Source organism: Pseudomonas sp. MIS38 (genome assembly GCF_019891575.1).
Classification (GTDB): Bacteria; Pseudomonadota; Gammaproteobacteria; order Pseudomonadales; family Pseudomonadaceae; genus Aquipseudomonas; species Aquipseudomonas putida_A.
Map to the genome: position 1 here is coordinate 57,672 of NZ_JAFLXF010000014.1, position 57,335 is coordinate 115,006.

The following is a 57,335-nucleotide window of genomic DNA, read 5'->3' on the forward strand; positions in this document are numbered from 1 at the left end:
GCGCCCCATCGGGGATAAACCCCCTCACCACAATGAATTTCACGGGCGAGTATCAGTGAATCAACACTGTCCACAAGGCAAACCCGGCATACCACAGCACCGCCGCGCGCAGCAGCAGTTCCCACAGGCAATCGAGGGTGTTGATGCCTTCAGGCCCGACCACCGGCGGCGGGATCTCACCCGCTGCCAGCCCGACCTTGTTGATCAGGTGTGCGGCGCTGATGTTCCAGTTCAGCAGTTCGTGCAACATCACCCGGCTGACCGCGACGAAATTGCCGACCAGAGCCAGACTGGCGGCGAGCAAGCGCACTGGCAACCAGTCAAAGGCGTGACGTAACTGTCCGGCACGTTCGGCGAGCGCCGGGTTCTGGCTGTGTTCTTCCGCCAATGCGAGCAAGCGATAAGCCAGCGCCGCGACCGGACCGAGCACGAAGTACCAGAAGATCACCGCGAAGAAACTTTGATAGGCCTGCCACAACAGGTGCCCTTGGACCCGATCCAGCAATTGCTCACCACTGTCGGCGCAGATATCCAGATCACGCTTGGCCACATGCGCGGCCGCTTGCAGGTCTTCGCGACGCCAGGCGTCACGAAACGGCCCGAGACCGCCGAGCAGATCACCGCGCCCCAGCGCATAAATCACCACCAGCAAATGCACCGGCAGCGCCAGCAAGCCGTAAGCGACGGGTTCCAGTACCACCAGCAACAAGGCAAGCAGCGCCACCGGCAGCAACACCAGAATCGTCAGCACCAGCCATGGTCGCTGGGCCAGGCGCGCGCTGGTTTCGAGTTTGTGCAGTTCGCGGATCCATCCGCCATCGCGTTGAACCCGATGGCGCAGGGCCGAGAATTTCTCGATCCAGACCGCCAGCAGTAACACCAGAAAACTCATTGTCCTTCCTCTTGTGCCAGGGCTGCGCGGTAACGCGCCCAGTCGAATGCCGGGCCAGGATCGGTCTTGCGCCCGGGTGCGATGTCGCTGTGCCCGCAGATACGGGCGCCGGTGATAGCCGGAAATGCTGTTTGCAGCTGACGCGTCAACGTGATCAGCGCCTGATACTGCGCATCGGTAAAGGGCAGATCATCAGTGCCTTCGAGCTCGATGCCCACGGAAAAATCGTTACAGGTTTCCCGGCCTTCGAACATCGACACGCCCGCATGCCACGCCCGCTCAAGACAGGAGACAAACTGGGTGACGCTGCCGTCACGTTCGATCAGAAAATGCGCCGAGACGCGCAGGTCGGCAATCCCTGCAAAATAGGGATGCTCGGTGACATCCAGACGATTCTGGAAAAATTCCTGCACCTTGCCGGTGGCAAACTGCGCCGGCGGCAGGCTGATGTTGTGGATCACCAACAGGGAGATTTCGCCCGCAGGGCGTTCATTGAAGTTGGGCGATGGGCAGACCTGTACCCCGTGACACCACCCGCTAGCGGGATCCAACTGCATACCGATTCCTTCAACGCCGACTGTGTTGGCGCCCAGTATGCCGTGATCGGGCCCCGGCGCGCGATCACTTGCCGCGATTGAGTCGCCGCAGATTCCCGAGCACCGACTCCAGCGCCCGATCGAACAGCAAGGTGTCATCCAGTGCTCGCACCGCGCCACGGCGAAACTCAAGGGCCAGCTCGACGCGGCTGCGCTCCAGCACCTTCATCCCGGTGCGGTCGACAAACACGTATTTGCCGGTGGCTTCGATGATCGCTGCCAGTTTGCAGCGCAGGCTGTGCTCGTCGTCTTCCTGGAACGCCACCCAACTGCCCAGGCGCAGTTGCTCCAACTGACGCAGCCCCGGGTCGTCATGCGCCAGGCCGCTGGCATTCACGCCGATCGCGCCCTCGTCGGCGCTACGCAGGGTGATGTGCTGCGACACCTCCACCAACGCCGGCGCATCGGCCGGCGGCTGCTCGGTGAGCGGTTCAAGCACCCGCACATGCAGCGCTTCCAGCTCGCTGAAAAATTCGCTGGTGGCGAACGGATCAAACGCCGAACTGCTCAGGCCATCACGCAATGATTTGAGCAAGCCTGGCACCAGCGCCAGCAACTGCAGATCGGCGTCCACCTCGTCGTGACGCTGTACGCTCCAGATCAATTGCTCCATGGTCTGCACATCGGCCTGCCACTCAGCGCAGTGGTCGCCATGTTTGAGGCAGGTCAGTAGCAGCACTTTGCTCCACGCATCACGCACAAAGGTCACCACCGACGGCGGCAGGACTTTACCCAGCAACGCCTGATTCAGCACATGCTCGACCCGTTGCCGAGCCAGTTCGGTTTTTGCCCGCCCTTCTTCGGCATCGCGCAAACGCTGTTCGAGCAATTCACTGCGCCGCCGTTCATCACTGGTGAAGGCCAGGAAATCGGCGAGCAACTCGGAGAAAATTGCCGGGTCGTCGACGAAATCACTCAACAGGCGCTGCACCACTTGTTCAATGCGCAGATACAGGCTGTCACGCGCCTCGCCATTGCAATCGCCCCAGCCCATGGCGGCATCGGCGATTTCGTTGAGCAGGCGCCGCGCCGGGTGGCTGCTGCGGCTGAAGAAACTCTTGTCGAGTACTGCCACCTTGAGCATCGGAATCTGCAAACGCGCGATCAACGCCTTGAGCGAATCCGGCAGGTTACGGTCTTCGAGGATGCAATCGAAGACCATGGCGATCAGGTTGATCACGTCTTCATCCGCGCCGTCGACAATGCGTGATTTGCCGCTCCTCACGCTGACCCGCGTCAGCAGCTGCTCAAGCTGATTGCGCAGATCGAAATCGTCCTGCGCCGCCAGTGCCGGGACGTATTGCTGCAAGTGTGAAAGCAGGCGCAGTAGATCGCGGGTGCTGATCGGTTGCGCCGCCGCACTCGGCTCCAGGGTCGGCGCGACGCTGCCGCGCACGTGCAGCAGCAGTTCCTGCAACGCGGCGAAGACTTCCTGCACGCCTTCGTCGGCGGGCGCGGGTTCGTCACTCTCTTCGCTGCTGATGCTTGCTGCCGCACGCTCGATTGCGCGGCGTGCGGGGGCCGGTTTCAACTCAGGCAACACGCCGGTGGCGACCAGCAATTGATTGGCTTCGGCATACAACTGCTCGGTATCGGCCAGCACGTAGCGTTCGAACAGTTTGAGCAGGATCAGCTTGACCTTGATCTCCACGCCCAGGTTACGTCCGGCCTGCAGAAAGAACTCGCAGAGCATCGCCGGGCCGAGCGGGTTGTGTTGGTTATCGAAATCCTTGCCCAGCAACACGTTGAGGCGTGCGGTCAGTTGATCGAGGGCAAAGCCATCACGCTTGAGCACCCGCCCGACCATGGTCTCGACCGCCACGCTGCGTTCCATGTCATCGGTACGCGGTGCCGAATCCTCGAATATCAGCGTGCCGGACAATGTGGGTTGCACGACTTCGTATTGAATCAGCGCGACAAAGGCTTCGAAGAATTGCTCGAGAAACCCCCGTTCGATGTTTTTGCGCTTGAGGCGCAGGTCGCGCATGGCTTCGAAAAAGATGTTCTGCTCGACATCGTTGCGCGCTCGGTCGGCCATTTCGAACAGGGTGTCGTCGGCATTATCGAACAACTCCTGCAAACCGTGGCGCAGTTGCTGGGCGGCCTTGTCGCGGACCTGAAGCAGAATCACAGGCAGGCGGGCGAGCGGCGAATGATTCGCCTGATCGGTAGCGGCCTTGTGCAAAGGCACTACATTCCCGTCGTTGTGCATCCAAGCCTCCTGAAACGGTGATTCCACTGGGCATTTACCGCGCAATTCCCTGTGGGAGCGGGCTTGCTCGCGAAAGCGGTGTGTCGTTCGCCAAAACTGTCACTGACAAACCGCTTTCGCGAGCAAGCCCGCTCCCACATCGGCGTCAAAGCCATGACGTCAAATGCAAGGCGGATTATCTTGCAAAACTTGTCCCCGGCGCTATAGCCGTCAGGGTTTCCCCTATGCCAGCGACACCTTCCAGTGACCACGAAAAACCGCGCTTTGCTCACAGGAAATCGACCAGTTGCAGTCAGGCACGCGCGTTCTCGCCTTGGGTTGGCTCTCGCCATGCCCCTATAATCGGCGCACTTAGTTTGTGGAGCCCGTTATGCCGAATCTACGTCTCGCCGATCTGACCGCCGAAATCGAAGCCAACGTGCGCCGTGCGTTGCTCGAAGATGTCGGCAGCGGCGACATCACCGCACAACTGATCCCGGCCGAACGTCTGGCCAAAGCCACCATCATCACTCGCGACGAAGCGGTTATCTGCGGCACGGCGTGGGTCGACACGGTGTTTCGCCAGCTCGATCCGCGCGTCGCGGTGCACTGGCAGGTACGGGACGGTGAACGGGTCAAACCCAACCAGCCGTTGTTTCATCTGGAGGGCCCGGCCCGTTCGTTGCTGACTGGCGAACGCAGCGCGCTGAACTTCCTGCAACTGCTGTCCGGCGTGGCCACGCGTGCGCAATATCTGGCGGACTTCGTGGCGCAGACCCAGGTCAAGCTGCTGGATACCCGCAAGACCTTGCCGGGCCTGCGTCTGGCGCAGAAATACGCAGTGACCTGCGGTGGTTGCCACAACCACCGCATCGGCCTTTACGACGCGTTCCTGATCAAGGAAAACCACATCGCCGCCAGCGGTGGCATCGCGCAGGCCATCGCCGCCGCGCACAAGATCGCGCCGGGCAAACCGGTGGAAGTCGAAGTGGAGAGCCTGGAAGAACTGAAGGAGGCGCTGACTGCCGGCGCCGACATCATCATGCTCGACGAACTGAGCCTGGATGACATGCGCGAAGCTGTCCGCTTGAACGGCGGCAAGGCCAAACTGGAGGCCAGCGGCGGTATCAATGAAAGCACACTGCTGCCGATCGCTGAGACCGGGGTGGACTACATCTCGATCGGTGCGATGACCAAGGATGTGAAGGCGGTGGACCTGTCGATGCGTCTGAGCCTCTGAGGCTGTCACGCCATAAAAAACGCCAGCCCGGTTGAGGCTGGCGTTTTTGTTTCAGACCACCAGATTGTTCATCTCGCAGTACTCGTCCCACTCGACGCCCAACACCTCGGCCGCCTCCTTGTGCAGCTCCAGGCGCTTGGCCTCAAACTCTTCAGGGGTGCTGGTGTACTTGAGCGTCAGCTCCCACGGCTGCAAGCCCTGGGCTTCGGCTTCGTCCTCGAACGCCCACTGGATCTGGTCTTTCTGATCATCAGGACTCAGGTCCTTGATCTCTTCTTTCAGGTCCGGGACGTCCTGAATGTATTTTTCCAGCGCTAGTACGTGACGTTGCTCTTGAGTTAATTCGGTCATGGCGTTCTCGCTGATCGTAAGAATGGAGGATGGATCTGGATCATCAAGGATCTCTCTGACGCGGATTGTCCGGCCTTCGGAACCATTCGGGATCATCTGAAAACTGCTAAGCGATGCTCATGCAGGCACCGAATATAGGACGTTTGCATGACGAATTACACGGCTCTTTACATCTCTCGCACAAAAACTTTGACCTGGGAGACACAAATCGGGGAATGAGGAGGATGGTGCCCGAGACAGGAATCGAACCTGCGACCTTCGCGTTACGAGTGCGCTGCTCTACCGGCTGAGCTACACGGGCGGTGGGCTAAACCTAGCACCGGTCTTGAAGTCCGGCAACTTCAAAGCCTGTACCGGTATTTCGCAGACAAAAAAATGCCCCGCCGTTTTCACGGCGGGGCATTTTCATTGCGCTAAAGCTGTGGGCTGATTAAACGCCCGAAGCCTTGGCCGCTGCCACGTCTTTGATGGACAGCTTGATACGGCCGCGGTTGTCCACGTCCAGTACCAGCACTTCCACTTCCTGGCCTTCTTTCAGGATGTCGGTGACTTTCTCTACGCGAGCGTCGCTCAGCATCGAGATGTGCACCAGACCGTCCTTGCCCGGCAGGATGTTGACGAATGCGCCGAAGTCGACGATGCGTTCAACCTTGCCGACGTAGATCTTGCCGATCTCGGCTTCTGCAGTGATGCTCAGAACGCGCTGACGAGCAGCCTCTGCGGCATCCTTGGTTTCGCCGAAGATCTTGATCGAGCCGTCGTCTTCGATGTCGATCGAAGCCTTGGTTTCTTCGCAGATCGCACGGATGGTCGCGCCACCTTTACCGATAACGTCACGGATCTTGTCGGTGTCGATCTTCATCGCGATCATGGTCGGAGCGTTGGCCGACAGTTCGGTACGCGACTGGCCGATGATCTGGTTCATCTGGCCGAGGATGTTCAGGCGCGCTTCCAGGGCTTGGCCCAGAGCGATTTCCATGATCTCTTCGGTGATGCCCTTGATCTTGATGTCCATCTGCAGCGCGGTAACGCCTTTGGCGGTACCGGCTACTTTGAAGTCCATGTCGCCCAGGTGGTCTTCGTCACCCAGGATGTCGGTCAGGACGGCGAACTTCTCGCCTTCTTTAACCAGACCCATGGCGATACCGGCAACCGGCGCCTTCATTGGCACACCAGCGTCCATCAGGGCCAGGGAAGCGCCGCAAACGGAAGCCATCGAGCTCGAACCGTTGGATTCGGTGATTTCCGAAACCACACGGATGGTGTACGGGAACACGTCAGCGGCTGGCAGCATGGCCGAAACCGAACGACGGGCCAGACGGCCGTGACCGATTTCACGACGACCAGCGCCACCCATGCGACCACACTCGCCCACCGAGAACGGAGGGAAGTTGTAGTGCAGCATGAACGGGTCTTTTTTCTCGCCTTCCAGGGTGTCCAGCAGCTGTGCGTCACGGGCGGTACCCAGCGTCGCAACGACCAGGGCCTGGGTTTCGCCACGGGTGAACAGCGCCGAACCGTGAGTCTTCGGCAGAACGCCGACTTCGATGTTCAGCGGACGTACGGTGCGGGTGTCGCGGCCGTCGATACGTGGCTTGCCGTTAACGATGTTTTCGCGAACGGTGCGGTATTCGATTTCGCCGAAAGCGGCTTTGACGTCAGCAGCCGAAGGCTGGCCTTCTTCGCCGGACAGCTTGGCAACGACCTGGTCTTTCAGCTCGCCCAGACGTGCGTAGCGGTCAGCCTTGACGGTGATGGTGTAAGCCTGGGAGATCGCTTCGCCGAACTCGGAACGGATAGCGGCCAGCAGCTCGGTGGCTTCTGGAGCTGGTGCCCAGGTCCAGGTTGGCTTGGCAGCTTCGGCAGCCAGTTCTTTAACAGCGTTGATCACCACCTGGAACTCGTCGTGAGCAAACAGTACCGCGCCCAGCATCTGGTCTTCGGTCAGCTCTTTGGCTTCCGATTCAACCATCAGTACGGCGTCGGAGGTGCCGGCAACGACCATGTCCAGGCTCGAAGCAGCTTGCTGCTCGTAGGTCGGGTTCAGCAGGTAGCCGGTGCTTTCGTGGAAAGCGACGCGAGCGGCGCCGATCGGGCCGTCGAACGGAATGCCCGAAATGGCCAGGGCAGCCGAGGTACCGATCATCGCAGCGATGTCCGGATCGGTCTTCTTGCTGGTGGAAACGACGGTGCAGACAACCTGCACTTCGTTCATGAAGCCTTCCGGGAACAGCGGACGGATCGGACGGTCGATCAGTCGGGAAGTCAGGGTTTCTTTCTCGGAAGGACGGCCTTCACGCTTGAAGAAACCGCCAGGGATCTTACCGGCAGCGTAAGTCTTTTCCTGGTAGTGAACGGACAGAGGGAAGAAGCCCTTGCCTGGATCGGCTTGCTTGGCACCGACTACGGTCACCAATACGCTGACGTCGTCGTCAACGGTGACCAATACTGCGCCGGAGGCCTGACGGGCGATACGGCCAGTCTCGAGGGTAACGGTCGACTGACCGAACTGGAATTTTTTGATTACCGGGTTCACGGTGTCCTACCTTCTTTGTGGCTCTTGGGGGAACTGGTTTCTTGCGAAATTCTTGGGCAATGTCGGGAATCGGCCCGCTGACTGTCCGGGTAAAACGGTAGTGCAGATAAAACTTGAGGCTGGGAGCCTGCCAGCCACCAGCGGAAAACCGCTGATGCCTGACAGACAACCAACCTCATAGCGCAATCGCTGATTAGCGACGCAGACCCAGGCGGCCGATCAGAGCGCTGTAACGGCTCAGATCTTTGCCTTTCAGGTAGTCCAGCAGCTTGCGACGCTGGTTTACCATGCGGATCAGACCACGACGGGAGTGGTGGTCTTTACCGTTGGCCTTGAAGTGACCTTGCAGTTTGTTGATGTTGGCGGTCAGCAGTGCAACTTGCACTTCTGGCGAACCAGTATCACCAACAGCTTGCTGGTAGTCGGCAACGATTTGAGCTTTTTCTTGAACGTCGAGAGCCATGAGGCAATCCTTTTATCAGGAAACTGTTTCAAAAACAGTTTCAACAGGCCAGGGACAAATCCCTGTATCTATAAATGAGTAGTGACCGTGCCTGTTAACAGCCACACTCGTTCGGTCATTCTGACCGAATCAGTCGACGCGGCGCGATGCGCCCGTCTTCGCTCACTTCACCGATACCGATGAAGCGACCATTGTGATCCTGTACCCGTACCATGCCGAACTTCGGAGCATCCGGGGCACGTACCGGCTGGCCGTTGAGCCAGTAGAACGCACTCGCTTCGGAGAAGTGCAGCAGCGGCCAATCCTGCAGGCCGCTGTCCGATGGCATCAGGAAGCGGTCGACCGCTTCGTTGCCGCCTTCGGCATGTACCGCTTCCAGCTCTTCGAGGGTCACGGTCTGCGCCAGGGTGAAAGGCCCGGCCTGGGTACGACGCAGTTCTGCGACGTACGCACCACAACCGAGTTGCTCACCGATATCCTCCACCAGGGTGCGGATATAGGTGCCCTTGCTGCAATCCACCGCAAGACGCGCAGTATCGCCTTCGAAGGCCAGCAATTCCAAGCGCGCAATAGTAACAGAACGCGGTTCGCGCTCCACTACTTCGCCTGCACGGGCCAGCTTGTACAGCGGCTGACCGTCACGCTTGAGTGCCGAGTACATCGGCGGTATCTGACTGATTTGCCCACGAAATTTCGGCAGAACCGCTTCGACATCGGCGCGACCAACGGTCACCGGGCGCTCCTGCAAAACCTCACCCTCGGCGTCCGCCGTGGTAGTGGTCTTGCCCAGTTGCGCCAGGGTTTCGTAACCCTTGTCGGAATCGAGCAGGTACTGCGAGAACTTCGTTGCCTCGCCAAAGCACAGCGGCAATACACCGGTGGCCAGCGGGTCGAGACTGCCGGTGTGACCGGCCTTCTCGGCGTTGAGCAACCAGCGAACCTTCTGCAACGCGGCGTTGGAGGTGAACCCCAGCGGCTTGTCGAGCAGGATGATACCGCTGACGTTACGACGGATACGTTTGACCTGAGCCACCGAATTACTCCTTGGTGTCTTCAGGTGCAGCGGCCAGGTGCTGATTGTCCTCAGCCACGGCGCGCTCGATCAGGGCCGACAGATGCGCGCCACGCACGACGCTTTCGTCGTAGTGGAAGTGCAATTGCGGCACGCTGCGCAGCTTCATTTCACGGGCCAGCTGCATGCGCAGGAAACCTGCGGCAGCGTTGAGCACCTTGATGCTTTGCGCGATGTCTTCGGCGTTGTCCTGCCCCATCACGGTGATGAAGATCTTCGCGTGACCGACGTCACGGCTGACTTCCACAGCGGTAATGGTGACCAGGCCGACGCGCGGATCTTTGACTTCACGACGGATCAGTTGGGCCAGCTCACGCTGCATCTGATCGCCGATACGTTGGGTACGGCTGTATTCTTTTGCCATGATTTTGTTACCTGTTACTGCCCCACGGTGAAACCCGCAAGGTCTGAAAGCGGCAAACGCCCGGCCTGACAAAAGCCAGACCGGGCGTTGCGTTTAGAGTCCTGACGCCGTGGCGCGCATCTGCATGCGGCGGCTCGGCGTGGCCCTTGAAGTGCGCGAGTCAGAGGCTGCGAGCAACCTGAACCTTCTCGAAGACTTCGATCTTGTCACCGACTTTGACGTCGTTGTAGCTCTTCACGCCGATACCGCATTCCATGCCGGCACGTACTTCGGAAGCGTCATCCTTGAAGCGGCGCAGGGATTCCAGCTCGCCTTCGAAGATAACGATGTCTTCACGCAGTACACGGATCGGACGGTTACGGTGCACAACACCTTCGATCACCATGCAACCGGCGATCGCGCCAAACTTCGGCGAACGGAACACATCGCGCACTTCGGCCACGCCCAGGATGTTCTCGCGAACATCGCTGCCGAGCATGCCGGTCAGGGCCTTCTTGACGTCTTCGATGATGTCGTAGATCACGTTGTAGTAACGCATGTCCAGACCTTCCTGCTCGACGATCTTCCGTGCGCCAGCATCAGCACGCACGTTGAAGCCGAACAGTACAGCGTTGGAAGCCAGTGCCAGGTTGGCGTCGGATTCGGTGATACCACCGACACCGCCACCGACTACGCGCACTTGCACTTCGTCGTTGCCCAGGCCGTTCAGAGCGCCCTGCAAAGCTTCCAGCGAACCACGGACGTCGGATTTGAGGACGATGTTGAGCGTCTTCTTCTCTTCCTGACCCATGTTTTCGAAGATGTTTTCCAGCTTGCCGGCGTGAGCGCGAGCCAGTTTGACTTCGCGGAACTTGCCTTGACGGAACAGAGCCACTTCACGGGCTTTCTTCTCGTCGGCAACCACGCTCATCTCGTCGCCAGCGTCTGGTGTACCGTCAAGACCCAGGATCTCGACCGGAATGGCCGGACCTGCTTCCTTGATCGGCTTGCCGTTCTCGTCGAGCATGGCGCGCACGCGGCCATAGTTCGAGCCGACCAGCACCATGTCGCCTTGACGCAGCGTACCGTCCTGAACCAGCACGGTGGCCACCGGGCCACGGCCCTTGTCCAGACGCGATTCAACGACAACTCCACGGCCAGGAGCCGATGGAGTGGCAGTCAGTTCGAGCACTTCGGCCTGCAGCAGAACGGCTTCGAGCAGTTCGTCAACGCCGGTACCCATTTTCGCCGAAACCGGTACGAATGGAGTGTCGCCGCCCCACTCTTCGGAAGTCACGCCGTGAACCGACAGTTCGCTGCGGATGCGATCGAGGTCGGCACCCGGCTTGTCGATCTTGTTCACCGCAACCACCAGAGGAACGCCAGCCGCCTGAGCGTGCTGAACAGCCTCGATGGTTTGCGGCATCACGCCGTCGTCCGCCGCAACCACCAGGATCACGATGTCGGTCGCCTTGGCACCACGGGCACGCATTGCGGTAAACGCAGCGTGACCCGGGGTGTCGAGGAACGTCACCATGCCACGGTCGGTTTCAACGTGGTACGCACCGATGTGCTGGGTAATGCCGCCGGCTTCGCCCGCTGCTACCTTGGCACGACGGATGTAGTCGAGCAGGGAAGTCTTACCGTGGTCAACGTGGCCCATTACGGTCACGACTGGCGCACGGGAAACTGCCTCACCTTCAAACTTCAGGGACTCGGCCAGGGAATCTTCCAGGGCGGTGTCGCTGACCAGGGTCACTTTGTGGCCCAGCTCTTCAGCAACCAGTTGAGCAGTTTCCTGATCGAGTACCTGGTTGATGGTCGCTGGAGTGCCCAGTTTGAACATGAACTTGATGATTTCAGCAGCCTTGACCGACATCTGCTGGGCGAGATCGCCAACAGTGATGGTCTCGCCGATCTTCACTTCACGCACGACAGGACCGGTAGGGTTCTGGAAACCGTGAGCGTTGCGTTTTTTCAGCTTGGCCTTGCCGCGACCACCACGACGGAAGCCATCGCTTTCTTCGTCGGTAGTGCGTGGCGCCACACGTGGAGCCGGCGCTTTTTCTTTGACCGATGCGCGATGCGGAGCGTTTTTGCGCTCGCCATCGCCACCACCGCCGCGACGATTGTTATCGTCGGCACGTGGCTTGTCCGGACGGCGCTGTTCGTCACGCTTGCGAGTGTCGGCAGCCGGCGCAGCAGCAGCAGCAGCAGCCGGCGCGGCGTCGCGCACGGGTTCAGCGACTGGCGCAGGTGCTGCAACAGCTTCGGCAGGAGCGGACGGCGCAGCAGCAGGCTGGCGACGCGCTTCTTCTTCAGCGCGCTGCTTGGCTTCTTCTTCAGCCTTCTGACGAGCAGCATTTTCTACTGCGCGACGCTCTTCCAGTTCACGCTTGCGCTCGGCTTCGATTTCTTCCGGGCTACGCTGTACGAAAACTTTCTTCTTGCGAACTTCAACGCTGATGCTCTTGCTACCAGCCACACGCAGGGTGCTGGTGGTTTTACGCTGCAGCGTGATCTTGCGTGGTTCTTCCACTTTCGCCTTGTGGCTGCTCTTCAAGTGAGTCAGCAGGGATTGCTTCTCACTGTCAGTCACATTTTCTTCGGCGGCGGTGTGCGGCAGACCTGCCTCACGCATCTGCTGCAACAGGCGCTCTACCGGTGTTTTGACCTCATCGGCCAGTTGTTTCACCGTGACTTGCGTCATGCACTTCTCTCCTCAGGCCGCGCCTAATTACTCGAACCAGTGGGCTCGGGCGGCCATGATCAACTTGCCGGCACGATCATCGTCAATGCCGTCGATGTCGAGCAGGTCGTCAATAGACTGCTCGGCCAGGTCTTCGCGGGTAATTACGCCGCGCACCGCCAGTTCCATCGCCAAATCCTTGTCCATACCCTCAAGCGAGAGCAGGTCTTCGGCCGGATGGGCGTCTGCCAGCTTTTCCTCAGTAGCGATGGCTTTGGTCAACAAACGATCCTTGGCACGAGCGCGAAGCTCGTTGACGATGTCTTCGTCAAAGCCGTCGATGTTGAGCATTTCTTCCAACGGTACGTAGGCAATCTCTTCCAGGCTGGTGAAGCCTTCATCTACCAGCACCTGAGCCAGTTCTTCGTCGACTTCCAGCTCGTCGATGAAGTTGCGCAGGATGTCGCCGGTTTCTGCTTGCTGCTTAGCCTGGATGTCCGATTCGGTCATCACGTTCAGGGTCCAGCCAGTCAACTGGCTCGCCAGACGCACGTTCTGACCACCTCGACCGATGGCCTGAGCCAGATTGTCTGCGCCAACGGCGATGTCCATTGCATGGGCATCTTCGTCAACGATAATGGCCGCCACTTCTGCCGGCGACATGGCATTGATCACGAACTGCGCCGGGTTATCGTCCCACAGGACGATATCGACACGCTCGCCACCCAACTCGCCCGACACGGCCTGGACGCGCGAACCGCGCATACCGATGCACGCGCCCTGCGGGTCGATGCGTTTGTCCTTGGAACGGACAGCGATCTTGGCACGCGAACCCGGATCACGGGACGCTGCCATTACTTCGATCAGGCCTTCAGCGATTTCCGGCACTTCGATACGGAACAGCTCGATCAGCATTTCCGGCGCGGTACGCGACAGGATCAGCTGCGGGCCGCGGTTCTCGGTGCGGATTTCCTTGAGCAGTGCACGCAGACGCACACCGACACGGAAGGTTTCGCGAGAAATGATGTCTTCACGGGCCAGCAACGCTTCGGCGTTGTTGCCCAGATCGACGATCACGTTGTCGCGGGTGACTTTCTTCACGGTGCCGGAGATGATTTCTCCCAGGCGCTCGCGATAGGCGTCGACCACTTGAGCGCGCTCGGCTTCACGCACTTTCTGCACGATGACCTGTTTGGCGGTCTGTGCAGCAATACGGCCGAACTCGATGGATTCGATCTTTTCTTCGACGACGTCGCCGACCTTGGCGCCCGGATGCGTTTCGGCAACCTTGCTTGGCCAGGTTTCGATCGCAGGATCGTCGAGATCATTCTCTTCGACGACTGTCCAGCGACGGAAAGTCTCGTAGGAACCGGTGTGGCGGTTAATTTCCACACGCAGGTCAACTTCGTCTTCAAAACGCTTTTTGGTAGCAGTGGCCAGAGCCAGCTCCAGCGCTTCAAAAATCACGCTTGCCGGTACGCCCTTTTCATTGGATACCGACTCAACAACCAGCAGTACTTCTTTGCTCATCGTACGCCTCGCCTTTCGCAAGCCATTGGATCCGCGGGATCCGCGTCTCAGTCAAAACTGGGAATAATGTTGGCCTTGTCGATCATATCGATCGGCAACAGGAATTCATGGTCATCTACCTGCACCACGACATCCTGTTCTTCTACACCGCGCAGAAGGCCCTGAAAGTTGCGTCGACCTTCAAAAGGCGAGCGCAGCTTGATCTTCACTTGTTCACCGGCAAATTTTGCAAACTGCTCAAGAGTGAACAGTGGGCGTTCCATGCCAGGCGAGGAAACTTCGAGGGTGTATTCAACGGAGATCGGATCTTCAACATCCAGGACACCGCTGATCTGACGGCTGACAATGGCGCAATCGTCCACCAGCACGCCACCCTCTTTATCGATATAAACGCGCAACATCGAGTGACGACCTTGAGCCGAAAACTCGATACCCCAGCATTCATAGCCTAGGGCCACGACCACCGGGGCCAACAAGGCCTGCAACTCTTCTAGCTTGCTCGACACCTGAACCCCCTCGTGCATGTAAATGCATGCGCTGCAAAATAAAAAAATGGGCGAAACGCCCATCCTTGAAACGCCGTCGAACATCGGCGTAGAAAGTGTCCAGCTAACAAAAAGCCCCTGAAAAGGGGCTCCTTAAACTGGTTGCGGGGGCCGGATTTGAACCGACGACCTTCGGGTTATGAGCCCGACGAGCTACCAGACTGCTCCACCCCGCGACAAAGCTGGGGCGGAAGTATACGACCGATCCCTTATAGGGTCAATGTAACCTTCCACCTGCAAGAAAGCCCGCAACAGCGGGCTCTCCTGACTAATTGGTACCGAGAAGGGGACTCGAACCCCTACACCCTATGGGCACAACCACCTCAAGGTTGCGTGTCTACCAATTCCACCACCTCGGCAAAACTACGTTTGAAACCCTTCTTACTTCTGCTCTTGAGCTGGAGGTACGTCAGTCGCTGGAGTAGCCGACTTTTGCTCTTGAAGCACCGGGACATCATCAGAAGCCGGTTGTTGTTGCTTAGGCACTTCCAACACTGCTGGATCTGGCAAACCTGCTTGAGTCAGCTGATGAGCCTTCTCTTTAGCAAAGTAACCTAACCCCAAGCTGGTTATGAAGAAACCGGCGGCAAGTATAGCAGTAAACTTACTAAGAAAGGTAGAGGAACCTTGGCTTCCGAACACAGTATTTGAAGCACCTGCTCCGAAAGACGCGCCAGCGTCCGCACCCTTACCCTGCTGCAGCAAAACCAGAGCAACTACGCCCAATGCACCCAGCAGATGAAAAACGACTACGACTGTTTCCAGCATTTTTTCAGTTTCCCGCGGCGCGACAAATCGCACCGAACTCATCTGCATTCAGGGAAGCTCCACCAATGAGCCCCCCATCGATATCCGGCATGCCGAACAGTTCGACCGCATTGGCCGCCTTCACGCTGCCGCCGTATAGAAGGCGCACACCTCGTGCGACTTCAGAATTCTCTGCCGCCAACTGCTCGCGAATGGCTTTATGCACATCCTGAGCCTGTTGCGGCGTTGCAGTCAGTCCGGTACCAATGGCCCAGACAGGCTCGTAAGCAATGACTGCCTTGGCAAAGGCACCAACACCCAGCTCCTCGATGATGCTGCCCAGCTGACGCCCGACAACTTCAAGAGTTTTTCCGGCTTCGCGCTGCTCGAGGGTTTCCCCTACACACAACACCGGAATCAAGCCACATGCCTGTGCCGCTGCGAACTTGCGATTCAGCATCCCGTCTCGCTCGCCCATTATCTGGCGGCGTTCGGAGTGCCCGACAAGCACCAGGGAACAACCTGCATCCACCAACTGACTAGGAGCAATCTCGCCAGTCAACGCACCTTGCATGGATTCCACCGCAGAATTTTGCGCACCGACCGAAATCGATTTGCCTTTCAAGCCATCAATCACTTGATTGATATGCAAGCAAGGCGGGAATACCGCGACATCAACACCGCTTGGCAAGGCCAGATGACGAAGGCCGTTGATCAGCTCAGCGACGCTGGCGCGGGTACCGTGCATCTTCCAGTTACCAGCTACCATAGGGCGACGCATGCTGTACCTCGTCGGTCAAAGTGGGCGCAGATGTTACCCAACACAATCATGGCTGGCAAGCCGAATCAGGCAGAAACTTCACTTACCAGTTTTGCCAGTTCTTCGGCGTAGCTGCGAACCTGAGTTTCATCCTCACCTTCGACCATCACACGCACCAAAGGCTCTGTACCGGACTTGCGCAGAAGTACCCGGCCACGCCCCGCCATTGCCTGGGTGACACGCGCACTGGCTTCCTTGACCGCCGGATGCTCAAGCGGACTTTCACCGCCACCAAAACGCACATTGATCAGCACCTGAGGACACTTGCGCAAGGCCTGACGCGTTTGCGCAAGACTTTCATTACGGGCCTTCAGTGCCATCAGCACCTGGAGCGCAGCAATGATCGCATCACCGGTGGTGGTGTGATTGAAGCAGACGATATGCCCCGAGTTTTCACCGCCTACCAGCCAGTCGCGCTCCAGCAGTTCGGCGATCACATAACGGTCACCGACATTGGCACGAATGAATGGAATCGAGAGCTCTGCCAGCGCGAGTTCAAGACCCAGGTTGCTCATCAGCGTACCGACTACGCCGCCCTGCAATTTGCCCCGCCCGTGCAGATCGCGCGCAATGATGAACAGCAACTCATCACCATCAACGATGGCGCCAGTGTGATCAACCATCAACACCCGATCACCGTCACCATCAAAGGCGATGCCCAGATCAGCGTGCTCGGCCAGAACCGCGGCCTGCAGCTGACCCATATGGGTCGAGCCGCAATTGTCATTGATGTTCAGACCGTTGGGCTGCGCCGACAGCACGACCACTTCAGCACCCAGCTCACGGAACACACTCGGAGCAACCTTGTAGGTCGCACCGTGCGCACAATCGATCACGATCTTCAAACCGGAAAAACTGGTACCGGTCGGCACACTGCTTTTGCAGAATTCGATGTAGCGGCCGGAGGCGTCATTGATGCGCGACACCTTGCCGATCTTGCTCGACTCAACCACAGTCATTGGGGTATCGAGCAGCTCTTCGATCATCAGCTCCAGCTCATCAGGCAGCTTTGTGCCCTTGCCGGAGAAAAACTTGATGCCGTTATCGTCATGCGGATTGTGCGAAGCACTGATCACGATCCCGGCTTCAGCCTGGAACGTGCGCGCCAGATAAGCAATGGCAGGCGTCGGCATCGGACCGAGCAGCATCACGTCCGCACCAGCCGAGGTCAGGCCTGCTTCAAGTGCCGATTCGAACATGTAGCCAGAGATGCGCGTGTCCTTGCCGACCAGCACCTTGCAGGCGCCCATCTTGCGAAAGGCCATACCCGCCGCCCAGCCGAGCTTAAGCATGAAGTCAGGAGTGATCGGATATTCACCCACACGACCACGAATACCGTCAGTACCAAAGTATTTCTTGCTCATAAGTGCTCCATCATTTTTATTCGGCTGATTCCACGGCCGCGAGCATGCGCACCACGTCTACCGTTTCCGCCACATCATGGACGCGCAATATACGCGCTCCTTTAACCGACGCGAGTGCTGCGAGAGCCAGACCACCATAAAGACGCTCACCCACGAGGCGGTTCAATGCGTGGCCAATCATGCTTTTGCGTGAGACACCAACCAATAGCGGACGCCCCAGCGCATGCAGGGCTTCCATATGCTTGAACAAGCTTAGATTGTGCTGCAGGGTTTTCGCGAAACCGAAACCGGGATCAAGAATGATCCGTTCGGCAGGAATACCCGCCGCCGCACATTGAGTCATGCGCTCTGCCAGAAACTCACCCACTTCCCGGGTAACGTCCTGATAATGCGGATTGTCCTGCATGTCACCCGGCTCGCCGAGCATGTGCATCAGGCAGACCGGCAACCCGGTCGCGGCTGCGGCATCCAGCGCGCCATCGCGGCGCAGCGAGCGCACATCATTGATCAACCCGGCACCCAGGCGCGCCGTTTCACGCATCACCGCTGGCGTCGAAGTATCGACCGAGATGACTACATCCAGCTCGCGATTGATCAACTCCACGATCGGAGCTACGCGTTCCAACTCTTCCAACGGCGAAACCGCTCGAGCGCCAGGCCGGGTCGATTCGCCGCCGACATCGATCAGCGTCGCACCAGCAGCCACCATGGCTTCGGCGTGGCGCAAGGCCACGTCGAGCTGGTTGTATCGGCCACCGTCGGAAAAGGAATCGGGAGTGACATTGAGAATACCCATGACATGCGTCTGGGCCAAATCAAGAACCCGGTTGCCGCAAGGCAACCGGGTCAGGGACTGTACAGAAGTCATTTCAAGCCTTAAACGTCAGCAGCCGGACCGCCGATCGGTGTTTCCGGGCGCTCATCCTGAATCACTGGAGGCGGGGGCGTACCCGTGCCACCGGTCCAGTCACGCGGTTCGCGAGGCGTACGACCCGCCATGATGTCGTCGATCTGCTCGGCATCGATGGTTTCGTACTTCATCAGCGCATCAGCCATGGCATCCAGCTTGTCACGGTTGTCCGTGAGGATCTGCTTGGCCGTGCCGTAGCACTGGTCAATGATGCTGCGCACTTCGGAGTCGATCAGCTTGGCAGTCTCACCGGAGAAACTTGCATTCTGACCGCCACCACCGCGACCGAGGAACACTTCACCCTCTTCTTCGGCGTACATCAGCGGACCGAGCTTTTCCGACAGACCCCACTTGGTCACCATGTTCCGCGCAATCTGACTGGCACGCATGATGTCGTTGGAAGCGCCGGTGGTCACACCGTCGAAACCAAGGGTCATTTCTTCAGCGATACGGCCACCGTACAGCGAGCAGATCTGACTGATCAACGCACGTTTGGACAGGCTGTAGCGATCTTCTTCCGGCAGGAACATGGTCACACCCAGCGCACGACCACGTGGAATGATCGAAACCTTGTAGACCGGATCATGCTCAGGTACGACGCGACCGACAATAGCGTGACCCGCTTCGTGATAAGCGGTGTTCTGCTTCTCTTTCTCGGACATGACCATCGATTTGCGCTCGGCGCCCATCATGATCTTGTCTTTGGCCAGCTCGAACTCTTTCATTTCGACGATGCGCTTGCCGCTGCGTGCAGCGAACAGCGACGCTTCGTTGACCAGGTTGGCCAGATCGGCACCAGAGAAGCCCGGGGTACCACGTGCGATAACGGCCGGGGCAACGTCGTCACCCATTGGCACTTTGCGCATGTGAACCTTGAGGATCTGCTCGCGACCACGGATATCCGGCAAACCTACAACGACCTGACGGTCGAAACGGCCCGGACGCAGCAGCGCAGGGTCGAGTACGTCAGGACGGTTGGTAGCGGCGATCACGATGATGCCGTCATTCATTTCAAAGCCATCCATCTCTACCAGCAACTGGTTGAGAGTCTGCTCACGCTCGTCGTGACCGCCGCCCATGCCGGCGCCACGGTGGCGACCGACGGCGTCGATTTCGTCGATGAAGATGATGCACGGCGCATGCTTCTTGGCCTGCTCGAACATGTCGCGAACGCGGCTTGCACCAACACCCACGAACATTTCAACGAAGTCGGAACCGGAAATAGTGAAGAACGGAACCTTCGCTTCGCCGGCAATCGCCTTGGCCAGCAAGGTTTTACCGGTACCCGGAGGGCCGACCATCAATACGCCGCGAGGAATACGACCACCCAGGCGCTGAAACTTGCCCGGATCACGCAGGAACTCAACCAGTTCGCCGACCTCTTCCTTGGCTTCGTCGCAACCTGCAACGTCAGCCAAGGTGGTTTTCACCTGATCTTCGGAAAGCAGGCGTGCCTTGCTCTTGCCGAAGCTCATCGGTCCGCCCTTGCCGCCAGCACCGCCCTGCATCTGGCGCATGAAGAACATGAACACCGCGATGATCACCAGGATCGGGAAGCTCGCCACCAGGAGTTGAGTCCAGATGCTTTGCTGTTCAGGCTGCTTGCCCTCAACCACAACGTGGTTGTCGACCAGGTCGCCGATCAGGCCATTGTCCTGGATCGCCGGACGAATGGTCTTGAAGCTGTCGCCATCGTTGCGCTTGCCGGTAATCACATAGCCGTCAACGGCTACGCGCTCGACCTTGCCATCCTTGACCTGCTGGATGAAGTCGGAATAGTTGAGGGTCTGCGGCTCGTTAGGGCTGGAGAAGTTGTTCATCACCGTCACGAGGACTGCCGCGATGATCAACCACAGGATCAGATTCTTTGCCATATCGTTCAATTAACTACCCTCTGAAGCAAGCTCCGCTACTGGCGCGCGCTTCGCATGATATTCACCGGCCTAACTTACTACATTACCTACAACTCTGGCAGGCGCCGTCTGTAACCCTTTGTGAAACACTTTCTACACAATATTCGCTTATGCACGCGGGGCAAAATACGAAAAACCTATCGCCCCGGCAAAAAACCTCGTTTTACTCGTTACCACCGCGGTAACCCCAAGCCAGCATATATTGCTCGCGGGAGCTGCCTCGGGAAGAATCCGGCTTGATCATCTGGATCTTGTCGAATTTCTTGCGAGCATCCTTCAGGTAAACATCGAAACCTTCACCCTGAAAGATCTTGATCACGAAATTGCCACCCGGCTTGAGTATCCGTTCCGCTAGATCAAGCGCCAGTTCGCAAAGGAACATGGCTTTCGGCATATCCACTTCAGGCGTACCACTCATATTGGGGGCCATATCGGAAATCACAAGGTCCACCTGCGAATTACCCACGGCCTCAAGGATTCGCGCGAGCACTTCGTCCTCGGTGAAGTCACCCTGAATGAAGGTAACGTCCGGGATGCTGTCCATTTCCAGAATGTCCGAAGCGATCAGACGCCCCTGACCGCCGATCAGCCGGCTGGTGACCTGCGACCAGCCGCCGGGCGCTGCGCCCAGGTCGACAACGCTCATGCCGGAACGGATCAGCTTGTATTTCTCCTGGATCTCCAGAAGCTTGTAACTTGCACGCGAACGGTAGCCATCCTTCTGCGCCTGCTTCACATAAGGATCGTTGACATGTCGTTTCAGCCAACCAAGGCTTGTCTTGGAACGCGCCATTGGGCACCTCGATGATTAGGGTCGTGATTAATTGGGCGGATCCACGAACCCTCGGGTAAAATGGCCGCCATTTTACAGAATCCAGACGAAAGGGTCAGATTATGCCGCTCACTCCAGAGCAGAAGAAACAGTACAAATCCATTGGCCACCACCTGAAGCCGGTTTTGACGGTGGCGGACAACGGTCTGACTGAAGGTGTATTAGCCGAACTCGAACGCGCACTGGCGGATCACGAGCTGATCAAGATCAAGCTCAACATCCTCGATCGCGAGTCGCGCCTGGCGCACATTGCAGAATTGTGCAAGGTCGGCAAGGCTGACCTGGTTCAGGTCATCGGCAAGATGGCACTGGTTTATCGCAAGAACTTCAGCGTCAACAAGCAGCTGTCGAACGTTCATCGCTTCAAGTGATGACAAGGGTCAAGGGTGTGCTTCGCGCACCCTGCCACTCCATCCCGGCAGCGGTTGCAACACCAACACCACACCGGAGAAGCCCAACAGCAGAAAACTGAATTCCTGCCAGCGCTGCGCTTGCGGCCAGCCGACACGCACTGCAATAAACATCGCACACGCATACACCGCCATCAGCAACACCTGCCCGCGAAAATCCCGCCATAGACTGGCAAGGCCGTCGGCCTGTACCAGCACCAAAGCCTGAAAAATCACGCATGCCGCGGCAAAACCCGCCACCGGCACTTCGAATGCATCGGCAACTTCATCGATCAGCAACGGTGCCAGGCCAATCTTGCCCAACACCGGTCGCAAACCGAGATGTATCAACCAGAAGCCGCCGACCCACAACATCTGGGTCAGCTGCCAAAGCATGGCGCCCGCACGTAGCGGGCGCCTGCCTTCAGATGTGACGGACTTCGACAATCTCGTACTCGATAACGCCACTCGGCGTTTTCACGGCGACCACATCACCCTCTTCCTTGCCGATCAAGGCACGGGCCAATGGTGAGCCGACCGAAATCTTGCCGAGTTTGAAGTCAGCCTCGTCCTCACCCACGATGTGGTAAGTGACGCTCTCATCAGTCTCGACGTTGGCGATTTCGACGGTAGTACCGAAGATCACTTTGCCGGTGTGCGGGATAGTCGTGACGTCGATGATGACCTGATTCTGAATCCGGCCTTCGATGTCACGGATCCGCGCCTCGACCATGCCTTGCTGTTCGCGGGCGGCATGGTATTCAGCGTTTTCCTTCAGGTCACCCAACTCGCGAGCCGTACCGATGTCCTGACTGAGCTTCGGACGAACGACCTTGGTCAGGTGAGCGTGTTCTTCTTCCAGGGCTTTCGCGCCCTGGACGGTCATTGGGTATTTGATCATGCCTTCAATCCTGCGTGTAGATCCTGCAAGCGGCGCACGGTCTTCTCGGGACCGAACTTCAGCGCTTCGCAGATAGCTTCGCCCGCAGCAATGGTGGTGGTGCAGTAGATCTTGTGCTGCAGGGCATTACGACGAATGGAGTAGGAATCAGCGATCGACTGACGGCCTTCGGTGGTGTTGATGATCAGGGTGACTTCGTCATTCTTGATCATGTCGACCACGTGCGGACGCCCCTCGGTCACCTTGTTCACACGGCGCACTTTCAGGCCTGCAGCTTCGATCAGCTTGGCAGTGCCGGCAGTCGCGACCACTTCGAAGCCCAAGTTGATCAGATCACGGGCCACGCCTGCAACCAGCGGCTTGTCATCATCACGCACGCTGATGAACGCGGTACCGCCGGTCGGCAGCACTTCGCTGGCGCCCATCTGGGCCTTGGCGAATGCTTCACCGAAGGTGTCGCCGACGCCCATCACTTCACCGGTGGACTTCATCTCTGGGCCGAGGATCGGGTCAACACCAGGGAATTTGGCGAACGGGAACACCGCCTCTTTCACGCTGTAGAAGTTCGGGATGATTTCCTTGGTGAAGCCGATTTCCTTCAGAGTCTTACCGGCCATGACGCGAGCCGCGATCATTGCCAGGGAAACACCGATGCACTTGGACACGAACGGCACGGTACGCGAAGCGCGCGGGTTGACTTCGATGACGTAGATGTCTTCGCCCTGCAGCGCCAGTTGCACGTTCATCAGGCCGACAACGCCCAGTTCCAGGGCCATTTTCTTGACCTGTTCGCGCATCTCGTCCTGGATGTGCGCCGGCAGCGAGTAAGGCGGCAGCGAGCACGCGGAGTCACCGGAGTGAACGCCCGCCTGTTCGATGTGCTGCATGATCGCGCCGATCACCACGTCTTTGCCGTCGCAGACCGCATCCACGTCCATCTCGATGGCGCAGTTGAGGAAGTGGTCGAGCAGCACCGGGCTGTCGTTGGACACTTGCACCGCATCACGCAGGTAGCGCTTGAGTTCGTCTTCCTTGTAAACGATTTCCATCGCGCGGCCGCCCAATACGTAGGACGGGCGCACCACCAGCGGATAACCGATTTTCGCCGCAGCGCGAACGGCTTCATCTTCGCTGCGCACGGTGGCGTTTGGCGGCTGACGCAAGTTCAGGCGTTCAACCATTTGCTGGAAGCGCTCGCGGTCTTCGGCGCGGTCGATGGCGTCAGGGCTGGTACCGATGATCGGCACGCCAGCGGCTTCGAGGGCACGCGCCAGTTTCAGCGGCGTCTGGCCGCCGTACTGAACGATTACGCCCTTCGGCTTCTCGACGCGGCAGATTTCCAGCACGTCTTCCAGGGTTACCGGCTCGAAGTACAGACGGTCGGAAGTGTCGTAGTCGGTGGAAACGGTTTCCGGGTTGCAGTTGACCATGATGGTTTCGTAGCCGTCTTCGCGCAGTGCGAGGGCCGCGTGTACGCAGCAGTAGTCGAACTCGATGCCCTGGCCGATACGGTTCGGACCGCCACCCAGAATCATGATCTTGTCGCGACCGGACGGCGCGGCTTCGCACTCTTCCTCGTAAGTCGAGTAGAGGTAAGCGGTGTCGGTGGCGAACTCGGCGGCGCAGGTGTCAACGCGCTTGTAGACCGGGAACACTTCCAGTTTTTGACGGTGAGTACGCAGATTCTTCTCGGTCACACCCAGCAGCTTGGCCAGACGCTGATCGGAGAAGCCTTTGCGCTTGAGCTTGAACATCAGGTCGCGGTCGATGGCGGACAGACCGAGGGTCTTGACCTTCTCTTCGTCCTTGATCAGATCTTCGATCTGCACCAGGAACCACGGGTCGATCATGTTCATGCCGAAGATGTCTTCGACGGTCATGCCGGCGCGGAAGGCGTCCGCCACGTACCAGATACGCTCGCCGCCCGGCACGGTCAGCTCGCGTTTGAGGATGCTCATGCTTTCCGGATTGCTCAGGTCGAGCTTCTCGTCCAGACCGCAAACACCGACTTCCAGACCGCGCAGGGCTTTCTGCAGGGATTCCTGGAAGGTGCGACCGATGGCCATGACTTCGCCGACCGACTTCATTTGAGTGGTCAGGCGTGCGTCAGCGTTGGCGAATTTCTCGAAAGCGAAACGTGGCAGCTTGGTGACGACGTAGTCGATCGACGGTTCGAAGGACGCCGGAGTCTTGCCGCCGGTGATGTCGTTCGACAGTTCGTCGAGGGTGTAGCCCACAGCCAGCTTGGCCGCGACTTTGGCGATCGGGAAACCGGTGGCTTTCGAAGCCAGTGCCGAGGAACGCGATACACGCGGGTTCATCTCGATCACGACCATGCGGCCGGTGTCCGGGCAGATGCCGAACTGCACGTTGGAGCCACCGGTCTCGACGCCGATCTCGCGCAGTACCGCCAGCGAGGCGTTACGCAGGATCTGGTATTCCTTGTCGGTCAGGGTCTGTGCCGGAGCAACGGTGATCGAGTCACCGGTGTGCACGCCCATCGGGTCGAAGTTTTCGATCGAGCAGACGATGATGCAGTTGTCCTTTTTGTCGCGGACAACTTCCATTTCATATTCTTTCCAGCCGATCAGCGATTCGTCGATCAGCAGCTCTTTGGTCGGCGACAGGTCCAGACCGCGGGCGCAGATTTCTTCGAACTCTTCACGGTTGTACGCGATACCGCCGCCGGTGCCGCCCATGGTGAAGGACGGACGGATGATGCACGGGAAACCCAGACGCTCGAGGACGGCGTTGGCTTCTTCCATGCTGTGGGCGATACCGGAACGCGGGCATTCCAGGCCGATCGACTTCATGGCCTTGTCGAAACGCGAACGGTCTTCAGCCTTGTCGATGGTGTCGGCGTTGGCGCCGATCATTTCCACGCCGAACTTTTCCAGAACGCCTTCGCGCTCCAGGTCCAGGGCGCAGTTCAGTGCAGTCTGGCCGCCCATGGTTGGCAGCACCGCATCCGGACGCTCTTTTTCGATGATCTTGGCAACGGTCTGCCATTTGATCGGCTCGATGTAGGTCGCGTCGGCCATGTCCGGGTCGGTCATGATGGTGGCCGGGTTGGAGTTCACCAGGATGACGCGGTAACCCTCTTCGCGCAGGGCTTTGCAGGCCTGGGCGCCGGAGTAGTCGAATTCGCAGGCCTGGCCGATAACGATCGGGCCAGCGCCGAGAATCAGGATGCTTTTAATGTCTGTACGTTTTGGCATGGGTTTGTCACTCAAATCCGCAGGTCAGTCGGCAAGCCGTCTTGATCGATTTCTGAAGCCCTGAGGGGCGCCACCGGTGTCGGGGCCGCCCTCGAGGGCTTCTCGCTACAGTCTCAAGGCGAACGCTTAGCGTCGCTTGGCCATCTCGTTGATGAAGCGGTCGAACAGGGGCGCCACATCGTTCGGGCCCGGGCTCGCTTCAGGGTGGCCCTGGAAGCTGAACGCGCTCTTGTCAGTGCGCTCGATGCCTTGCAGGGTGCCGTCGAACAGCGACTTGTGGATCGCACGCACGTTGGCCGGCAGGGTCGCTTCGTCAACTGCAAAACCGTGGTTCTGGCTGGTGATCATCACGACGCCAGTGTCCAGATCCTGTACCGGGTGGTTGGCACCGTGGTGGCCGTGGCCCATTTTCAGGGTCTTGGCGCCGGAGGCCAGAGCCAGCAGCTGGTGACCGAGGCAGATACCGAAGACAGGAATTTCGGTTTCCAGCACTTCCTTGATCGCCTTGATTGCGTAGTCGCATGGCTCCGGATCACCAGGGCCGTTGGACAGAAACACGCCGTCCGGCTTGAGTGCCAGCACGTCGGCAGCCGGGGTTTGCGCCGGCACCACGGTCACGCGGCAGCCGCGCTCGACCAGCATGCGCAGGATGTTCAGTTTGACGCCGTAGTCGTAGGCAACCACGTGGTACGGCAACTCGGACGCTTCGATGGTCGCGTGGCTGTCGGTCTTCAAGTCCCAGACAGTGGAGCGCCATTCGTACTTTTCCTTGGTGCTGACGACTTTCGCCAGATCCATGCCCTTCAGGCCCGGGAAGCCTTGCGCAGCGGCAATTGCAGCTTCTTCGGAGATGTTGTCGCCGGCCATGATGCAGCCGTTCTGTGCGCCTTTTTCACGCAGGATGCGGGTCAGGCGACGAGTATCGATACCAGCGATTGCCACAACATTGTTGGCTTTCAGGTAGTCGGACAGGGACATCGTGTTACGCCAGTTGCTCGCTACCAGCGGCAGGTCACGGATGACCAGGCCAGCGGACCATACGCGGTCAGACTCGGCGTCTTCCGGCGTGGTGCCGGTGTTGCCGATGTGCGGGTAAGTCAGGGTAACGATCTGTTGGGCGTAGGAAGGATCGGTAAGGATTTCCTGATAGCCGGTCATTGCGGTGTTGAACACCACCTCACCAACGGTTTGACCGTCGGCTCCAATGGCTTCGCCGCGAAAAATGCTGCCATCAGCAAGGGCGAGTATGGCTGGCTTAGTCAAGAAGACCTCCCGTAAATAACGCATGAAAGGGCAATCGCAGGTTGTAAAAAAGCGGAGTGACGTATGGACACGTCACCCCGCTTCTTCACTGAATTATTCTGCGCGCTTTTAGTGGACACACTAAAGCTGTAGCTTACAGAAAAAGGCTTTTTTGGTCCACCGCTAAAGAGCCTAAAAGGCCGGAGAATGCGACAGGCCGTCGCGCGGTGTAGAAAAACCAGCGCAAACCGGGCGTTTGCGCTGGGTAAAGCAGTCAATTAATGCAGGTCGAGCACGTCCTGCATGTCATACAGACCCGGCTCGCGACCATCCAGCCACAACGCCGCACGCACCGCGCCCTTGGCAAAAGTCATGCGACTGGAAGCCTTGTGCGTGATCTCCAGGCGCTCGCCTTCGCAAGCGAACAGCACGGTGTGATCGCCGACCACATCACCACCACGCACGGTAGCGAAACCGATGGTTTCCCGCTCGCGCGCACCGGTGTGGCCTTCACGGCCATAGACCGCAACCTTCTGCAGATCACGATCCAGCGCCTCGGCGATCACTTCACCCATGCGCAGGGCCGTGCCCGAAGGCGCATCGATCTTGTGCCGGTGATGCGCCTCGATGATCTCGATGTCCGCATCATCGCCCAGCACCCGAGCGGTCATTTCGAGCAGCTTCAGCGACAGGTTGACCCCGACACTGAAGTTGGCCGCGAAGACGATCGGAATATCCTTGCCCGCCTCAGCCAGCAGCTGCTTCTGCGCAGCGTCGAGCCCGGTGGTGCCGATGACCATAGCCTTGCCAGCCTTGCGACAGAACGCGAGGTTTTTCAGCATGACTTCCGGCAGGGTGAAATCGATCAGCACATCGAACTCTTCAGCCACCGATTCGAGATTGCCGGACAACGGCACACCGATGCGACCCAGCGAAGCCAGCTCACCGGCATCCACCCCGATCAGCGTACTGCCGGGACGAACGATCGCCGCGGTCAGGCCGGTCAGCGGCGCGCGCTGTTGCACGGCCTCGACCAGAATCTTGCCCATGCGCCCGGCGGCGCCCATCACAGCTATACGTCGCATGCCGACTCCTTACAGATCGCCGAAGAAGCGCTTCACGCCATCGAACCAACCGGTGGTTTTTGGCGAGTGACTGTTGTCATCCGCCAGCGAGCTGCGGAACTCTTCGAGCAATTCGCGCTGACGACGATTCAGATTGACCGGGGTCTCGACCGCTACACGGCACATCAAGTCGCCCGCACCACCGCCCCGCACCGGCGCCACGCCTTTGCCGCGTACACGGAACTGCTTGCCGGTCTGGGTGCCTTCAGGGATTTTCAGTTTGACGCGACCGTCGAGGGTCGGGATTTCCAGCTCGCCGCCGAGCGCCGCATCAACAAAGCTGATCGGCACTTCGCAGAACAGATGTTTGCCATCGCGCTGGAAGATGTCGTGTTCGCGCACGTTGATCACCACGTACAGGTCGCCGGTCGGGCCGCCCTGGGTGCCCGCCTCGCCCTCGCCAGACAGACGAATGCGGTCGCCGGTATCAACGCCAGCCGGCACCTTCACCGACAGGGTCTTGTACTCTTCGACGCGACCGTCGCCGTGGCAGGAATCGCACGGATCGGAAATGATCTTGCCTTGGCCATGGCAGCGCGGGCAGGTCTGCTGCACCGAGAAGAAGCCCTGCTGCATACGCACCTGGCCGATGCCGCCGCAGGTCGGGCAGGTTGATGGCGACGAGCCTTTCTTCGCACCGGAACCATCGCATGGCTTGCAATTGACCAGTGTCGGAACGCGGATATTCACGGTAGTGCCGCGCACCGCTTCTTCCAGATTCAGCTCCAGGGTGTAGCGCAGATCGCTGCCGCGCTGGGCGCCGCCACGGGAACCGCCACGACCGCCACCGAAGAAGTCACTGAAGACATCGCCAAAGATGTCGGAGAAGTTCTGCCCGCCGAAACCGGCGCCACCGCCACCCATGCTTGGGTCGACGCCAGCATGACCGTACTGGTCGTACGCCGCGCGCTTGCTCGAATCGGACAATACTTCGTAGGCCTCGTTGGCCTCTTTGAACAGTTCTTCCGACGCTTTGTCATCGGGATTACGGTCCGGGTGATGCTTCATCGCCAGACGACGATAGGCCTTCTTCAGGTCTGCATCGCTTGAACCACGCTCTACACCCAATACTTCGTAATAGTCACGCTTTGCCATAAGTCTTTTGCACTCTTGAGGACGTTCGGCAAACCCCTCCTGAGGATGGCCAAACTCGTTGAGCCCCAATACAGGCCCGGACCCAACTCACGTCAATTCAACGATCCTGGTCTTTGTTTCTTTTGGTACTTGCGGCGCGAAAAGCAGGAGCATTCCCGGCCATACCAGCAGCAGGCGAACCTTGTCGCATGCTGTAAAAATTCGTGTATTCCAGATACGCCAACGCGGGAGCAAGCTCCCGCGCGGCGACATCCTACCAGTCACCGCCGCAAGGCAGTCAACCGGCCGACCAACAACTTACTTGTGGTCTTTGACTTCTTCGAACTCGGCATCGACAACATCGTCAGCCTTTTCAGCTTTCTCGTCGTGCGGTGCCGCGCCTTCAGCAGGCTGAGCCTGTTCGGCGTACATCTTCTGAGCAACCGGAGCCGAGACTTTCGACAGCTCTTCGATCTTCGCTTCGATGGCAGCCTTGTCGTCGCCTTTCACAGCGGCTTCCAGTGCAACCACAGCGGCTTCGATCGCGGTCTTCTCTTCAGCGCTGACCTTGTCGCCCGCTTCGGTAACCATTTTGCGAGTCGAGTGAACCAGTGCATCACCCTTGTTACGGGATTCAGCCAGTTCAGCGAACTTGCGGTCTTCCTCGGCGTTCAGCTCGGCATCGCGAACCATCTTCTGAATTTCTTCATCCGACAGACCGGAGTTGGCCTTGATGGTGATCTTCTGCTCTTTACCGGTCGCCTTGTCTTTCGCACCAACGTGCAGGATGCCGTTAGCGTCGATGTCGAAGGTCACTTCGATCTGCGGCACGCCACGTGGAGCTGGTGGAATGTCGGCCAGGTCGAACTTGCCCAGGGACTTGTTCTGTGCGGCTTGCTTACGCTCACCTTGCAGAACGTGAATGGTCACGGCGCCCTGGTTGTCGTCGGCAGTCGAGAAGACTTGCGATTTCTTGGTAGGAATCGTGGTGTTTTTCTCGATCAGCGCGGTCATCACGCCACCCATGGTTTCGATACCCAGGGTCAGCGGGCTGACGTCGAGCAGCAGAACGTCTTTCACGTCACCGGCCAGAACGGCGCCCTGAATCGCAGCACCCATGGCAACCGCTTCGTCCGGGTTCACGTCTTTACGAGCTTCTTTACCGAAGAAATCGGTCACCAGCTTCTGTACCAGCGGCATACGGGTCTGACCGCCAACCAGAATCACGTCGTTGATCGCGCCAACGTCGATACCGGCGTCTTTCATGGCGATACGGCAAGGCTCGATGGTGCGCTGAACCAGGTCTTCAACCAGTGCTTCGAGCTTGGCACGCGAAATCTTCACGTTCAGGTGCTTAGGACCGGTAGCGTCTGCAGTGATGTACGGCAGGTTGACGTCGGTCGACTGAGCGGACGACAGCTCGATCTTGGCTTTCTCAGCGGCTTCTTTCAGGCGCTGCATGGCCAGCGGGTCACCTTTGAGGTTCATGCCGCTTTCTTTCTTGAATTCGTCAACGAGGTAGTCGATCAGACGAATGTCGAAGTCTTCACCGCCGAGGAAGGTGTCACCGTTGGTGGCCAACACTTCGAACTGGTGCTCGCCGTCAACTTCAGCGATCTCGATCACGGAAACGTCGAAAGTACCGCCACCCAGGTCATAAACGATCACGGTGTGATCGCCCTTGGCCTTGTCCATACCGTAAGCCAGAGCCGCTGCGGTTGGTTCGTTGATGATACGTTTAACGTCCAGACCGGCGATGCGGCCGGCGTCTTTGGTCGCCTGACGCTGGCTGTCGTTGAAGTAGGCCGGAACGGTGATTACCGCTTCGGTCACAGGCTCGCCGAGGTAGTCTTCGGCGGTCTTCTTCATCTTCTTCAGAATTTCAGCCGAGATTTGTGGCGGCGCCATTTTCTGGCCGTTCACTTCAACCCAGGCGTCGCCGTTGTCAGCCTTGGCGATTTTGTACGGGACCATCTTGATGTCTTTCTGTACGACTTCTTCGTCGAACTTGCGACCGATCAGACGCTTCACCGCGTACAGGGTGTTGTGCGGGTTGGTCACTGCCTGACGCTTGGCCGACTGACCAACGAGGATTTCACCATCGTTGGCGTAAGCGATGATCGACGGCGTGGTACGCGCGCCTTCGGCGTTTTCGATAACTTTGGCTACGCCGTTTTCCAGCACGGAGACGCAGGAGTTGGTAGTCCCCAGGTCGATACCGATAATTTTGCCCATGTTCACTCTCCCGAAACTTTGGATTTTGTTGCCGCAGCAGTGGTGGCTAACTGCGGTAATACTTAAACGCTTGACTTCTAAATGGGGGCCTTGCGGCTAATTTCAAGCCTTCTCGTCAATCGAAGGCGAAATTGGCGCCGGCGCCTTGCTGACCACAACCATGGCCGGACGCAACAGGCGGCCATTGAGCTGGTAGCCCTTCTGGAACACCTTCAGAACGCTGTTCGGTTCGACGTCGGCGCTTTCCTGCATGGCCATCGCCTGATGGTGAACAGCATTGAACGGTTCGCCATGCGGATCGATCGCTTCAAGCTGATAACGCTTGAGGGTGTCGTGGAACATTTTCAGGGTCAGCTCGATGCCTTCGCGCATCGGACGGATGCTTTCGTCGTCCGGGCTCGACAGCTCGAGGCCGCGCTCCAGGCTGTCGACGATCGGCAGCAAGTCACCGGCGAATTTTTCCAGCGCAAACTTGTGCGCCTTCTCGACATCCTGCTCGGCACGGCGGCGGACGTTCTGCAGATCGGCAGCTACGCGCAGCGACTGATCCTGCGCGGCGGCCAACTGCTCTTCGAGCACTTGTACACGGGTCGCCAGGTCGTCACCCGAAGTTTCGGGCGCCTGATTGGCTTCTGGATTTTGCGTATCTACTGTCTGTTCGTCAGCCATAGAATTCTCCTTTCAATTACGTCCGCGAGCTGTACTCGCGCTTCTGCCCCGATATATGGGGCCGCAAAATCAGGCTTCAAGGGCCTGCAATGATTAACCCTACAAAAAAGTGCTGCATTGTCATTCCCGCTCGGACTAAGCATTTGATCGGATCAAGCAAATCGAGCTAAGCGAGGGCATTGTCAGCCTGAAACAAAACACTGTATAAATAACCAGACCTAAAGCCTGGGAGCGGCCTTTATGCTGGTGCACCTGTCCGTACATAACTACGCCATCGTTGAACATCTCGATCTCGAACTCGATCGCGGGATGAGCGTGATCACAGGGGAAACCGGCGCCGGCAAGTCGATCATGCTCGACGCCCTGGGCCTGACCCTGGGCGATCGCGCCGACAGCGGCGTGGTTCGCCCAGGCGCCGACAAGGCCGACATTCTGGCCACCTTCGATCTGGTCGACATTCCCGAAGCCCATGCCTGGCTGGCCGAACGCGATCTCGAAAACGACGGCCCATGCATCCTGCGTCGGGTGATCACCGCTGAAGGCCGTTCACGCGGCTATATCAATGGCACGCCCTGCCCGCTCGGCGATCTCAAGGCCCTCGGCGAACTGCTGATCGATATCCACAGCCAGCACGAACATCAATCGCTGCTGAAAACCGATACCCATCGCCGCCTGCTCGACGAATACGCCGGCGCTACCGACCTGGCCCGTCAGGTCCAACTCGCCGCGCAGCGCTGGCGTCAAACCCGCCAGGAGCTGGAGCGCCTCTCCAATTCTGGCGACGAACAACGCGCGCGCCACCAACTGCTCAGCTACCAGCTTGAAGAACTGGAAAACCTCGGCCTCGGCGACAACGAGCTGGAACAGCTGGAGCAGGAACACAAGAATCTGACCAATGCCGAAACCCTGCTCGGCATCTGCCGACAGGTGGTCGAGCAGTGCAGCGAAAGCGATTCCGGCAATGTGCTGAATGCACTGACCGCCAGCCTCAATCGCCTGTCGAGCGTGAACAACTCGGTTGGCGCACTGGGCGAAGCCAGCAGCCTGCTGACCAGCGCGCAGATCCAGGTCGAAGAAGCCGTGGGCGAACTCAATCGCTTCCTCGACAACTTCGATGCCGATCCGGCGCGCCTGCAGTATCTGGAAGAACGCCTCGACGCAATTTACACCCTGGCCCGCAAGCACCGGATCCAGCCAACCGAAGTCGCCGAGATGCAGCAGAAGTTGCTGGATGAGATCGAAACCCTTAACGCCAACGACGAATCTATCGAGCGCCTGGGTGAAGAACTGGCGTCCTACGCACGCCATTATCAAGAGAAGGCCCGCGAGCTGAGCGACTTGCGTCACCAGGCCGCCGGCAGCCTTGCCAGCGCCGTGGAGCAGGAAATCCAGCGCTTGGGCATGCCGGGCGGGCGCTTCACCATTGAATTGCGCGCCAATAGCAGCGACGAACTGCTGCCCAATGGTCTGGAACAGGTTGAACTGCTGGTCAGCGCCAACCCCGGCCAACCACTGAAGGCGCTGGCCAAAGTGGCCTCCGGTGGCGAGCTGTCGCGGATCAGCCTGGCGATTCAGGTAATCACCGCGCAGACCTCACGGGTGCCAACCCTGGTGTTCGACGAAGTGGACGTGGGCATCGGCGGGCCAACTGCTGAAATCGTCGGCCAGTTGTTGCGTCGTCTTGGCGATCGCGGGCAGGTACTGACCGTGACGCACTTGCCGCAAGTGGCTGCGCAGGGTCATCAGCATTTGTTCGTGCACAAGGTACGGGGCGAACAGGCGACTCACACCGCCGTGTCCAAGCTGAGCAAGAACGACCGTATAGAAGAAGTGGCGCGGATGCTGGGCGGCATCGACCTGACCAAAGAGTCTTTGGCTCACGCAAAAAAAATGGTGGTTACCGCAAAAGTTTAAGCACAGCAGAAAGCACGAAGGCGACCCTTGGGTCGCCTTCGTTCGTTTCGCGAACCTGAAATTCGCGCGACATGCTTACTTTTTCTTGCGTACGTACAGCACCAGATTGTGATCTACCAGATCAACACCGTGCTCCTCGGCAATTGCCTTCTGGAGCTTTTCGATTTCCGGACTGACGAATTCGACGACTTCACCGGTTTCCACGTTGACCATGTGGTCGTGGTGGCCACCGTCGGCCAATTCGAATACCGCGTGGCCACCGTCGAAGTTGTGACGGACCACGAGGCCAGCGGCTTCGAACTGGGTCAGAACACGGTAAACCGTGGCCAGACCGACGTCCTCGCCCGCTTCCATCAACGCCTTGTAGACGTCTTCGGCACTCATGTGACGCTGCTCGGTAGAGTCGAGCATTTGCAGGATCTTGACCCGTGGCAGGGTCACTTTGAGGCCGGCTTTGCGTAGTTCGCTATTTTCAACCATGGTCAGCTTTCTCGCGATGCTGCTTCGCAGCTTCTCTTAATGCGGGTATGATCGGCGTTTACGTTGTCCCAGCCAAGATAGTGGAAGTCGCCCACCGATGCAAAACACCAAGCTCTTGCTAACCAGTTTCACCTTTGTGGGACTGCTCGCACTCGCCGGTTGTTCATTCCCCGGGGTTTACAAAATCGACATCCAGCAGGGCAATGTCGTCACGCAGGACATGATAGACCAGTTACGCCCGGGAATGACCCGTCGGCAAGTACGGTTTATCATGGGTAACCCTCTGCTGACCGACACGTTCCATGCCGATCGCTGGGATTATCTGTACAGCCTGCAACCTGGTGGCGGTGAACGCCAACAGGAACGCGTGAGTGTTAACTTCAACTCCAACGACCAGCTTGTCAGCCTGTCCGGTGACTTCATGCCGGGCGTGAGCCGTGACGAAGCCATTCTCGGCAAGGACAGTGGCACCAGCGTGACCGCCCCTGCTGAAAACGCCGAGAAGCCGAAGCCGGAACAACCAGCCAAACCGGGCTCCTTGCTGGATTCGATCCAGAAGGATGTGGACGGTGTTGAAACCGTTCCGGTTCCGACGCCTGAACCGCTGGACACCTCGCCGCAGTAATGTGCGAGGCAATAAAAAACCCGGAATTTCCGGGTTTTTTATTGCCTGCGATTTGCTCGTCCTACTGATTTCGCGCCTTGGCTTCGGCAGCCTTGGCCGCCCGCAAGCGCCGAACCTCTTTCGGATCTGCCAATAGCGGCCGGTAGATCTCGATGCGATCCCCTGCCTGAATCAAGCGAACCTGTGAATCAGCCACCACCTTGCCGAAGATTCCCAGCGGACATTCGTTCAGGTCCAGCTCCGGAAATTCATCGCCAATACCTGACTTGAGCACCGTCTCACGCACTGTCGTCCCTTCAGGAACGCTCAAAGTGCGCAAGATCTGACGATCCACGGCGGCATACACCACCTCAATCTCGATCACCGGCTCAACCATGCATCTGCTTGGCGCGCTGGCAGAACGCATCCACCAACGTATTCGCCGCCTGATTGAACAGCGGGCCGAGTGTCGCGCGCACCAGCGGGCCGGCGTAGTCGAAAGACAGGTCAAGACTGATCTTGCAGGCCTTCTCGTTCAACGCCTTGAAGACCCAGACGCCATGCAGTTGGTTGAACGGGCCTTCTTCCAGGTTCATCTCGATCGATTGCCCCGGCACCAGAGTGTTGCGCGTGACGAAGTGCTGACTGAGGCCACCCTTGGCCACGCCAACGCTGGCACGCATGTGCTCGGGCGAACTCTCCAGCACCTCGGCGGACGAGCACCACGGCAGGAATTCCGGGTAACGCGCGACGTCGTTGACCAGGTCGTAGAGGAATTGCGCCGGGTATGGCAGCAACGCCGAACGTTGAATATGTGTCGTCATGTAAGCGTTACTTCCAGAGCTGAGCGGCAAACACTACAAGAATGCCGATAGGCGCCACGTAGCGCATCAAGAACAAGGACAGGGCAAACAGCGCCGGGTTACGAATCGACAACTCGTCACGCACCGCCTCACGCCCCATCACCCAACCGGCAAACAGCACGAAGCACAAGCCACCGAGCGGCAACATGATCCGCGAGGTGAAGAAATCGATCACGCCGAAGAAGTCCAGACCGCCTGCCGCCCCCCATTGGTAGAGATGAAACAGCCCGCCATCGTTCACGAAAAATTTGGCTTCCTTCCAGATATTGAAGGAGAAAACCGTACCCAGACCGACGAACCAGCAAATAAATGCCAGCCAGAAAGTCACCCAGCCACGGCTGATTTTCGTGCGTTCAACCAAATAGGCAACCATCGGTTCGAGCAGGGAAATCGCCGAGCTCCAGGCGGCAATTGCCACCAGGACAAAGAACACCACGCCCATCAACTGGCCGAAAACCACGTTACCGAAGGCAAATGGCAGACTGACGAACATCAGGCCCGGACCTTCGCTAGGGTTCAAACCGCCAGCAAACACAATCGGAAACAATGCCAGACCGGCCACCAGCGACACGAAGGTGTCGAGCAGTGCCACACCGACCACGGTGCCGGACAACGAGGCTTCCTTGGTCATGTAAGCGCCGTAGATCATGATCGAGCCGACGCCCACGCTCAGGGAAAAGAACGCATGGCCCATGGCGGGCAGCAAGCCGTCGAGGACTTTTTCCGGGTGGAAATCGAACATGAAATGCACGCCTTCCATGAAATGCCCGGTGGTCATGCTGTAACCCAGCAACACCAGCACCATCACGAACAGCAGCGGCATCATGATCCGCAGACTGCGCTCAAGCCCGGCAACCACGCCTTTGGCGATCACCACGGCCGACAACAGCATGAAAACTGTATGCCAAAGTGTCAGGCGCCAGGGATCGGAGATGACATTGCCGAAATAAGCGCCGACCTGCTCCGCCGTGGCGCCCTGGAAGTCGCCGCGCCCCATGTCGATGATGTAATCCAGCGACCAGCCGCCAACCACACTATAGAAAGACAGGATCAGCAACGCCGTGATCATCCCGGCAAATGCGCCCCACGACCACTTGCCCGAATGCCCGGCTTCCAGCGCCAGCACCTTCAGGGCGTTCGCCGGACTCTGCCGTGCGCGGCGGCCGATCAGGGTTTCAGCCAGCATGACCGGGATCCCGATCAGGGCGATGCAGGCCAGAAACATCAGCACGAAGGCGCCGCCGCCGTAGACCCCGACCATGTAGGGGAATTTCCAGATGCTGCCCAGTCCCACGGCCGAACCGGTCGCGGCGAATATGAAAACCCAGCGGCTAGCCCAACTGCCGTGGACAGAAACCTTGTCTGTCGACATTGAATATCACGCCCAAGCGTTAGAAAAAGAGGCCGCATTGTCCGGGATTCACTCAACGTGCTCAAGCACGCAGCATCACCGTAGCCGAGGACCGTTTATCTCCATATAATGCCGCCCCTATGGCTAAACAGAAGAAACACCCAACAGGGACCATCGCGCAGAACAAAAAGGCGCGACACGATTACTTCATCGAACATCGTTTCGAGGCTGGTCTGGTCCTGGCCGGCTGGGAAGTAAAAAGTCTGCGGGCAAGCAAGCTGCAACTGGTCGACAGTTACGTGCTGCTCAAGGATGGCGAAGCCTGGCTCCTCGGCAGTCACATCACGCCGTTGATGACCGCCAGCACCCACGTCATCGCCGATCCGACCCGCACCCGCAAACTGCTGCTCAACAAGCGCGAGCTGGAAAAACTCGCCGCTGCCGTGCAACAGAAAGGCTACGCCTGCGTGTGCCTGTCCTTCTACTGGAGCAAGCACATGGTCAAGTGCGAAATTGCTCTGGGCAAGGGCAAGAAGGAATACGACAAGCGTGACACCGAGCGCGAACGCGACGCTGGTCGAGAGCTGCAGCGCGCCGTGCGCAACAAGGGCAAGGAAGAATAATTTTCCTGCTTTAAAAGATCGCAGCCTGGGGCAGCTCCTACACAGGAATGAGAATTTCCCTGTAAGAGCTGCCGAAGGCTGCGATCTTTTTGCCTCTAAAAGCTACATTCCCTTGCGCCGCTCCGCCCGAGCCATGCGCTGAACTTCCTGCCGTACCTCCTCCAGCACTTCCTGCACATACAGAATATGCCGACTGGAAACCTCCCGCGCCTGCTCCGCACGCCCCTCGATAATCGCCAGATACAGCTCCCGGTGCTGAGAGATCAGCATGTCGCGGGTTTCCGTGCGCTGCTTGTACATGCCGCCAATGTTGGTCACCACGTTGCGCTTGAGCAGATCGAACAACCCGCGAATGGTGTGCAGCAGCACTGCGTTGTGGCTGGCTTCGGCGATCGCCAGATGAAACTTCGCATCCGCCGCGCCCTCTTCCGCCCGGCTCACTTCGTCATGCCGCGTATAGCAATCCTGCAACTCATTGAACGCAGCAGTCAGACGCTCACGATCCACATCCGTGGCGCGCAATGCTGCGTAATAGGCGCACGATGCCTCCAGAGTGTGCCGAAACTCCAGCAAGTCGCGCTGCGCCTCGGGATTGCTCTCCAGCAGCAATAGCAGAGGATCACTGAAGGTCGAGCCGAGCGTTTCCACCACATAATTGCCGCCGCCCTGGCGACTGACCAGCAAGCCCTTGGCCGCCAGTTTCTGAATCGCTTCGCGCAACGACGGACGCGACACGCCGAACTGCTCGGCCAAGGCGCGCTCGGCCGGAAGCCGCTCACCGGACTTCAGCGTGCCCTCGAGGATCATCCCCTCGAGGCGCTCGACAATATCGTCAGACAAACGGCGCTGACGAATCTGATCAAACCCCATAACTCATTTCTCCACGATCCCGACCGCTCGCCGGGCTCTCTATTCTGGCCTATCGGCGCCCCGCCGACACCTGTCAGCGCACATTCGCCCGACCGGATCAGATGCCCTCTGCACCGCTTATTCGACAAAAGTTTCAGGGCGACAAATTGACACACCGACATCAAGGCTTTTACCCTAGCCAACAGCGATTGTAAATTGGTATTACCAATTAACCAAGAACGCTGACAGTGCCTGACCAACAACAATTAGGGGCCACCCCATATGCAAACCTGGCAACAGCTCTATACCCCGCTCGGCAGTCTCGGCGTCTCCGCTCTTGCGGCCGTCATCCCCATCGTTTTCTTCTTTCTCGCGCTGGCGGTGTTCCGCCTCAAGGGTCACGTGGCCGGCAGCATCACGCTGGCCCTGTCGATTGCCGTGGCGATTTTCGCCTTCCACATGCCGGTCGACATGGCCTTCGCCGCGGCCGGATACGGCTTTGCCTACGGTCTGTGGCCGATTGCCTGGATCATTGTCGCGGCGGTGTTCCTCTACAAACTGACGGTCAAGAGTGGTCAGTTCGAGGTCATTCGCAGTTCGGTGCTGTCGATCACCGACGACCAGCGTCTGCAGGTGCTGCTGATCGGTTTCTGCTTCGGTGCATTTCTTGAAGGTGCCGCCGGCTTCGGCGCGCCAGTGGCGATTACCGCTGCGCTGCTGGTCGGTCTCGGGTTCAACCCGCTGTACGCCGCCGGCCTGTGCCTGATTGCCAACACCGCGCCAGTGGCGTTTGGCGCACTGGGCATTCCAATCATTGTTGCCGGGCAAGTGACCGGCATCGACGCGTTCAAGATCGGCGCCATGACCGGCCGCCAACTGCCACTGCTGTCGCTGTTCGTGCCGTTCTGGTTGGTGTTCATGATGGACGGCCTGCGTGGCGTGCGTGAAACCTGGCCGGCAGCACTGGTCGCAGGCCTGAGTTTCGCAGTGACCCAGTACTTCACTTCGAACTTCATCGGCCCGGAGCTGCCGGACATCACCTCGGCCCTGGCCAGCCTGATTTCCCTGACTCTGTTCCTTAAAGTCTGGCAGCCAAAACGCACCGCCGGTGCACAGATCGCCGGCGCCACCTCGAGCGCAGCGATTACCGCCAGCGTCGGCGGTTTCGGCCAGAAGCGCACCACCGTCGCTTCGCCTTACAGTCTTGGGGAAATTTTCAAAGCGTGGTCGCCGTTCCTGATCCTCACCGTGCTGGTGACCATCTGGACCCTCAAACCCTTCAAAGCCATGTTCGCCGCCGGCGGATCGATGTACGCCTGGGTATTCAACTTCGCCATCCCGCACCTTGATCAACTGGTGATCAAGACCGCGCCGATCGTCGCCACCCCGACCGCGATTCCTGCGGTGTTCAAACTCGATCCGATTTCCGCAACCGGTACAGCAATTTTCTTCTCGGCGCTGGTCTCGATGCTGGTGCTGAAGATCAACTTCAAAACTGGTCTGACCACTTTTAAAGAGACCTTCTACGAACTGCGCTGGCCAATCCTGTCGATCGGCATGGTGCTGGCCTTCGCCTTCGTCACCAACTACTCGGGCATGTCTTCGACCATGGCTCTGGTATTGGCCGCGACCGGCGCAGCCTTCCCGTTCTTCTCACCGTTCCTCGGCTGGCTCGGTGTGTTCCTCACCGGTTCCGATACTTCGTCGAACGCCCTGTTCAGTTCGCTGCAAGCGACCACCGCACACCAGATCGGCGTCAATGACACCTTGTTGGTAGCCGCCAATACCAGCGGCGGCGTGACCGGCAAGATGATCTCGCCACAATCGATCGCCGTGGCCTGCGCCGCGACCGGGCTGGTAGGTAAGGAATCGGATCTGTTCCGCTTCACTCTCAAGCACAGCCTATTCTTTGCCACGATTGTCGGCCTGATCACTCTGGCCCAGGCCTACTGGTTCACCGGCATGCTGGTGCACTAAACCTATAAACAAAACGGAAATAACCGACGCCGGCTGGTGATTCCGGCGTCAGCAATTCACACCCCGGTCTGTAAGGCTGCTGAAAGCAAGGCTCTTTATATTCAGCAGTCTCAACAGACGGATAACCGGGCCCACCCGGAGACACGCCTGATGAGCGAGCTTTTTTACAACGCTGTGCCCAACGCCACTCGCGTTGCACCGCCACTGCCCGAACCTCGGCAGTACCCCAGCGAGAAACCGTCGCGGGTCTATCTGTTCGGCACGTGCGTGGTCGACCTGTTCTACCCCGAAGCCGGGATGGACGCGATCCACTTGCTCGAGCGTGAAGGGATCAAGGTCGAGTACCCGCAAGGGCAAAGCTGCTGCGGGCAACCGGCCTACACCTCGGGTTACACCGAGCAAGCGCGGACGGTAGCGCGCGCGCAACTGGCGCTGTTTGCCGGGGATTATCCGGTGGTGGTGCCGTCGGGTTCCTGCGCGGGCATGTTGCGCGAGCACTATGCCGACTTGTTCAAGGACGAGCCGCAAACGTTGAAACAGGTGCAGGCACTCGCGGCCCGCACCTATGAGCTGGCCGAGTTCCTGCTGTTCGTCTGCAAAGTGCAGCTCAAGGACAGCGGCGAGCCGGTCAAAGTCGCGCTGCACACCTCGTGTTCGGCACGCCGCGAAATGAACACCCACTTGCACGGCCGCGAGTTGTTGGCGCAGTTGAGCAACGTGGAACGGGTCAACCACGACCACGAAAGCGAATGCTGTGGCTTCGGTGGGACATTCAGCGTCCGTATGCCAGACATTTCCGGCGCGATGGTGGCGGACAAGACCCGCGCGTTGAAGGATTCCGGCGCGCACAAAGTGTTGAGCGCCGACTGTGGCTGTTTGATGAACATCAACGGCGCATTGGAGAAACAAAAAGAAGCGCTGCGCGGGCAACATCTCGCCAGCTTCCTCTGGCAACGAACCGGAGGTGCGCGATGAGCACCTCGACGATTATTCCTACGGTCGCCGTAGAAGAAGACTTCCGCACCCGGGCGCACAACGCCTTGGGCGATCAGCAGCTACGGAACAACTTCCGCACTGCGATGGATTCACTGATGACCAAGCGGGCAGCGGCTTTCAGCGATGCCCACGAAAGAGAACATTTGCGCGCCCTGGGCAACTCGATCAGGGCGCGTGCGCTCTCCAAGTTGCCCGACCTGCTCGAGCAACTGGAACAGAACCTGACCCGCAACGGTGTGACAGTGCACTGGGCGGAAACGGTGGACGAGGCCAATGGCATCGTCCTTTCGATCATCCGCGCTCACGAGGCGCGGCAAGTGATCAAGGGCAAATCGATGGTCAGCGAAGAGATGGAGATGAACCATTTCCTCGAGGCTCAAGGTGTTGAATGCCTGGAGTCCGACATGGGGGAATACATCGTCCAGCTCGACCACGAGAAGCCTTCACACATCATTATGCCGGCGATCCACAAGAATGCCGGTCAGGTCGCGTCCTTGTTCCACGACAAACTTGGCGTGGAGTACACCAAGGACGTTGACCAACTCATTCAGATCGGTCGCAGAGTCCTGCGGCAGAAATTCTTCGAAGCGGACATCGGCGTTTCCGGCGTCAACTTCGCCGTAGCCGAAACCGGCACCCTGCTGCTGGTGGAAAACGAAGGCAACGGACGCATGACCACCACCGTGCCGCCGGTGCACATCGCCGTCACCGGCATCGAAAAGGTCGTGGAAAACCTGCGCGACGTGGTGCCGCTGTTGTCGCTGCTGACCCGCTCGGCGCTGGGCATTCCGATCACCACCTACGTCAACATGATCTCCGGCCCGCGCAAGGAACATGAACTCGACGGCCCGCAAGAAGTGCATCTGGTGCTGCTCGATAACGGTCGCAGCCAGGCCTTTGCCGACAGCGAACTGCGCCAGACCCTCAACTGCATCCGCTGCGGTGCCTGCATGAACCATTGCCCGGTCTACACCCGCGTCGGTGGTCACACCTATGGCGAGGTGTATCCGGGACCGATCGGCAAAATCATCACGCCGCACATGGTCGGTCTGGCGAAAGTCCCGGATCACCCGAGCGCTTCGTCGCTGTGCGGTGCCTGCGGAGAAGTGTGCCCGGTGAAAATTCCTATCCCGGCGATCCTGCGGCGCCTGCGCGAAGAAAACGTCAAAGCCCCGGACAGTCCGCATCAAGTGATGCGCGGTCAGGGCAGCAAGTATTCGCGCAAGGAACGTTTCATCTGGAACGCCTGGGCGAAACTCAACAGCTCGCCGACGTTGTATCGGTTGTTCGGTTTCTTCGCCACGCGCCTGCGTGCGTTAACGCCGAGCAATGTCGGCCCGTGGACACAAAACCACAGCGCACCAAAACCCGCCGCCCGCTCACTGCACGACATGGCCCGCGAGCATCTGGCCAAACAGGGAGACCGCTGATGAGCGCCAAGCAAAATATCCTCGCCAAACTACGGAAAAGTCTGACCGGCGCCACACCGATTGCCGACGAGTTCGACGTCGATCTGGTGACCCAGCCTTACACCTACAGCGCCGAGCAACGCATCCCGCAGCTGCGCAAACTGATGGAAGCGGTCCACACCGAGATCCATCTGACTACCGGCGCAGACTGGCCGACGCTGCTCGCGCAATTGCTGCGTGACCGGCAGCTACCGAGCCTGCTGATCGCACCGACTACGCCTCACGGGCAGCGCATCTCACAACACTGGGCGAACAATCCTGATCTGCCGACACTGAAATCCTACAACCGGCCGATGGAAGAATGGAAAGCCGAGCTGTTCAACGACACCCCGGCCAGCCTCACTGGCACTCTCGGCGCCATCGCCGCGACCGGTAGCCTGATCCTCTGGCCCACTCGTGAAGAGCCGCGACTGATGAGTCTGGTGCCGCCGGTGCATTTCGCCCTGCTCAAGGCCAGCGAAATCCGCGACAACTTCTATCAGGTGCAACAGGAATTCGAGTGGGCCCAAGGCATGCCGACCAACGCGCTGCTGGTGTCCGGCCCGTCGAAAACTGCCGACATCGAACAAGTACTGGCCTACGGCGCCCACGGCCCGAAAGACCTTGTGGTGCTGATCCTGGAGGACCAATGACGCTTCCGGTGAATTTCCTGCGCGATGCGCAGCAACTGATCCCAGCGGAGCGCCGCTTCGACGATCCGCTGTCGACCTTGGCCTTCGGCACCGACGCCAGTTTTTATCGGCTGATTCCCAAACTGGTGATCCGCGTCGAGTCCGAAGATGAAGTGGTAGCGCTGCTGAAACTGGCCCAGCGCGATCAAGTCCCGGTGACCTTCCGCGCCGCTGGCACCAGTTTGTCCGGGCAGGCGATCAGCGATTCGGTGCTGATTGTGCTGGGGGATAACTGGAACGCTCGCGAGATTCGCGACCAAGGCATGCAAATCCGCCTGCAGCCGGGCGTCATCGGCGCGCAGGCCAACGCATGGCTGGCACCGTTCGGGCGCAAGATCGGTCCGGACCCGGCGTCGATCAACGCCTGCAAGATCGGCGGCATCGTCGCCAACAACGCCAGCGGCATGTGCTGCGGCACGGCGCAAAATACCTATCACACCCTGGCCGGGATCCGTCTGGTACTCGCCGACGGCACCCGTCTCGACACCGAAGACGCCGCCAGCGTCGCCGCTTTTCGCGTAAGCCACGAAGATCTGCTGGAGCGCCTGGCAACATTGGGCCGCGAGACCCGCGCCAATGCCGAACTGGCTGCGCGAATCCGCCACAAATATCGTCTGAAAAATACCACCGGTCTGTCACTCAACGCCCTGGTGGATTTCGACGAGCCTGTGGATATCTTGAGCCACTTGCTGGTCGGTTCCGAAGGCACCCTTGGCTTCATCAGCGCGGTGACCTATGACACGGTGATCGACCATCCGAACAAGGCGTCGGCGCTGATCGTGTTCCCGGATGTGGAAACCTGCTGCAACGCGGTCACCGTGCTGAAAAGCCAACCGGTGTCGGCAGTGGAATTGCTCGATCGGCGCAGTCTGCGTTCGGTGCAGGACAAACCGGGCATGCCGGATTTCGTACAGCAGCTGTCGAATAATGCCTGCGCGCTGCTGATCGAATCCCGCGCCGCCTCTTCCTCTTTGCTACAGGAACAACTGGCGCAGATCATGGCTTCGCTGACCCGTTTCCCGGTGGAAAAACAGGTCGATTTCACTGAAGACCCGGCCGAGAACGCCAAACTCTGGGCCATCCGCAAGGACACCTTTCCGGCCGTCGGCGCCGTGCGCAAAACCGGCACCACGGTGATCATCGAAGACGTGACCTTCCCGGTCGAGCAACTGGCCATCGGCGTCAATCGCCTGATCGAACTGTTCGACAAACATGACTACGACGAAGCGATCCTTTTCGGACACGCTCTGGAGGGTAATCTGCACTTCGTTTTCACCCAAGGCTTCAACAGTCCGGAAGAAGTCGCACGCTATCAGGCGTTCATGGACGACGTGGCGCAACTGGTGGCGGTGGAATTCGGCGGTTCGCTCAAGGCCGAACACGGCACCGGGCGCAACATGGCACCGTTCGTTGAGCTGGAATGGGGCAGCGATGCCTATCAGTTGATGTGGCAGCTCAAACGTCTGCTCGACCCCAACGGCATCCTCAACCCCGACGTGGTGCTCAGCGAAGATCCGCAGATCCACCTCAAACACCTGAAGCCGCTGCCGGCGGCTGACGAGATTGTCGATAAATGCATCGAGTGCGGCTTCTGCGAACCGGTCTGCCCGTCGAAAGGTCTGACCCTCAGCCCGCGCCAGCGCATCGTGATCTGGCGTGACATTGAAGCGAAGAAACGCGCCGGCGTTGACACCACCGAGCTGGAACAAGCCTACGAGTACCAAGGCATTGAAACCTGCGCCGCGACAGGCTTGTGCGCGCAGCGTTGCCCCGTAGGCATCAATACCGGCGAACTGGTGAAAAAGCTCCGCGCCCGTAACGCCACGCATCAGAAAACCGCTGACTGGATCGAAGGAAATTTCGCCAAGACCCTGCAAGGCGCACGCTTCACCCTGCACGTGGCCAACGGCGCACGGATGTTGCTTGGCGCACCGCGCCTGGCGAAGCTGTCGGCAACCCTGACGCGTTTGTCCAAAGGCCAGGTGCCGCTGTGGACCAACGCGATGCCGCAACCGGAAAAAGCCATTCGCTTCAGCCCGAGCGTGTCCGACGAACGCCCACGCGTTGTGTATCTGGCCGCCTGTGTTTCACGGGTGATGGGCCCGGCAGCGGGCGACAAGGAGCAGATGTCGCTGTACGACAAGACCCGTGGCCTGCTGGAAAAGGCCGGTTACCAAGTGGTATTCCCGGACAATCAGGACAACCTCTGCTGCGGTCAGCCGTTTGCTTCCAAAGGCTACGCCGAACAGGCCGAGCACAAGCGTCAGGAGTTGATCAGCGCGCTGCTGCACGCCAGTCGCGGTGGACTCGATCCGATCTATTGCGACACCAGCCCGTGCACCTTGCGCCTGGTGCAGGACGTGGGAAATGTTCGCCTGGATCTGTATGACCCGGTGCGCTTCATCCGTACGCATCTTCTCGATCGACTGGAGTTCACCCCGCAAGAAGCACCGATTGCAGTTCATGTGACCTGCAGCACCCAGCATCTGGGCGAAAGCCAGGCGCTGATCGAACTGGCACGCAAATGCAGCAAAACCGTGGTGATTCCGGAAGGTATTCATTGTTGCGGGTTTGCCGGTGACAAGGGTTTCACCACGCCGGAGCTGAACAGCCACTCGCTGCGCACACTCAAGGACGCGGTGCAACATTGCAACGAGGGGATTTCCACCAGCCGCACCTGTGAGATCGGCCTGACGCAGCACGGCGGCATCGACTATCACGGACTGGTCTATCTGGTGGATCGGGTCACTCGAGCGAAGGCCTGCTAAAAGAAAGTTAGAACCCTTGAGCGAGGCGGTAGTCCACAGAACAAGCCCCCGAACACGCGGGGCTTTTCCTCCTTTCGCAGGCCTGCTCTGACGGTCAGCGAGAGTCTGGATTCCTCAGTGCAAGGAGATACTCATGAAGCATTCTGTACTGTTTGGTCTGTTCGTTACTGCCTCGATGATGGCTTCTACCTCGTTCGCCGATGGCAAACCTGCCGACTTGTGCGAGGCGAATCTGCAAAAGATCGAAAGCGCCAAGACGCAATATCAGACGTCGCCGGATCTGAATTCGCGCGTCTCGGCAAGCGTCAGCAAAGCCCAGGCCCTCAAGGCTCAGGGCAGGATCGACGACTGCCTGGCGGAAACCCAGCAAACCCTTCTGGTAATCCAGAACTCGACGGGGGATACCAAGAAATAAACCTCGGGACGACCAGTCTTCAGGTGGCGTGATGCAGCGCGGTTCGGGTTGACGGGCCACGATGTAAAAAAAACCGAATTCCTGCGTGCGGCCGCGGTCGATTGAACAGGCCCACTACCAAACACGGCCTGTTACGACCTCGGCATCGCCGCCAGACCGTCCGGCAGCACCGAGACCAACCGTTCAAGGAGATACCCATGAAGCATTCTGCAATTGCTGGATTGTTCATCGCTGGTGCCCTGCTGACGTCGCCGGTGTTTGCGGCAGACAAAGACCTTTGTGCCGGGAATCTTCAAACCATCAAAGACTTCGTTACCAGTCAGCCGTCAATTCCCGAGACGTCCATGAACAACGTCAAGGAAGCGCAGAAAAAAGCTGAAGACGCGCAGGCGGCCGGCAATGACAAGGATTGCGTTGAGGTCACCTCTTCCTTGATAACCAAAATGCAAATCCGCAATCCAACGCGCAATTGATATGCCACGAGGCCAACCTTCGGGTTGGCCTCGCCGGCCGTTTGGCGTACACTGCGCAGGCTTGTTGCCTCACCTGATGTACGAGGCAATGAGTTCGGGGCCGATTAGGATTCGACGCCGGTGACGAAACTTTAGGTGCATGCCGACTTGGTAACAGAAGTCGTAAATCCACTGTTGCAACTTCTTATAGTTGCCAATGACGACCAATACGGTGCTGCTCTCGCTGCTTAATTGCAGCTGACATGCACTCCTGGTGCCTTCGGGCCCAGCAATCATCAGGGGATGTCTGTAAACCCGAAATGATTGTCATATAGAACAGAATCGCCGTGCAGTACGTTGTGGACGAAGCGGCTAAAACTTACACAACTCGCCCAAAGCACCCTGCCCGTCGGGTCGCTGAGGGTTAACTTAATAGACACGGCTACGCATGTAGTACCGACAGCGGAGCACTGGCGGACGGGGGTTCAAATCCCCCCGGCTCCACCAACTCTCGACGACAAAGCCCGCCTTGTGCGGGCTTTGTCGCATCTGGACATCAGCCAAACCGGGCACACAAATCTACAGCCTGCAGGCGATCGAGCTCGATAACCCTGGCAATGCTCTGCCTACTCATAAAAAAGGACGACACGATGTCGTCCTTTTTCGTACCCGCATTCATCAGAATCAATGAACCGCGCTGATCAGATCCGGGCGGCTGGATTTGAGCATTGCCTCATTGACCTTGCCTTGAATCGAGCAGGTAAACATCCCCTTGCTGCCAGTCGTCAGCTCTTGCGGAGCAGGCTCGATCAGGAACACGCGCTCGGCACTGTCGACAACCAGCTTGCCCGCCGTTGCGGATGGGTCTTCCGGCTGCCAGTTGGATTTGCCGTGGGACCAGATTTCCGCGCGTGCGTAGAGCCCCTGCGACATGTCCATACGCGGCCCGCCCGCTTTTTCCAACTGGGTGTGGAGTTCATTCGGAGTCTGTTTGGCGTAGAACCCCCAACTGATGATGCGAGTGCCCATCAGGTCTGTATCTTCGGCGTAGAAGCCGGTCAACGACATGCCGTCAATTTCGACCGGCTTGGCGAACATCCAGCGCTGCCCCATATCGCTCTTGGTGCCGCCGGACAATTTGATCTGGCCATTTTCGACAGTGCTCGGCACCAGATTCTTGAACAAAGGTGATTGCACGACTGCCAGGGAGTGATCGTCACAAGCGGCAAACGACGCCACCGGCGAAGGTGCAGCGGCAACGCTGAAAGCAGAAAAAAGGGCCGCAATGGGCAACAGCAGGAAAATTGGTTTCATGGAATGACTCGAATGAAAGACTGAAGAAATCGACAGAGACGATATCACAATGACATCAATCAACAGACTTCAGAGTTTCAATCAATGCCCATGCCGATGATGCACATCCGGAAAATGCGCATGACTGTGCCGCATCGGCGTGTGCACATGCGGATGGCTATGCGGCTCCGCCCCATCCCACTCAAACCCATGCGTATGTTGATGATGCTCATCGTGTGTATGCCGATGATCATGCTCAAGCGGTTCGTGCTGATGCTCATGAACATGGTTTTCCATCAGATGAATCCATACCCCCACGGCCATTAACGCCGCTGCGAGCAGAAACATCAGCGATATCGACTCGCCGAGCAGCAGAATCGAGATGCCTGCGCCCAGAAACGGCGCGGTGGAAAAGTAGGCGCCGGTGCGTGCGCTGCCGAGGCCGCGCAGGGCGAGGACGAACATTACCAGGCTGACGCCGTAGCCGAGAAAGCCGACCAGCATGATCGGCACCAGCCAGGTGGCGACGGGTAGTTGGGTGCCGATGAACAGGGCCAGTGTGCAGTTGACCAGCCCCGCCACCAGGCCTTTGCTGCCGGCGATGAATAGTGCGTCCGAGGCCGAGACTTTACGGGTCAGGTTGTTGTCGATGGCCCAGCAGAAGCAGGCGAAAGCGACGGCCAACGGGCCGCTCCAGTCTTGCGCCGAGACGGCCTCTTGTGGCCAGGACAGCACGACGCCACCGGCGACGATGGCGAGCATGCCGATCACGATTCGTCGGTCGGCATTTTCCTTGAACACCACCCACGCCAGCAGCGCCGTGAGCACTGATTCGAGGTTGAGCATCAGTGACGCGCTCGCGCCGGACGTTCGGGTCAGACCGAACATCAGCGCCACCGGCGCCAGCACTCCGCCGAAGCCGATGGCGCCGAGCAGCCATGGCCATTCACCGGTGCCGAGCCCGGAGGGCTTCCAGCCACGATCGCGGACAAAACGCAGGGCGGTCAAGCCCAGACCGCTACCGAGATAGAGCAACCCGGCCAGCAGAATCGGCGAAACCTGTACCCCCAACAGTTTGGCGAGAGGCGTACTGGCGCCAAACAGCGCCGCCGCAATCAATGCGTGGAGAACGCTCACATTCATGCTGGGATCACTCGCTGGAGCCGATGGAATACCGGCGCCCATCATCGCAAAACTCAGGTGAGAATTATGTGAACAGCTGATTCGTGTCAGCGAACATCATCTCTGGCTTGTGCTCAAATCCAGCAACATTTAATCCGCGCAATCTCTGGGCGGTCGCTCGAAGCAGGCTCTATGCTGCGAACATCGAGATGCAATGGAGTTGAAGATGAAAAGCTGGATTGCCGTAGCGCTGGCCGCGCTGATTTCCTTGTCCGTCCATGCGGCCGACGCCCCCACCGTGCGCGTCGAGCCGATCGCGTTCACAACCAGTGCCGACAGCATCCAGCGCAAACAGTCGATCAAGGGGGACCAGACCGCGCAGTACACATTCAACGCCAAGGCCGGCCAGATACTGACCGTCGACTTCAAACCGTCCAACACCTCCGCTTACTTCAACATCCTCGCCAAGGGTGCGGATTACGCGCTGTTCAACGGCTCGATCATGGGCAATCACTTTCTCGGTCCACTGCCCGGCGATGGCGAGTACACGGTTCAGGTCTACCTCATGCGCAACGCCGCCCGGCGTAATGAAGTGGCCAAGTACGATTTGTCTCTGAAGCTGGTTAATAACGATGCTGGATCTGGCACGAGGACAAAGTGACGGAGTTCAGAAGTGACATCGCTCAGTGTCGCCGGCAGATAAACCCCTGAACCACTTCTACACTCACACCGCCCCCACTGCCACGACGAGCCCCCATGACCACCCTCCAAACCCGCATGAAGCAAGGCAAGGACGCCCGCAAGAAATGCTCGCGCAGCGCCCACGCCACCACCGGAAAGATGAACCGCGATCCGATCCCGCTGATCAAGGCCTCCAGTCAGGGCCGCGTCGCCTCGCTAGTGGAACTGCGTTACGGACGAATGCTGGTGTCGCCCTTCACGTTCTTCCGTGGCAATGCGCTGGTGCAGGCACATGATCTGTCGAGCACCGAGAACATGGGGCTGGTCGGGCCGATCTGTGGGGATGCGCACTTGATGAATTTCGGCGGGTTTGCCACGCCGGAGCGCAATCTGCTGTTCAGCGTCAATGATTTCGACGAGGCGCATCCCGGGCCTTGGGAATGGGACGTGAAGCGGCTGGCTGCGAGTTTCGTGGTGGCGGCGCGGGATTTGCGCCATGGCGAGTCGGTTGAGGAAGACGTGTGTCGGCAGATGGTCGGCGCCTATCAGGCGACGATGCTGGAGTGCGCCGAGCAGAGTGCGCTGGAAACCTGGTACGAATCGATCAAGTACGAAGATTTGCTCGATCAGGCGCGCAAGAGTGCCCTGGAGCACGTGCAGCGCGCCGTCGATAAAGCCGAACGGCGCACCCACGCCGAGTTGCTGCCGAAGATCAGCGAGCGCGACGCGAATGGGCGGCTGGTCATTCGTGACGATTTGCCGGAGATTTTCCACCTGCACAAGAACACCACGCTGCTCGACGCCGATGATGACTGGTTGCGGCTGGCGGACTGGCGGCCGTTGTTCGATACGTTCATGCGTGACTATCGCACCACGCTGCAGGCTGACCGGCGGGAATTGCTCTCGCGGTTTCACGTGCAGGATCTGGCGTTCAAAGTGGTCGGCGTGGGCAGTGTCGGCACCCGCTGTCTGGTGGCGCTGCTGACCGACGATCAGGAGTTTCCGTTGTTCCTGCAGTTCAAGGAGGCGCGGCGCTCGGTACTCGCCGACTATGTGAAGGCCAAGTCCCGCACGCGTCATGAAGGTCAGCGGGTGGTCGAAGGGCAGCGCTTGATGCAGTCGGCGAGCGATCTGTTTCTCGGCTGGACCACCGGCCCCAATGGTCGGCATTTTTATGTGCGGCAGTTGCGCGACATGAAGATCTCGGCCGAGCTGGAAAACTTCGACGCCGAAACCTTCGCTGCCTATGCCCGGGTCTGCGGTCGCGCACTGGCCCGCGCCCACGCCAAAGCCTCAGGCAACGCTGCGCTGATCAGTGGTTACATCGGCAAGGGCGATGCCTTGGCCGACGCTTTGTTCAAATACGCCCGCAGTTACACCGCGCAGAACGAGCGCGACTTCGAACGCTTTCAGCAGGCCTGCCGCAAGGGCCGGCTGACGGCGCGTTCGGAAGCGGATTTCGCCGCGGATCATCTGCCCTGAGGCGTTGCAGAGCGGTCGCTGCCGAGATGAATTTTTCTTCACTGCTCAGGCTCGATCAACACGGTACAGTCCGCTCGCTCATTCAAGAAACTACGGTTCGCCCGCGCTCTCCCGCGGGCTTTTTTTTGCCTGGCGTTTGCTGCCGAAGCGATACACCCAAGTGTCCTGCACGCCGTGCTGCTGCGATTGCCGCGCCTGTGGATGAACCCTGATCAGCGCAAACCCCGCCGCTTCAGCCAGACGCTGACTGCGGCTGTTGGCCGACGATGTGGTCAGGTAAAAGGTGAACTCCGGCAGGCGCCTGACCAGTTGCTGGAGCACTTCGCGCATGTAGCCCTTGCCGGCAAACGCGCTGTTGGCCCAATAACCGACGACATAACGCTTGCGTCGACGCGGCACCAGGCCGATGCAGCCAACGACGGCTTGTCCGTCTTCAGTCACGATGAATAAGCGCCGCTCACCGGTCTCGCTGGTGAAGTCATCCCGCGCTTGCAGCATGGACGACAGCGCCCGCCCCTCACTGGTGTGTTCAACCGCCCACTCGAGAAAAGGCGCATGCTCGCGGTAACTGGCGTTCAGCGCCTCGCGCACCGGAGTGACCAGCGCTGGGTCCGGCGCCCGAACACGCAGCGCCAACCCGTTCACCGTCAATGCAAATTCCATTGCTTGTTCCTCCAATCCCGGAAATGCCGCAGTCGATAACCCTGTGCACTCAACCAAAGAAATTTACAGAGCGCCAGCGCGGTTTGTTTTTTTCCATCTCCTAGGCAATCCTGTCCCTCGACCCTGCCAACCGGAGCCGCCGATGTCACTGCTGAGCCTGCCCTGCCAACGCCTGACGCTCGCCATCCTCGCCCCGGAACAGGCCGAGCTGGAAAGTGACTTCTATGCACGCAACCAGCGCCATCTCGCCCCTTGGTCGCCGATTCGCACCACCGAATACTTTTCCAGCGAGCAGATTCGCCGACGCCTTGAAGTCCAGGCCAGTGCCTACGAGGCCGGGCTGGCGATGCATTTCGCTCTGTTGACGCCGGATGGCCAGCAAATGATCGGCGCGTGCAATTTCAGCGGGATCATTCGCGGCGCGTTTCAGGCGTGTTATCTGGGTTATCACATTGACCACGCGCATCAGGGTCAGGGCTTGATGCAGGAAGGTCTGGAGGCCGGCATCGGCTACATGTTCGACACGCAGAACCTGCACCGGATCATGGCCAATTACATGCCCGGCAACGAGCGCAGTGCGCGGTTGCTGGAGCGTCTGGGTTTCGAGCGCGAAGGCTACGCCAAGGCTTATCTGAACATCGCCGGCCGCTGGCAGGACCATGTGCTGACGGCGCTGGTCAATCCGTTGTTCGAAACACCGGAGAAGCGTTGGTCGCGTCAACTGGCGTGAGTTTCACAATTTGTTAAGCATTGGCGAAGTATGCTCAAGGCTCCTGCCCTTTCCGGTTGCCTGAAACCCATGCCGCGTGCCGCCACTTCACTGTTTCTACTCGCCGCCCTGCTGTTTTTTTTCGCTTTGGGTAACCACCAGTTGCAAGGCTCTACCGAGGCCCGGGTCGCCGGGATCGCCATGGAGATGCATCTGGACGATGACTGGGTGACGCCGCGCCTGTTCGGCGAACCGTTTCTGGAAAAGCCACCGCTGAGCCTGTGGCTGGACGCCGGCGCCATGCGCGTGTTCGGTGTTTCGCCATGGGCGGTGCGGCTGGCGTCGGCGGTGGCCGGGTTGCTCAGCGTGATGCTGCTGTACGGCATGTTGCGCCGCTTCGGCCGGCCAAAAGCGGTCGCCTGGACAGCGGGAATTCTGCTGGCAACCATGGCCAGCTACTGGAGCAACGTACGCGGGGTCGGCGAAGATGCGCTGCTGGCGCTCGGCGTGACCACGGCGCTGCTGGCGTTCTTTCAGGCACAACGCGCACCGAGCGCCGGTAACTCGCTGCTGTTTATCGTCGGGATCGCTATCGCCACTTTGAGCAAGGGTGTGCTCGGTCTGGCGATGCCGGGGGTGGTGATTTTCGCCTACCTGCTGGCTGATAACCTGATCGACAAACGCCTGAAGATCGGCGCCTGGCTGCGTCCCGGCCTGCTCACGGCAGTGGGCCTGATTCCGTTGCTGATCTGGCTCGCCGTGCTTTACCAGCGCGGTGGTTCGCACGCCGTCGCTGAAGTGCTGCTGACCAACAGCGTCGGGCGCTTCAGCGGCTCGTTCGTCGAGGCCGGGCATTATGAGCCGTTCTATTACTATCTGGCCAAACTGCCGGAAGCGTTTCTGCCTTGGAACATTCTGGTGTACCTGGGCCTATGGCATTTCCGCAAGGATCTGAAGGCCAACCGTTACCTGCTGTTTTTCAGCCTGTGGATCGTTGCGCAGTTCATCATGCTGACCCTGGCCTCGAGCAAGCGCACGGTGTACCTGATGTCGATGACCCCGGCGGCTGCCGTGATCGCCGCGGAGTACGCGCGCGTGTTGTTCGAGCGCTTGCAGGCGCGCGAAACCACCGACCGCTTCATCGGAAAAGTCGCCCGTCATCGTCAGGCGATTGCCGCAGGACTGCTTACGGTGGTGATCGCCAGCTACCTCGGCGCCGCGCAGTGGGCACTGCCCAACGCCGACAAGGAGTTGTCGTTCCTGCCGTTGACCGAACACATTCAGAGCTTGCAGGCCAACGGTCAGCAGGTCGCACTGTTTCAGGCCAATGAACGGGTCGGCGGCGCCAGCGTGTTCTACACCCAAAGCGTGCTCAAGGGGCTGGATACTGACGCGCAACTGCACGACTTCCTCAGCGCTTCCCCCTCGAACGTCGCGGTGATCTCGGCAGACAGCGAACCCGCCGCACCACTCAAAGTGCTCAAGACCATGATGGTCGGGCGTCAGGCGTATTACTTCGTCGGCTACTGACGTCCTTCGCACCAGACAATAAAAAACCCGCCGTCACTGGCGGGTTTTGTTTGCGCTGAAGCTTGGCAAACGTCAGTTCATCGGGTGCTCACGGAGTGCCAGTCGGAGGCTTCGATGAAGCCAAGCACCCGCGGGTCTGCTTTGTTTGCGGCAGACACAAACAGTGAGGAACCGTAGCCAGGGTCAGAAACCGGTGTATTCAAGTCCTTTTCCAGCTCCGCCATGCATTCGCTGTGGGTCACCAGGATCAGATTGCGCCCGGGGAGCTTGTGCGCCAGCGCTTCCTGCAGGATGTGGCCCTTGCAGCTGATTAGCCAATCTTCGCCGCTGGCCGCGCGGTTGAACATGTAACCGGCGGTCTGCACCGTGCGCAGCATCGGGCTGTTGTAGATGTCAGCGTTATTCAGGCCCAGATGCTCAAACTGTGCACCGACACCGACCGCAACACTGCGCGAGCGGTCGGTGATGCCGTCGTCGCCACTCAGGCACGGCGCCGGCGAGTGATCGCAGCGCTCGACGTGACGCACCAGCACAATCATGTCGCCCTTGGCCCACCCGGCCGCCAGCGCGCGGGCTCCGGACACATTGCCATGGGCCAGATCCGGCACCGCCGCCGGGGCGAGCAGCCACAGTGTCAGCGGAATCACCAGCAGCGACGCGCCGAGCACCACCCAGGTATTGCGATAGCGGGCCAATCCGCTCAGGGAAATCGAGCGTTTGACGCCGAACAGACTCAGTCTCAACTCCACATCGGGCCGCCTCGTCGGCATGCATCACAGTCAATACGATGCGGCGAGAGTAAGGAAGCGGGCGTAAGTGGCGAGTGAAACGCATGTGAAAAAAGTCTTGAAGCGCCCTTGTTACAAATTCCGTAGGACAAAAACCTTTCAGCTCTCGTGTTTGCGGCCGATACAGACCTGCTAACACCCTTGCTGGCTCAAAAAAACAACAATCTTCCAGCCTGACCGACGATCAAGTAGCTCTACGTTCCTGGAGGAATTGTGATGAATAGCTGGTTCGGCAACATCAGCGTGAACATGAAATTGGGCCTGGGCTTCGGCCTGGTCCTGGCCCTGACCTGCGTGCTGGCCCTGACGGGCTGGACCAGCCTCGGCGGCCTGATTGACCGCAGCAACTGGATGAGCGACATCACCCAGCTCAATGCCGGTCTGACCAAGCTGCGCGTGGTCCGCCTGCAATACATGCTGACCAACGGCGACGAAACCGCCGCGCAGAATGTACAAACCACCCTCGAAAGCTTCGCCGCGCAACAACAGGCGCTGATCAACAAGTTCAAGAGCCCGGAAAACGTCAAACTGCTGAAAGAGCAGGCCGCGACTATCGCCGAATACCAGACCTCGCTGAACAAGATGCGCAACGCCTACCGCACCGGCAACAGCGCCCGCGACGTGATGGGCACTAACGCCGACGCCGCTTACAACCTGATCGAAACGATCAGCAAGCGCGTGCAGCAAATGGACATGAGCGAGCAGCGCTTCGAGCAGTTCCAGGCCATCACCCAGGCCAAGGAAGCGTTCATCCTGGCGCGCTATGAAGTGCGCGGCTACACCGCCACCACCAACGCCGAAACCGAGCAGAAAGCCGTCGGCCAACTGGACGCAGCGATCGCCAGCCTCAAGCAACTGAACGTGCATTTCGCCGCCACCCAGCAAGACGCCCTGCGTCAGCTGGAAACCGCCCTGAGCAACTACCGCAGCGCGTTGCAGGCCTACAAGAACGCCAACAGCGAAGCGGTGCAGGCGCGTAAAGAGATGACCGATCAGGGCACCGCGATCGTCAACACCAGCGAGCAGCTGTACCAGATCCAGCTCGACCGCCGTGACATCGAAAGCGCCCAGGCCCGTACCTTCCAGCTGATCAGCACCCTGCTGGCGCTGTTCGTCGGTGTGATTGCCGCAGTGATCATCACCCGTCAGATCACCCGTCCGCTGCAAGAAACCTTGGCCGTGGTCGAGCGCATTGCCAGCGGCGACCTGACCCAGAACGTCACGGTCACCCGCCGCGATGAACTCGGCGTGCTGCAACAGGGCATCGCGCGCATGGGCGTGACCCTGCGCGACCTGATCAGCGGCATCCGCGACGGCGTCACCCAGATCGCCAGCGCCGCCGAAGAACTCTCGGCCGTGACCGAGCAGACCAGCGCCGGTGTCAACAGCCAGAAGGTCGAGACCGACCAGGTGGCCACCGCCATGCACGAGATGACCGCCACCGTGCAGGAAGTAGCGCGCAACGCCGAAGAAGCCTCGCAAGCCGCAGCCGCCGCTGACGGCGAAGCCCGTGAAGGCGACAAGGTGGTCAACGAAGCCATCGCGCAGATCGAGCGTCTGGCCAGCGAAGTGGTGCGTTCCACTGAAGCCATGAGCGTGCTGCAACAGGAAAGCGACAAGATCGGCAGCGTCATGGACGTGATCAAAGCCGTGGCCGAACAGACCAACCTGCTCGCGCTCAACGCCGCGATCGAAGCAGCGCGTGCCGGTGAAGCCGGTCGTGGGTTTGCCGTGGTCGCCGACGAAGTC

50 protein-coding genes, 3 tRNA genes, 1 other RNA gene and 2 pseudogenes (1 of these 56 only partly in view) are annotated in these 57,335 nt (G+C 59.2%); 19 read left to right on the plus strand and 37 right to left on the minus strand.

Annotated features, from left to right (window positions below):
• Positions 1-52: 52 nt before the first annotated feature.
• The 3 genes from ampE to J1G18_RS16980 all read right to left on the minus strand — a co-directional run bounded on the left by ampE (position 53) and on the right by J1G18_RS16980 (position 3,700).
• Positions 53-892: a regulatory signaling modulator protein AmpE gene (ampE, locus tag J1G18_RS16970; RefSeq protein ID WP_139055471.1), complete on the minus strand. Its 840-nt coding sequence runs from the start codon at positions 890-892 to the stop codon at positions 53-55.
• Positions 889-1,449: a 1,6-anhydro-N-acetylmuramyl-L-alanine amidase AmpD gene (gene ampD / locus J1G18_RS16975; RefSeq protein ID WP_003221563.1), complete on the minus strand. Its 561-nt coding sequence runs from the start codon at positions 1,447-1,449 to the stop codon at positions 889-891. The genes ampE and ampD overlap by 4 nt, the downstream gene beginning before the upstream one ends.
• Positions 1,450-1,513: 64 nt before the next feature.
• Positions 1,514-3,700: a DUF1631 domain-containing protein gene (locus tag J1G18_RS16980; protein ID WP_223008113.1), complete on the minus strand. Its 2,187-nt coding sequence runs from the start codon at positions 3,698-3,700 to the stop codon at positions 1,514-1,516.
• A 370-nt stretch (positions 3,701-4,070) separates the two neighbouring features.
• Between J1G18_RS16980 and nadC the strand changes: the two genes are divergently transcribed.
• Positions 4,071-4,919 carry a carboxylating nicotinate-nucleotide diphosphorylase gene (gene nadC, locus J1G18_RS16985; RefSeq protein WP_027610785.1) on the plus strand — a complete coding sequence of 283 codons (849 nt, stop codon included), beginning with the start codon at positions 4,071-4,073 and terminating at the stop codon, positions 4,917-4,919.
• Positions 4,920-4,970: 51 nt separating this feature from the next.
• Here nadC and J1G18_RS16990 read toward each other — a convergent pair whose 3' ends face one another.
• From J1G18_RS16990 to rlmE, 17 genes are all read right to left on the minus strand, one after another.
• Entirely contained in the window at positions 4,971-5,270 is a 300-nt protein-coding gene (locus tag J1G18_RS16990) for a DUF6388 family protein (protein ID WP_135294936.1), read from the minus strand.
• 225 nt (positions 5,271-5,495) lie between these two features.
• Positions 5,496-5,571: transfer RNA gene (locus tag J1G18_RS16995), tRNA-Thr, on the minus strand.
• A gap of 129 nt (positions 5,572-5,700) precedes the next feature.
• Positions 5,701-7,806, minus strand: coding sequence for a polyribonucleotide nucleotidyltransferase (gene pnp / locus J1G18_RS17000; RefSeq protein ID WP_098967157.1), 2,106 nt, complete (start codon positions 7,804-7,806; stop codon positions 5,701-5,703).
• Between the two features lie 193 nt (positions 7,807-7,999).
• A complete protein-coding gene (gene rpsO / locus J1G18_RS17005; RefSeq protein WP_003221553.1) occupies positions 8,000-8,269 on the minus strand; it encodes a 30S ribosomal protein S15 in 270 nt (89 codons plus the stop codon).
• A gap of 115 nt (positions 8,270-8,384) precedes the next feature.
• A complete protein-coding gene (gene truB, locus J1G18_RS17010) occupies positions 8,385-9,302 on the minus strand; it encodes a tRNA pseudouridine(55) synthase TruB (protein WP_024011571.1) in 918 nt (305 codons plus the stop codon).
• Between the two features lie 4 nt (positions 9,303-9,306).
• Positions 9,307-9,705: a 30S ribosome-binding factor RbfA gene (rbfA, locus tag J1G18_RS17015; RefSeq protein ID WP_003221549.1), complete on the minus strand. Its 399-nt coding sequence runs from the start codon at positions 9,703-9,705 to the stop codon at positions 9,307-9,309.
• A gap of 160 nt (positions 9,706-9,865) precedes the next feature.
• Positions 9,866-12,394, minus strand: a complete 2,529-nt coding sequence (gene infB, locus J1G18_RS17020) for a translation initiation factor IF-2 (RefSeq protein ID WP_223008114.1) — start codon at positions 12,392-12,394, stop codon at positions 9,866-9,868.
• Positions 12,395-12,421: 27 nt separating this feature from the next.
• On the minus strand, positions 12,422-13,903 hold the full coding sequence (gene nusA, locus J1G18_RS17025) for a transcription termination factor NusA (RefSeq protein ID WP_003221546.1): 1,482 nt from the start codon (positions 13,901-13,903) through the stop codon (positions 12,422-12,424).
• A gap of 47 nt (positions 13,904-13,950) precedes the next feature.
• Positions 13,951-14,409 (minus strand): ribosome maturation factor RimP, encoded by a 459-nt coding sequence (rimP, locus tag J1G18_RS17030; protein ID WP_007915250.1) that lies wholly within the window; start codon positions 14,407-14,409, stop codon positions 13,951-13,953.
• 138 nt (positions 14,410-14,547) lie between these two features.
• Positions 14,548-14,624 (minus strand) — tRNA-Met (locus J1G18_RS17035).
• A gap of 97 nt (positions 14,625-14,721) precedes the next feature.
• Positions 14,722-14,807 (minus strand) — tRNA-Leu (locus J1G18_RS17040).
• Between the two features lie 22 nt (positions 14,808-14,829).
• Entirely contained in the window at positions 14,830-15,216 is a 387-nt protein-coding gene (secG, locus tag J1G18_RS17045) for a preprotein translocase subunit SecG (protein ID WP_027610782.1), read from the minus strand.
• Between the two features lie 4 nt (positions 15,217-15,220).
• On the minus strand, positions 15,221-15,976 hold the full coding sequence (tpiA, locus tag J1G18_RS17050; RefSeq protein ID WP_008088336.1) for a triose-phosphate isomerase: 756 nt from the start codon (positions 15,974-15,976) through the stop codon (positions 15,221-15,223).
• A 65-nt stretch (positions 15,977-16,041) separates the two neighbouring features.
• The gene (gene glmM / locus J1G18_RS17055; RefSeq protein ID WP_210559118.1) at positions 16,042-17,379 is read right to left on the minus strand and encodes a phosphoglucosamine mutase; all 1,338 of its coding nucleotides are present in this window, start codon (positions 17,377-17,379) and stop codon (positions 16,042-16,044) included.
• 16 nt (positions 17,380-17,395) lie between these two features.
• A complete protein-coding gene (gene folP, locus J1G18_RS17060) occupies positions 17,396-18,247 on the minus strand; it encodes a dihydropteroate synthase (RefSeq protein WP_098967152.1) in 852 nt (283 codons plus the stop codon).
• 8 nt (positions 18,248-18,255) lie between these two features.
• Entirely contained in the window at positions 18,256-20,163 is a 1,908-nt protein-coding gene (gene ftsH, locus J1G18_RS17065) for an ATP-dependent zinc metalloprotease FtsH (protein WP_027610779.1), read from the minus strand.
• Positions 20,164-20,365: 202 nt separating this feature from the next.
• The gene (gene rlmE / locus J1G18_RS17070) at positions 20,366-20,995 is read right to left on the minus strand and encodes a 23S rRNA (uridine(2552)-2'-O)-methyltransferase RlmE (RefSeq protein WP_003221536.1); all 630 of its coding nucleotides are present in this window, start codon (positions 20,993-20,995) and stop codon (positions 20,366-20,368) included.
• Positions 20,996-21,096: 101 nt separating this feature from the next.
• Here rlmE and J1G18_RS17075 point away from each other — a divergent pair, with 101 nt between their 5' ends.
• Entirely contained in the window at positions 21,097-21,405 is a 309-nt protein-coding gene (locus tag J1G18_RS17075; RefSeq protein ID WP_003221534.1) for a YhbY family RNA-binding protein, read from the plus strand.
• 9 nt (positions 21,406-21,414) lie between these two features.
• On the opposite strand, the gene J1G18_RS17080 is transcribed toward J1G18_RS17075, so the two are convergent.
• The 8 genes from J1G18_RS17080 to grpE all read right to left on the minus strand — a co-directional run bounded on the left by J1G18_RS17080 (position 21,415) and on the right by grpE (position 31,886).
• Complete coding sequence (locus J1G18_RS17080) at positions 21,415-21,819, minus strand: MFS transporter (RefSeq protein WP_223008115.1); 405 nt, start codon at positions 21,817-21,819, stop codon at positions 21,415-21,417.
• 28 nt (positions 21,820-21,847) lie between these two features.
• Complete coding sequence (greA, locus tag J1G18_RS17085; protein ID WP_003221530.1) at positions 21,848-22,324, minus strand: transcription elongation factor GreA; 477 nt, start codon at positions 22,322-22,324, stop codon at positions 21,848-21,850.
• Positions 22,321-25,542, minus strand: a complete 3,222-nt coding sequence (carB, locus tag J1G18_RS17090) for a carbamoyl-phosphate synthase large subunit (RefSeq protein WP_223008116.1) — start codon at positions 25,540-25,542, stop codon at positions 22,321-22,323. Before carB ends, greA begins: the two co-directional genes overlap by 4 nt.
• Positions 25,543-25,668: 126 nt before the next feature.
• Positions 25,669-26,805 (minus strand): glutamine-hydrolyzing carbamoyl-phosphate synthase small subunit, encoded by a 1,137-nt coding sequence (carA, locus tag J1G18_RS17095; RefSeq protein ID WP_027610776.1) that lies wholly within the window; start codon positions 26,803-26,805, stop codon positions 25,669-25,671.
• A 257-nt stretch (positions 26,806-27,062) separates the two neighbouring features.
• On the minus strand, positions 27,063-27,869 hold the full coding sequence (gene dapB / locus J1G18_RS17100; protein ID WP_134785409.1) for a 4-hydroxy-tetrahydrodipicolinate reductase: 807 nt from the start codon (positions 27,867-27,869) through the stop codon (positions 27,063-27,065).
• Positions 27,870-27,878: 9 nt separating this feature from the next.
• Entirely contained in the window at positions 27,879-29,003 is a 1,125-nt protein-coding gene (dnaJ, locus tag J1G18_RS17105; protein WP_003221522.1) for a molecular chaperone DnaJ, read from the minus strand.
• Positions 29,004-29,300: 297 nt separating this feature from the next.
• The gene (gene dnaK / locus J1G18_RS17110; RefSeq protein ID WP_003221521.1) at positions 29,301-31,217 is read right to left on the minus strand and encodes a molecular chaperone DnaK; all 1,917 of its coding nucleotides are present in this window, start codon (positions 31,215-31,217) and stop codon (positions 29,301-29,303) included.
• A 102-nt stretch (positions 31,218-31,319) separates the two neighbouring features.
• A complete protein-coding gene (grpE, locus tag J1G18_RS17115; RefSeq protein ID WP_007961425.1) occupies positions 31,320-31,886 on the minus strand; it encodes a nucleotide exchange factor GrpE in 567 nt (188 codons plus the stop codon).
• Positions 31,887-32,126: 240 nt separating this feature from the next.
• Here grpE and recN point away from each other — a divergent pair, with 240 nt between their 5' ends.
• Positions 32,127-33,800 (plus strand): DNA repair protein RecN, encoded by a 1,674-nt coding sequence (recN, locus tag J1G18_RS17120; RefSeq protein WP_210559116.1) that lies wholly within the window; start codon positions 32,127-32,129, stop codon positions 33,798-33,800.
• A gap of 75 nt (positions 33,801-33,875) precedes the next feature.
• Here recN and fur read toward each other — a convergent pair whose 3' ends face one another.
• Positions 33,876-34,280 carry a ferric iron uptake transcriptional regulator gene (gene fur / locus J1G18_RS17125; RefSeq protein WP_003221515.1) on the minus strand — a complete coding sequence of 135 codons (405 nt, stop codon included), beginning with the start codon at positions 34,278-34,280 and terminating at the stop codon, positions 33,876-33,878.
• A 97-nt stretch (positions 34,281-34,377) separates the two neighbouring features.
• Here fur and J1G18_RS17130 point away from each other — a divergent pair, with 97 nt between their 5' ends.
• Positions 34,378-34,905 (plus strand): outer membrane protein assembly factor BamE, encoded by a 528-nt coding sequence (locus tag J1G18_RS17130; RefSeq protein ID WP_027610774.1) that lies wholly within the window; start codon positions 34,378-34,380, stop codon positions 34,903-34,905.
• A 61-nt stretch (positions 34,906-34,966) separates the two neighbouring features.
• On the opposite strand, the gene J1G18_RS17135 is transcribed toward J1G18_RS17130, so the two are convergent.
• The 3 genes from J1G18_RS17135 to J1G18_RS17145 are packed head-to-tail and all read right to left on the minus strand — an operon-like array spanning position 34,967 to position 37,119.
• Positions 34,967-35,281 (minus strand): RnfH family protein, encoded by a 315-nt coding sequence (locus tag J1G18_RS17135; protein ID WP_183784723.1) that lies wholly within the window; start codon positions 35,279-35,281, stop codon positions 34,967-34,969.
• The gene (locus tag J1G18_RS17140) at positions 35,274-35,708 is read right to left on the minus strand and encodes a type II toxin-antitoxin system RatA family toxin (RefSeq protein ID WP_003221509.1); all 435 of its coding nucleotides are present in this window, start codon (positions 35,706-35,708) and stop codon (positions 35,274-35,276) included. The genes J1G18_RS17135 and J1G18_RS17140 overlap by 8 nt, the downstream gene beginning before the upstream one ends.
• A gap of 7 nt (positions 35,709-35,715) precedes the next feature.
• The gene (locus J1G18_RS17145) at positions 35,716-37,119 is read right to left on the minus strand and encodes a sodium-dependent transporter (protein WP_007961408.1); all 1,404 of its coding nucleotides are present in this window, start codon (positions 37,117-37,119) and stop codon (positions 35,716-35,718) included.
• A 119-nt stretch (positions 37,120-37,238) separates the two neighbouring features.
• Between J1G18_RS17145 and smpB the strand changes: the two genes are divergently transcribed.
• Positions 37,239-37,721, plus strand: a complete 483-nt coding sequence (gene smpB / locus J1G18_RS17150) for an SsrA-binding protein SmpB (RefSeq protein ID WP_003221505.1) — start codon at positions 37,239-37,241, stop codon at positions 37,719-37,721.
• Positions 37,722-37,823: 102 nt separating this feature from the next.
• On the opposite strand, the gene J1G18_RS17155 is transcribed toward smpB, so the two are convergent.
• On the minus strand, positions 37,824-38,591 hold the full coding sequence (locus tag J1G18_RS17155) for a GntR family transcriptional regulator (RefSeq protein WP_027610772.1): 768 nt from the start codon (positions 38,589-38,591) through the stop codon (positions 37,824-37,826).
• Positions 38,592-38,852: 261 nt separating this feature from the next.
• Between J1G18_RS17155 and J1G18_RS17160 the strand changes: the two genes are divergently transcribed.
• From J1G18_RS17160 to ssrA, 8 genes are all read left to right on the plus strand, one after another.
• The gene (locus J1G18_RS17160) at positions 38,853-40,547 is read left to right on the plus strand and encodes a lactate permease LctP family transporter (protein ID WP_202370230.1); all 1,695 of its coding nucleotides are present in this window, start codon (positions 38,853-38,855) and stop codon (positions 40,545-40,547) included.
• A gap of 150 nt (positions 40,548-40,697) precedes the next feature.
• Entirely contained in the window at positions 40,698-41,522 is an 825-nt protein-coding gene (locus J1G18_RS17165) for a (Fe-S)-binding protein (protein ID WP_223008117.1), read from the plus strand.
• Positions 41,519-42,973, plus strand: coding sequence for a LutB/LldF family L-lactate oxidation iron-sulfur protein (locus J1G18_RS17170; RefSeq protein ID WP_041066752.1), 1,455 nt, complete (start codon positions 41,519-41,521; stop codon positions 42,971-42,973). The genes J1G18_RS17165 and J1G18_RS17170 overlap by 4 nt, the downstream gene beginning before the upstream one ends.
• Entirely contained in the window at positions 42,973-43,644 is a 672-nt protein-coding gene (locus J1G18_RS17175; RefSeq protein ID WP_223008118.1) for a lactate utilization protein C, read from the plus strand. The genes J1G18_RS17170 and J1G18_RS17175 overlap by 1 nt, the downstream gene beginning before the upstream one ends.
• Positions 43,641-46,451, plus strand: coding sequence for an FAD-binding and (Fe-S)-binding domain-containing protein (locus J1G18_RS17180; protein WP_223008119.1), 2,811 nt, complete (start codon positions 43,641-43,643; stop codon positions 46,449-46,451). The genes J1G18_RS17175 and J1G18_RS17180 overlap by 4 nt, the downstream gene beginning before the upstream one ends.
• Positions 46,452-46,584: 133 nt before the next feature.
• Positions 46,585-46,866, plus strand: coding sequence for a hypothetical protein (locus J1G18_RS17185; RefSeq protein ID WP_027610766.1), 282 nt, complete (start codon positions 46,585-46,587; stop codon positions 46,864-46,866).
• A gap of 197 nt (positions 46,867-47,063) precedes the next feature.
• Positions 47,064-47,339 (plus strand): hypothetical protein, encoded by a 276-nt coding sequence (locus tag J1G18_RS17190; RefSeq protein WP_027610765.1) that lies wholly within the window; start codon positions 47,064-47,066, stop codon positions 47,337-47,339.
• Between the two features lie 96 nt (positions 47,340-47,435).
• Positions 47,436-47,825: a transfer-messenger RNA gene (gene ssrA, locus J1G18_RS17195) on the plus strand.
• A gap of 177 nt (positions 47,826-48,002) precedes the next feature.
• Here the strand turns inward: ssrA and J1G18_RS17200 are convergent.
• Together J1G18_RS17200 and J1G18_RS17205 are read right to left on the minus strand one after the other, a co-directional pair.
• The gene (locus J1G18_RS17200) at positions 48,003-48,632 is read right to left on the minus strand and encodes a hypothetical protein (RefSeq protein ID WP_223008120.1); all 630 of its coding nucleotides are present in this window, start codon (positions 48,630-48,632) and stop codon (positions 48,003-48,005) included.
• 81 nt (positions 48,633-48,713) lie between these two features.
• Entirely contained in the window at positions 48,714-49,754 is a 1,041-nt protein-coding gene (locus tag J1G18_RS17205) for an EamA family transporter (RefSeq protein WP_223008121.1), read from the minus strand.
• 205 nt (positions 49,755-49,959) lie between these two features.
• On the opposite strand from J1G18_RS17205, the gene J1G18_RS17210 reads away from it, so the two are divergent.
• On the plus strand, positions 49,960-50,394 hold the full coding sequence (locus J1G18_RS17210; protein WP_098967134.1) for a hypothetical protein: 435 nt from the start codon (positions 49,960-49,962) through the stop codon (positions 50,392-50,394).
• Between the two features lie 95 nt (positions 50,395-50,489).
• Positions 50,490-51,896, plus strand: a complete 1,407-nt coding sequence (locus J1G18_RS17215; RefSeq protein WP_223008122.1) for a DUF2252 domain-containing protein — start codon at positions 50,490-50,492, stop codon at positions 51,894-51,896.
• A 90-nt stretch (positions 51,897-51,986) separates the two neighbouring features.
• On the opposite strand, the gene J1G18_RS17220 is transcribed toward J1G18_RS17215, so the two are convergent.
• A complete protein-coding gene (locus J1G18_RS17220; protein WP_134785400.1) occupies positions 51,987-52,559 on the minus strand; it encodes a GNAT family N-acetyltransferase in 573 nt (190 codons plus the stop codon).
• Positions 52,560-52,701: 142 nt separating this feature from the next.
• Between J1G18_RS17220 and rimJ the strand changes: the two genes are divergently transcribed.
• Positions 52,702-53,289, plus strand: a complete 588-nt coding sequence (gene rimJ, locus J1G18_RS17225) for a ribosomal protein S5-alanine N-acetyltransferase (RefSeq protein WP_134785399.1) — start codon at positions 52,702-52,704, stop codon at positions 53,287-53,289.
• Positions 53,290-53,319: 30 nt separating this feature from the next.
• Positions 53,320-54,798, plus strand: a complete 1,479-nt coding sequence (locus tag J1G18_RS17230) for an ArnT family glycosyltransferase (RefSeq protein WP_098967129.1) — start codon at positions 53,320-53,322, stop codon at positions 54,796-54,798.
• A gap of 77 nt (positions 54,799-54,875) precedes the next feature.
• On the opposite strand, the gene J1G18_RS17235 is transcribed toward J1G18_RS17230, so the two are convergent.
• Positions 54,876-55,547, minus strand: coding sequence for a histidine phosphatase family protein (locus J1G18_RS17235; RefSeq protein ID WP_098967127.1), 672 nt, complete (start codon positions 55,545-55,547; stop codon positions 54,876-54,878).
• A 288-nt stretch (positions 55,548-55,835) separates the two neighbouring features.
• Between J1G18_RS17235 and J1G18_RS28455 the strand changes: the two are divergent.
• Both J1G18_RS28455 and J1G18_RS28460 read left to right on the plus strand, forming a co-directional pair.
• Positions 55,836-56,816 (plus strand): annotated as a pseudogene (locus tag J1G18_RS28455) (methyl-accepting chemotaxis protein); the annotation flags it as partial.
• Between the two features lie 309 nt (positions 56,817-57,125).
• A pseudogene (locus J1G18_RS28460) lies at positions 57,126-57,335 on the plus strand (methyl-accepting chemotaxis protein) (its annotated part continues 387 nt past the right edge of the window); the annotation flags it as partial.

What these genes read in the sequence shown, in the direction of transcription:
- ampE (WP_139055471.1), bottom strand. Translation starts at nt 892, where the DNA reads ATGAGTTTTCTGGTGTTACTGCTGGCGGTCTGGATCGAGAAATTCTCG.
- ampD (WP_003221563.1), bottom strand. Translation starts at nt 1,449, where the DNA reads ATGCAGTTGGATCCCGCTAGCGGGTGGTGTCACGGGGTACAGGTCTGC.
- J1G18_RS16980 (WP_223008113.1), bottom strand. Translation starts at nt 3,700, where the DNA reads ATGCACAACGACGGGAATGTAGTGCCTTTGCACAAGGCCGCTACCGAT.
- nadC (WP_027610785.1), top strand. Translation starts at nt 4,071, where the DNA reads ATGCCGAATCTACGTCTCGCCGATCTGACCGCCGAAATCGAAGCCAAC.
- J1G18_RS16990 (WP_135294936.1), bottom strand. Translation starts at nt 5,270, where the DNA reads ATGACCGAATTAACTCAAGAGCAACGTCACGTACTAGCGCTGGAAAAA.
- rpsO (WP_003221553.1), bottom strand. Translation starts at nt 8,269, where the DNA reads ATGGCTCTCGACGTTCAAGAAAAAGCTCAAATCGTTGCCGACTACCAG.
- rbfA (WP_003221549.1), bottom strand. Translation starts at nt 9,705, where the DNA reads ATGGCAAAAGAATACAGCCGTACCCAACGTATCGGCGATCAGATGCAG.
- infB (WP_223008114.1), bottom strand. Translation starts at nt 12,394, where the DNA reads ATGACGCAAGTCACGGTGAAACAACTGGCCGATGAGGTCAAAACACCG.
- nusA (WP_003221546.1), bottom strand. Translation starts at nt 13,903, where the DNA reads ATGAGCAAAGAAGTACTGCTGGTTGTTGAGTCGGTATCCAATGAAAAG.
- secG (WP_027610782.1), bottom strand. Translation starts at nt 15,216, where the DNA reads ATGCTGGAAACAGTCGTAGTCGTTTTTCATCTGCTGGGTGCATTGGGC.
- tpiA (WP_008088336.1), bottom strand. Translation starts at nt 15,976, where the DNA reads ATGCGTCGCCCTATGGTAGCTGGTAACTGGAAGATGCACGGTACCCGC.
- glmM (WP_210559118.1), bottom strand. Translation starts at nt 17,379, where the DNA reads ATGAGCAAGAAATACTTTGGTACTGACGGTATTCGTGGTCGTGTGGGT.
- folP (WP_098967152.1), bottom strand. Translation starts at nt 18,247, where the DNA reads ATGACTTCTGTACAGTCCCTGACCCGGTTGCCTTGCGGCAACCGGGTT.
- ftsH (WP_027610779.1), bottom strand. Translation starts at nt 20,163, where the DNA reads ATGGCAAAGAATCTGATCCTGTGGTTGATCATCGCGGCAGTCCTCGTG.
- rlmE (WP_003221536.1), bottom strand. Translation starts at nt 20,995, where the DNA reads ATGGCGCGTTCCAAGACAAGCCTTGGTTGGCTGAAACGACATGTCAAC.
- J1G18_RS17075 (WP_003221534.1), top strand. Translation starts at nt 21,097, where the DNA reads ATGCCGCTCACTCCAGAGCAGAAGAAACAGTACAAATCCATTGGCCAC.
- J1G18_RS17080 (WP_223008115.1), bottom strand. Translation starts at nt 21,819, where the DNA reads ATGCTTTGGCAGCTGACCCAGATGTTGTGGGTCGGCGGCTTCTGGTTG.
- greA (WP_003221530.1), bottom strand. Translation starts at nt 22,324, where the DNA reads ATGATCAAATACCCAATGACCGTCCAGGGCGCGAAAGCCCTGGAAGAA.
- carB (WP_223008116.1), bottom strand. Translation starts at nt 25,542, where the DNA reads ATGCCAAAACGTACAGACATTAAAAGCATCCTGATTCTCGGCGCTGGC.
- dapB (WP_134785409.1), bottom strand. Translation starts at nt 27,869, where the DNA reads ATGCGACGTATAGCTGTGATGGGCGCCGCCGGGCGCATGGGCAAGATT.
- dnaJ (WP_003221522.1), bottom strand. Translation starts at nt 29,003, where the DNA reads ATGGCAAAGCGTGACTATTACGAAGTATTGGGTGTAGAGCGTGGTTCA.
- dnaK (WP_003221521.1), bottom strand. Translation starts at nt 31,217, where the DNA reads ATGGGCAAAATTATCGGTATCGACCTGGGGACTACCAACTCCTGCGTC.
- grpE (WP_007961425.1), bottom strand. Translation starts at nt 31,886, where the DNA reads ATGGCTGACGAACAGACAGTAGATACGCAAAATCCAGAAGCCAATCAG.
- recN (WP_210559116.1), top strand. Translation starts at nt 32,127, where the DNA reads ATGCTGGTGCACCTGTCCGTACATAACTACGCCATCGTTGAACATCTC.
- fur (WP_003221515.1), bottom strand. Translation starts at nt 34,280, where the DNA reads ATGGTTGAAAATAGCGAACTACGCAAAGCCGGCCTCAAAGTGACCCTG.
- J1G18_RS17130 (WP_027610774.1), top strand. Translation starts at nt 34,378, where the DNA reads ATGCAAAACACCAAGCTCTTGCTAACCAGTTTCACCTTTGTGGGACTG.
- J1G18_RS17135 (WP_183784723.1), bottom strand. Translation starts at nt 35,281, where the DNA reads ATGGTTGAGCCGGTGATCGAGATTGAGGTGGTGTATGCCGCCGTGGAT.
- J1G18_RS17140 (WP_003221509.1), bottom strand. Translation starts at nt 35,708, where the DNA reads ATGACGACACATATTCAACGTTCGGCGTTGCTGCCATACCCGGCGCAA.
- J1G18_RS17145 (WP_007961408.1), bottom strand. Translation starts at nt 37,119, where the DNA reads ATGTCGACAGACAAGGTTTCTGTCCACGGCAGTTGGGCTAGCCGCTGG.
- smpB (WP_003221505.1), top strand. Translation starts at nt 37,239, where the DNA reads ATGGCTAAACAGAAGAAACACCCAACAGGGACCATCGCGCAGAACAAA.
- J1G18_RS17155 (WP_027610772.1), bottom strand. Translation starts at nt 38,591, where the DNA reads ATGGGGTTTGATCAGATTCGTCAGCGCCGTTTGTCTGACGATATTGTC.
- J1G18_RS17160 (WP_202370230.1), top strand. Translation starts at nt 38,853, where the DNA reads ATGCAAACCTGGCAACAGCTCTATACCCCGCTCGGCAGTCTCGGCGTC.
- J1G18_RS17165 (WP_223008117.1), top strand. Translation starts at nt 40,698, where the DNA reads ATGAGCGAGCTTTTTTACAACGCTGTGCCCAACGCCACTCGCGTTGCA.
- J1G18_RS17170 (WP_041066752.1), top strand. Translation starts at nt 41,519, where the DNA reads ATGAGCACCTCGACGATTATTCCTACGGTCGCCGTAGAAGAAGACTTC.
- J1G18_RS17175 (WP_223008118.1), top strand. Translation starts at nt 42,973, where the DNA reads ATGAGCGCCAAGCAAAATATCCTCGCCAAACTACGGAAAAGTCTGACC.
- J1G18_RS17180 (WP_223008119.1), top strand. Translation starts at nt 43,641, where the DNA reads ATGACGCTTCCGGTGAATTTCCTGCGCGATGCGCAGCAACTGATCCCA.
- J1G18_RS17185 (WP_027610766.1), top strand. Translation starts at nt 46,585, where the DNA reads ATGAAGCATTCTGTACTGTTTGGTCTGTTCGTTACTGCCTCGATGATG.
- J1G18_RS17190 (WP_027610765.1), top strand. Translation starts at nt 47,064, where the DNA reads ATGAAGCATTCTGCAATTGCTGGATTGTTCATCGCTGGTGCCCTGCTG.
- J1G18_RS17200 (WP_223008120.1), bottom strand. Translation starts at nt 48,632, where the DNA reads ATGAAACCAATTTTCCTGCTGTTGCCCATTGCGGCCCTTTTTTCTGCT.
- J1G18_RS17205 (WP_223008121.1), bottom strand. Translation starts at nt 49,754, where the DNA reads ATGAATGTGAGCGTTCTCCACGCATTGATTGCGGCGGCGCTGTTTGGC.
- J1G18_RS17210 (WP_098967134.1), top strand. Translation starts at nt 49,960, where the DNA reads ATGAAAAGCTGGATTGCCGTAGCGCTGGCCGCGCTGATTTCCTTGTCC.
- J1G18_RS17215 (WP_223008122.1), top strand. Translation starts at nt 50,490, where the DNA reads ATGACCACCCTCCAAACCCGCATGAAGCAAGGCAAGGACGCCCGCAAG.
- J1G18_RS17220 (WP_134785400.1), bottom strand. Translation starts at nt 52,559, where the DNA reads ATGGAATTTGCATTGACGGTGAACGGGTTGGCGCTGCGTGTTCGGGCG.
- rimJ (WP_134785399.1), top strand. Translation starts at nt 52,702, where the DNA reads ATGTCACTGCTGAGCCTGCCCTGCCAACGCCTGACGCTCGCCATCCTC.
- J1G18_RS17230 (WP_098967129.1), top strand. Translation starts at nt 53,320, where the DNA reads ATGCTCAAGGCTCCTGCCCTTTCCGGTTGCCTGAAACCCATGCCGCGT.